The organism is Hamadaea sp. NPDC051192 (genome assembly GCF_040682475.1).
Taxonomy (GTDB): Bacteria; Actinomycetota; Actinomycetes; order Mycobacteriales; family Micromonosporaceae; genus Hamadaea; species Hamadaea flava.
Window position 1 is genome coordinate 1 of the sequence record NZ_JBFBAZ010000019.1, and the last position, 57,281, is coordinate 57,281.

The window sequence follows — 57,281 nt, forward strand, 5'->3', positions numbered from 1 at the left end:
GCGCTGGATCAGGGTTCTAGGTCGAATCTTGGCCCAAGATTCGACACGGAACCCTGATCCAGCGCGGAAAGCGGCGGCGAACGAGTGGAGCGAGCGAAGGCGCGGTGAGCCAGGACGGGGGGAGGGGCGCTGGGTCTGGCGCCAGAGGAGGTAGCCGGCGGCGATGCAGACCGGCAGGTACGGCCCGGCCCACGCGACGGCCCAGACGGCCACCGGCGCGCCGGCGAGGAAGACCAGGCCCAGCAGGACCAGTTGCGACGCCGGCCGGGTGATCTTCTCCAGCAGCACGGTCGGGCGCATCTGCCGGTAGCCGCGGGTCGCGGCCAGCAACGCGTCGGCGAGCGCGGCGAGCGGCAGGAAGAACGCGAGCGCCCGCAGCGGTCCGGCGTACTCGGGGGTCAGCACGGGAGCCAGCCAGAAGGTGGCCCCCGTGAGCACCAGTCCCGCGAAGAACACCGGTGGCAGGGCGACCCGCAGGCACGCCCCGATCAGCTCCGGTGTGGACAGTGCGCGCAGCCGGGCCGGCCAGTACACCAGCCCGGTCACGGTCCCCAGCCGGGCCACCCCGCCCACCAGCGTGAACGCGGCCGTGGCCGCGAAGAACGAACCCGCCTGCTCGGCCCCGAGTCCGCGCGCGACCAGCCAGGTCACGCCGAGGCCCGCGACCCCGGCCAGGCCCGCGCCCAGCAGGTTCGCGACGCCGCCGCGCGCGGTCGAGGTCAGCGCGTCCCGGTGCGAATCAGCTCCGCGTTGCGAGGGCGCCTGGGTGCGAGTCGGGTTCTCGGTGGTCATGCTCGCCAGGCAGGCGTACGCCCAAGCCAGGCGGTCAGGGCCGCATCGTGTGGTGCGAAGTGCGCGCGGAGCTCCGCGCGGATCTCGTCGGGCAGTTCGGTCTCCCGGGGCCGGGCGTTGTGCTGCTCGAACTCGGGGAAGCCGAGGTGCGGCAGGCCGAGGAAGTTCTGCACCCGTTCGTAGACCGTCTTCGGGTCGGTGAAGAACTCCTCGGCCTCCTGGACGAGGATGCTGTCCCGGCCGAGCTGATGTGCCAGCTGCTCCAGTGCGATGGCGTACTCGCCCCGGGCCCGGTACGCGTGGTGCTGATGGGCGAACGAGTACGCGAACGGGTCGGCGGTCAGCCGGGCATGTTGGCCCCGCAGCCGGCTCGTTTCGAGGGAGAGCGCGCGGGCGAAGTCGGCTTCCAGCTCGAAGCCCCGGGCCACCTCGTGCGCGTGCTGCGAGAACGCCCGCTCGACCGGGTCGCGGACGAGCACGATCACGCGTACGCCGGGCAGGTCGCGCGCGATCCGGGCGGCCGCGTGCGGGTGGTAGAGGTAGTACGGGCTCGACTCGAAGGTCTGCCCTGGATAGCCGTGTTCGTCGAGCAGCTTCTCGGCCGCCCGGCGCAGCGGGAAGTGGGCGCGGTACCAGTCCGGCCCGCGGTGGTAGTTCGTGTCGAAGTAGTGCACTCCCTTGTGCAGCACCGCCTTGAGGATCAGCGGATGCTGCGAGAGCGCACGGTAGAGCGACGTGGTTCCGCAGCGCTGCCCGCCGCAGATCAGGAAGGAGGGCAGCATGCGGGAGCCGGCGGTGAGCCGGCCGAACGAGCGGGATCCGGCATGGATGATGCGTTTGACGGGTTCGGGCACGGTGCTGGAGTTCACGTCAGCCTCCGGACGCGGTCGATGAGCACGGGGAGCAGCCAGGTTCCGAGGACGCCGAGGCGCGCACCCGCCTCGGCCTGGCGGTCGGCCAGATAACGGGCGGCGAGGTCCACGAGGTAGAGCAGCGCGGTGACCTCGCGCCCGTCGGGGATCACGTCGAATGGATCGAGCAGTGTGGACGCCTGGGCGACCACGTCGGCCACGCAGGCGCGCGCGTCGGCGTCCTGCTGGATGCGGCGTTGCAGCTCGTAGTGGAGGGCGTCGAAGCCCATCGGGACGCCCGGGGTGAACCGTTCCCAGTCCCACACCAGAACGTCGGACCCGCGGTCACCTTCGACGCAGGCCATGTTCCAGGGCGCCCAGTCACCGTGCCAGGCGCCGTAGGTCAGCGGCACGTCGCCGCTGCGGTCGATCAGGGTCCGTGCGGCGTCCAGCAGCGGTGCCCCGTCGGCGTGATCGGCCACCTGCACCAGGCGGTTGCGCAGGTCGGCCCAGTAAGGGCTGGTGGCCAGCCAGCCGCGGGTGGTCCCCACGGCACGGGCCACCTCCAGCATCGCGGTGGTCAGTCTCTCCGGCCCGAGTGGTACGCGATCCCGCCAGATCGGCAGCGCGGACTGCACCAGCACCTGGTGCCCGTGCCACTGCCCGGTGTGGAGGACCTGCGGGACGGAGACTTCCTTGAGGTCGATGTGGGACAACGCGGTCAGCGCCGCGGTCTCGGCCCGGACGAGCCGGCGGGTCAACGGGCCGGTCCCCAGCTTGGTGAAGCCGAAGGTACGCCCGGTCGGCGTGAGCAGTTGCAGGACCGGCTTCCGATTGGCCCGCGCCGGTCCGATGTGGATACTGATGCTGAGCGGCGTCTGCAGGTGCCGTTCCAGGTAGCTGTCGATGGAGTCGGCCCCGGGCGACGGTGCGTTGATGCGTACGCGGTCACGCAGGAGCGCCGGCCACGCCCCGGTGCGCAGCGCCGCCACGACGGCGTCCCGTTTGAACTTGGCGAGCCGGGTCTGCGGCTCGGCGAATCTGCGTACGGCGGCGGCGGCGACCCGCCGCGACCCCATCGGGATCAGGAGCTTCGGCCGCCGCGCGTGCGGCACGACGAGATACTCCGCGACCCGGTCCGGTCCTTCGCCGGTGAGCGAACAGGGCGCCGGATACAGCAGGTCGAGGACTTCGGCGAGGTACTGATGGCGTAGTTGGGCGTCGGCCGCGGTCAGCTGGGCCGGAGCGGTGGTCACCGGGCTCATGCGTCACCCCGATCAGAGTTCGTTTTCGGGAGGGTTGCGCGCCAGAGCAGCGCGTAGGCCAGGAAGGTGAAGGCCAGCGGGGTGACCAGCGAGTTGTACCAGAACATCGCGACGAAGGTCCCCACGATCGCGGCCTGGCCCGCGATCCCGATCGGCGTGCGGTCACGGCGGAACCGCCACAGCCCGTAGCCGAAGAAGCCCAGGTAGCCGACGGCGCCGACGGCGCCATGAGCGAACAGCAGCTGCCACAGCTGCCCGTTGCCGCCGACCGTGAAGTTGCCGCAGCGTTCACAGGCGGCGCTCTCGCCGACCGTGATCGACTGCCGGCCGCCGACCGTGTTGCGCGTCGACCCGAATCCGACGAGCGGGGACTGCCGGAACCCGTCCAGCGCCCGCTCGGTCAGATACATGCGTACGCCGTTGGACTTGCCGTTCTCCAGGCGCTTGGTGACGACGTCGCCCAGCGGCGTCACCGCCAGCACCCCGGCCAGCGCGGCGGCGGCGCCCGCCCCGGCCAGCAGCATGCCCAACCGGCCCGCCTGCGCCTGGCGTACCGCCACGTAGGCGAGAGTGACCCCGAGCCCGATCCACAGGCCCCGATTGAGCGAGTGGACGACCGGCACGGCGGCGACCACCAGCAGGGCGAGCGCCGCGGTCTTGACCCGCCGGGTGGCCGCCGCGCGGACCGCGACGGCGAACCAGACGACGAGCAGGCAGAAGTTGTTGCCCCAGGTGTTCGTGTAGCCCCACGGCGCGGCCGGGCGGGGCTGCGGGTCGCCGACGAGATCCATGATCTGCGCGGCGTAGGGGTGGACCAGCGACTTGATGAAGCCCTTGCCGCGCACGCCCGCGGGAAGCAGCAGCTCGACCGGCGAGGTGAAGCCGAAGTGCCCGGCGAAGGTGCCGAGCAGTCCACCCGCGACGGTGACGACGAACAGCCAGGCCAGCAGTTTGACCAGGCGCGTCTGGGAGAGCGCGCCGGTCGGCAGGTTGCCGGCGTAGATCAGCAGGACGGTGAGCGAGACGTACTCGACCAGACGGAAGGCGACGCCGCTGACCCGTTCGGCCGCGCCCGCCTGGACCACGCCGTCCGGGTCGGCGCCGAGCACGGCCACGCCGATGATCACCGCGCCCAGGAAGAGCAGCCAGAGCGGGAAGCCGGGCGGCAGCTTGACCGCCTCGCCGCGCCGGTGCTTCCGGACGAGCTGGACGGCCATCGGGACGGCGAGGATCGGAAAGATCAGGACGCCGAGCCCGAGCGCCCACCACAGCGGATACAGCGCCAGCAGCGCCACCAACGGCCACGCGGACATGCTGGGCGCCTCGCCGCCCCCGCGCGCTGGATCACGGATCTCGAGCGGATCTTGAGGCAAGATCCGGCCCGGATCCCTGATCCAGTGCCCACGATCCGGGGCGACGACAGTCACGCGGCGCCCTGCCCGGCGGCGGCGTCCAGCTCCGCCAGCTTCGTCTCGTCGATGCGCTCGAAGTGCTGGGTGTCCTCGACGAGGGCGGCGGACGGCGTCGGCCGCGGGGCCGGGGCGACCGCCGGCACCGAAGTCGGCACCCTGAGCCGAGGCACGACCACGGCTCCGAGCAGCACCGTGCCGACCCGGCGCAGCTGTTCGGCGGCGTCGAGGACCTGCGGGTAGCGCGTACGCCGGAGTTCGATCGCGACGATGGCCGCGTCGGCCACCCCGGCCAGGCTCTGCGCGTCCGCACTGGCCTCGGCCGACGGGGCCTCGATGATCAGGTAGTCGCACTGCGTACGCAGGTGGGCGACGATGTCCCGTAGCGCCTGCGACTGCAACAGCCCGGCCGCGCTGGCGGTCGCGCCGGTGGCGAGCACTCGCAGGTGAGGCGTACGCGGAGCGCGCTGCAACGCGGTGGACAGTGCGACCCGGCCGCAGATGACGTCGGACAACCCCGGGGTCGGCTGCACCCCGACCAGGCCGGCCAGCGGCGCGACGCCGACGAGCAGGTCCGGCAGATGCGCGCCGACGAGCACGACTTCGCTGCCCGTACGCGCGAGCGCGGTCGCGAGGTTGGCCGCGACGAGGGTGGCCGACGGTCCGCGGCTGGCTCCGGTCACCACGACCGCCCGGCCGAGCGCGGTATCGGCGGTCGGCTGCGCTCCGGCCGGCTCACGCAGACGGTCCCCGGCGGGGACGACGGCCGAGATCGCCGCGACGACCTCGTTCCGCAGCCGGTTGAAGATCCGGCCGCCGCTGCCGTACGGGGGGAAGACGTCGTCCAGCCGGGGCTTGGCGCGCCCGGTCACCTCGGCGAGCACCGGCACGTCGGCACGACGCCAGACGTCACCCGCCCGGCGTACGCGCCGGTCGAGGCGATGCCGCAGGGCTGCGGCCAGCAACCCGAGCAACGCGCCGAGCACGGCGCCACCGGCCAGGTTGATCTTCAGATCCGGCTTGCGCGGCCGGTTGGGCAGCCCGGCGTCGCTGATGATCCGGCCCGCGCTCACCGCCGTCGTCGACAGCCCGTTGAGCTTGCCGTTCAGCTGGTTGATCTGGGCCTGGAGGGTGGCTCGCTGACTGTCCAGGGTGGGCCGGTTCGGGGCGTCGCCGGACTGCTTGCCCAGCTTGGCGATCACCTGGCCGAGCTGGGTGGACAGCTGCTTGAGCTTGGCGTTGAGCGCCTTGATCTGGCTGTCCAGGTCGTAGTGCGCGTTCGCGTCCCGGCTGCGCAGGTACGCCTCCGCGAACGCGTGCGAACCGGCCTGGGCCAGCTCCGGCGTACGCGCGGCGTACTTGATCTGCAGGACGGTGGTGTTCGGCGGAACCTCCACCGACACGCTGCGGGAGAGGTCCCGCGGCTCGACATGCGTACGCAGCAACTCGGCGGCGGTGGTGGCGACCTGGGTCGAGCGCACCAACTGCGCCTCCGTGTCGAGGTTGATCTCGCCCTTGGTCCGGCCACCGGCCGCGTTCGCGTCCCCGCCCGACGGCTGGACCAGCACCGACGTGCTCGACACGTACTCGCGCGGCAGCGTACGGGTGACGGCGGCGGCGCCCGCCACCCCGACGGCGGTCAGGAGCAGGACGACCCACCAGTGCCGACGGACCAGCCCGAGGTAGTCGGAGAGGTCCATCGACCCGGGATGAGCGGCGTCCATGGGCGGCCTTTCGCGTACGGGGTCGACGGGGTCGGGGAGAAGGAGGAGAGGCCCCTGAGAGGTAAACGGCACGGGCGGGCTGACGTAACTCCGGAAAACAGGCTGTATGTCCGGATTTGCTGGGCGTGTCGCTGCACGATTTCCGCGATGGGTCCACTTTTCTGGACGTTTACCCCTTTAAGCCACCACAGGTCACCAATAGGATCGACAGCAGCAATCAGTGCGTTTCTCTCGACTGGCGGAGGGGAGGCACCGCGATGGGCAGATCCAGCCATGGCAGGCGATCCGCGCGGGTGGCGCTGCTCGCCGCCGCCGCGGTGACAGCGGCGACGGCGATCGGGCTGGTCGGCGGCCGAGTGTCGGACCGCCCCCGGATCGTGCCGGTCGCGGAGGACGTCGCGGTCCGGGACTTCGCGCCCGCCTCGCTCGACACCCCCGAATCGCCCTCACCGGCCGTTGCGCGTACCGAGAGCGTGGACCTCCTGGCGGCCGGCGGCTGGGCCGGCGGCGCGGCGGTCAGCTACCTCAAGTTCCGCGTCGACCTGCCGGCCGGGGCCCCACCCGTGCACGCCGAACTCTGGCTCGCCCGGCACAGCGGCCGCCTGCCCGGCATCGTCGAACTCAGCGTCGTCCCGTGGGCGGACTGGCAGGCCGGCCAGGTCACCGCAGGGTCCGCGCCCCGGCTCGGCCAGGTGGTCGGCTCCGTGTTCCCCACGGGATTCGAGACCGCGGTCCACTTCGACGTCACGCGCGTCCTCCGCGACTCCGGCGAGTACGCGTTCGCGGTGACCGCGCCGACGAGCGACGCGATCGGCCTGTTCGACGCCCAGGAGAGCCGGGCGAAGCGGCCGCCGACGCTGACCCTGCAATGGAATACGGGACCCCGTCCGTCGGCGAGCCCGCTCAACCGGCTGCCCGGCTCGATGATCGTCGCGCCGCCGAGCACCGCCCTGCGCTACCTGCAGCTCCCCGGTTGGCTGCCGGAGGAGGCCGCGCCCTACTGGGCTCGGTCCACCGACGACGGCGCGTACGCCACCGCGAGCGCGACCGAAGAGCCGTCGCCGCCTCCGCCGCCCTCGCCGACCCCGGGCGACCCGGTGGCTACTCCAGCGCCGTCTCCCTCGGATTCGGCCGTGCCTTCGTCGGAACCGTCGTCTTCGTCGGAGCCGTCGCCGACCGACTCGCCCTCGCCGTCGCTCTCTCCACCAGCGTCGCCGTCGGATCGGCCCAGCCCGTCGGGCTCGCCGAGCGCGTCCGCGTCGCCGAGCGCTTCGGTCTCACCAAGTGCTTCGGGCTCACCGAGTGCTTCGGGCTCACCGAGTGCTTCGGGCATGCCGAGCGCGTCCGCGTCGCCGAGTGCGTCCGCGTCGCCGAGTGCGTCCGCGTCGCAGGGGCCGTCGCCGAGCCCGAGCAGCAGCGGACCGTCCGAACCCGACTGCCGTCTCGGCGACCGGGGCGTACCCGAGTGCGGGGTGCTCTGGGGCGTCGCTCCGGGGGCGCACACCTCGGTCAACCGGGCCAGCGCGTTGCGTACCTTCGAGAATCTGACCCAACGGCCGCAGGCGGTCTATCACGCGTACCACCGTGGAGACCAGATGTTCCCCACCGCCGAGGAGATCGGCGTGGCCCGGGATCCGCGCAGCCCGCGGATGCTCATGCTGAACTGGAAGCCGCTGAAGGCCACCTGGCGGGAGATCGCGAACGGCGACCCCTGGGCCGACGACTATCTGGACCGGCTCGCCGCGCACATCAAGGCGACCTATCCCGAGCAGTTCTTCTTCACGATGCACCACGAACCCGAGGACGACGTACGCACGAATCCGCTGCTCGGAATGACCGCGCGGGACTACGCCGCCGCCTTCCGGTACGTGGTGCAGCGGCTGCGGGCCGACGGCGTCACGAACCTGATCTCGGTGGTCTGCTTCATGGCGTACATCCCCTGGAACACCAAGTCGTGGTTCCCCGATCTCTACCCGGGTGACGACGTCGTCGACTGGGTCGCCTGGGACGCGTACGCCTACAGCGATCCCGGCTACGGCTACGGCGACTTCGCCGAGATGATGAACCGGCGCTCGAGCGGCCATCCGGACTGGCCCGGCTTCTACACCTGGGCCGCCAAGCGATTCCCGAAGAAGCCGCTGATGGTCGCCGAATGGGGGCTCTGGTACTCCGCGTTCAACCGTGGTCACCAGGCCGACTTCTTCCGCAGCGTCGGGCGGCAGATCGACCTGTTCCCCCGGGTCAAGGCGCTGATCTACTTCGAGACGCCGAGCAACCAGGCCGGCCGGGACTCCCGGGTGCACGCCACCGCCGACGGGCTGGCGGCCTATCGGGACTTGGGGAAGCTGCCGGTGTTCCGCGTCGAGCCGCCGCCAGAAGTGCGGTCAGCGGACCAGCGGCCCAAGGCGCTGAGCCCGCCGAGCCCGCCGAGCCCGACCGCCGTCAGGACTCCGGGAGGCTGATCCAGCCGCCGTTGACGAGGTAGTCGAGGACCTCGTCGACGACGTCCTCGACCGAACCCTGGCTCGTGTCGATGGTCAGCTCGGCGTCGGTCGGTGCCTCGTACGGATCGTCGATGCCGGTCATCCCGCGGATCAAGCCCGCCCGGGCCTTGGCGTACAGGCCTTTGCGGTCGCGCTTCTCGCAGACCTCCAGCGGCGTCGCGACGTGGACGAGGATGAAGTCCGCCCCGGCGGTGCGGGCCATCGCACGGGCTACCGCGCGGGCGGCCGCGTACGGCGCGATCGGGCAGGCGATGGCCACCCCGCCGTGCCGGGCCACCTCGGCGGCGACGAACCCGATCCGCCGGATGTTCAGGTCCCGGTCCTCTTTGCCGAAGCCCAGGCCCTTGCTCAGCTCCCGGCGGACGACGTCGCCGTCGAGCATCGTGATGCTGCGCTCGCCCTCCTCTCGCAGCACTTCGGCCACCCCGTGGGCCACGGTGGACTTGCCGGAGCCGGACAGGCCGGTGAAGAACAGGACGAGACCGCGTTGGCGGCGCGGCGGCCGGGCCTTGGCCAGCTCGCGGGCGACGCCCGGCGGCGTGTGCCACTCCGGCAGCGTCTCGCCGTCGTCGAGCAGTTGCGCGATCTCGTCGGGAGTCAGCGGCAGCCGGGCGAACCGCGGGTTCACGTCGTTGGCGTCGCGCCACTGACCGTCCCGCGTGTCGTACGCGAGCGCGCGGGGGACCAGGACCCGCGGACCCCGGCCGGCGATGGTCTCGGCAGTGGACAGCAGATGCGTCACCCCGTACGCCTCGGCGACCCGGGCCCGCAGCGCGCCGTCGGCGAACTGGTCCTCCCGCCGATGCAGCGGGATCGCGACCACCAACGGGTCCGGCAGGCGGTCGGCCGCAGCGAGGACGCACCGCAGCAGGGCGTGCTGCTCCAACCCGTCCGGCCCCGGCTCGGCCACCGGCACCAGCAGCACGATCTGCGCGCTGAGCTGTCGTGCGGTGTGCAGCAGCTGGGCCAGTTGGGGCCGGTGCAACGGGCGGTCGGCGTAGAAGCCGAGGACGCGGCTGGCTCCCGCTCGATCCGGTGCCTCGGTCTGGCCGGTGTGGAGATGGTGGCGAGCCTCGGCGGCGGACAGCCGATAGCGGTGGAAGGGCAACCCGCCGTCGCCGTACGCGCGGACCGCCCCGGAGAGGTAGCTGTGCCCCGGCTTCCGGGCGGGCCAGCGCTCGGCGATGTGCAACGCGCCGACCGGTGCGCCCTCGGGGTCGGTCAGCACGACCGCCTTCGCCTCAGGGCGTACCGCCACGTCCGGGATGAGCAGCGTGATCAGCGGCCACACCCCGTCGTTGGGCAGCCGCCCGTGCTGCTCCACCGCGGCGCAGTCGGCCCGGCTCATGAACCCGTCCAGCGGTGCGTACGACCCGGCGAGCAGCATCTGGAGGTCGGCCAGCTCGACCGGTTCGGGCGTGTGGGCGGGCGCACTGGCCAGATCCTCGTCGGTGAGGGCCCACTCGAACCGGTCCACGTCGCCTCCTGTTCGTGCTGACTGCACTTTGGCGTCTCGGGCGAGGCATCCCCTGGCTCGCGTCGAGATGACTAGTGTGCCAGCTCGACCGTGGCACTGCGATCGGGCTAGCCGGTGTTGCGAAGACCGGCGGCGATGCCGTTGACCGTGGTGAGCAGTGCCCGCTCCAGCGTCGGATCGGTGCTCGGCGCTCGGCCACCGCCGGGCGTGGCGGCCGACCTGGTCCCGGTGTCTCGATACTGCCGCAACAACGCAACCTGGAGGTGGTGTAACGGCTCCAGATAGGTGTCCCGCACCGCCAGCGTCCGCGCCAGCACCGGCTGCGCCTCCAGCACGTGCGCCTCGCCGGTGATCGCCAGGACCTCCTCGACGGTACGCGCGTACTCCGCCTCGATCTTGCCGAAGATCGGCTGGAGCCGCTCCGGAACGAGTGCGGCGACGTAGTTCCGCGCGATCGTCAGGTCGGTCTTGGTCAGCATCATCTCCACATTGGAGAGGAAGGTCCGGAAGAAGTGCCAGCGGGAGTGCGCGTCGGTCAGGGTGTCGAACAGTCCCGCCTCGCGTGCGGCGCGCAGGCCGGTGCCGACGCCGTACCAGCCGGGGACGATCTGGCGTGACTGCGTCCAGCCGAACACCCACGGGATGGCCCGCAGGCCGCCGAGCCCGGCGCCCGAGTCCGGCCGCTTCGCCGGGCGGGAGCCGATGTTCAGCGCGCCGAGCAGCTCGGTCGGCGTGGCCGCCCAGAAATACTCCGGGAGCAGCGGGTCCTCGACGAGATCCCGGTACGCCCCGAAGGCCGCGTCGGACACGGCATCCATCGCCGCGTCCCAGCGGGCGAGGTCTTCCTGCGGCTGCCGGGGCGCGGTGTGCAGCAGCGTCGCCTGCAGCACGGCGGCCACGGTCAGCTCCAGGTTCTCCCGGGCCAGCGCGGGCAGCGTGTACTTGTCCGAGATGACCTCGCCCTGCTCGGTCACCTTGATCGCGCCGTCGAGCGTGCCGTAGGGCTGGGCCAGGATCGCCTCGTGGGTCGGGCCGCCGCCGCGGCCGACGGTGCCACCGCGGCCGTGGAACAGCCGCAGGCGTACGCCGTGCCGGGCGGCGACGTCCCGCAGGTCGCGCTGCGCCCGGTGGATGCCCCACTGGCTGGTGGTGATCCCGGCCTCCTTGTTGGAGTCCGAGTAACCGAGCATCACTTCCTGCACGTCGCCGCGAGCGCGCACGACCGCCCGGTACGCCGGCAGCCGCAGCAGCTCGTCGAGGAGCTGCCCGCCGGCGGACAGCTCGGCCGGAGTTTCCAGCAGCGGCACGAGCCCGATCCGGGCCTTGGCGTTGTGCGGGTCGATCAGGCCGGCCTCGCGGGCCAGGACGGCGGCGGCGAGCACGTCGTCGACGCCTTGCGTCATCGAGATGATGTACGACTCGATGACCTCCGGCCCGAACCGTTCCTGCGCGTCCCGGATGGTGCTGAAGACGTCGAACGTCTTGCGGGACCGGTCGCTCAGCGGGGTGTCGGCGTGCGACAGCGGGCGGCGGCTGTCCAGCTCCCGGGCCAGCAGCTCGGTCCGCTCCGCGCGGGACAGCGCGGCGTAGTCGGTGACCTCCCCGACGCTGGCGTAGAGCTGGGCGAGCACGGCGTGATGGGCCTCGGCGTGCTCGCGTACGTCCATCGTGGCCAGCCGCAGCCCGAACGCGCTCACCCGGCGGATGATGCTGGCCAGGGTGCCCGTCGCGGTCAGCTGCCCGGCGTTGCGCGCCAGCGAGGCCCGCAGCAGTTCCAGGTCGGCGATCAGCCCGGACGAGCCGAGGTAGTCGCGCCCGTGCACGTGCGGCGTGCCCTTCGCCAGGCGCTGCCGGGTGTTGGCGAGCTTGGCCTTGATCGCGCGCGCCTTCAGGCGGTACGGCTCCTCGGCGTTGACCCGGCGGAACCGGGCGTCCACCTCCGGCAGCGCGTCCAGGTCCTGGGCGAGGCTGGCCGACAGGTCCAGCGACACCGTACGCAGCCGCCGGGACACGCTGATCTCGTTGATCAGCTCGTCCATCGCCTCCTCGGTGGCCTGGATGCCGTGCTCATGCTGGATGATCAGCACGTCGCGGGTGACCGCCGGGGTCACGAACGGGTTGCCGTCGCGGTCGCCGCCGATCCAGGTCCCGAAGGTGAGCGGCTGCCCGTTCGGCGCGCTCTCCACCCCCAGCGACCGGAGCGTCTCGGCGAGGTCGTCGAGCACCTGCGGGGCGGCGTCGGCGTACAGGTCGCGCAGGTAGTAGACGGCGTTGCGCGCCTCGTCGGTCGGGTCGGGCCGGTCGAGCCGCAGCTCGTCGGTCTGCCACAGCAGATCCAGCAGCTCGGCCAGCCGGCGGTCGGTCTTGGCGGTGACGTCGCCGCCGTAGAGCATCGCCTCGGCCGCCTCGTTGTCGAGCTGGTCGGCGATGCTGCGCAGCTTGGTCAGGATCGACCGCCGGGCCGCCTCGGTCGGGTGCGCGGTGAAGACCGGGCGTACCGCCAGGCGACGGGCGGCCGCGGCGATCTCGGCGGTCGGCACCTTCCGCTCGGCGATCATGGCGCCGGCCCGGTCGAGCCACCCGCCGTGCTTGGCTCGCTCGCGGCGCAGCTCCCGAGCCCGGTGCACCTGCTCGGTGACGTTGGCGAGGTGGAAGTAGGTGGAGAAGGCGCGGGCCAGCTTCGTCCCGGTCGAGACGTCGAGCGCGCCCAGCTTGGCGGCGGCCGCCTCGGGATCGGTGCGGACCAGGGCGCGGACCTCTTCTACGAGGTCGAGCAGCGCCTGGCCCTCCTGGCGGGTCAGAGTCTGGCCCAGCAGGGTGCCGAGCCGTCGGATGTCAGCGCGTAGCGCTGCGTCGTCCTCATCGATCGCATCGATCGGGTGTCGAGCTTCGCTCACCGCGGTTCCTTCCAGGGTGCTGCCGCGCTGGCGCGAGGAGATCGCTTGCCGTCCTCGCAGCGCGCGCCTGAGAAACGGACGCCGCTGTCCTGGCCCGCATGTTACCTGCCCGAGATGTGTCCGGGCGCTGTGACGCCGCTCTCGGGCCCGCCTGTCGGCCGGTGAATGTAGGCTGGTGACCGAGCGTCCACCCCCCACCCGATTCGGGCGGGGGGCTAGTCGGCGTGGCCGAAATCTGGTGGCCGAAATCTAGGGGGAGATGTCGTGAGGCTGGTCGGTCTGTTGGAGGCGGCCCTCGCCGACCCCGCTCTCGCTCGCGCCGGTGAGCTGGCCCGGGGCGCCGAGGACGTCGACGTCACCGCGCCGGCGGCGCTGCGGCCCTTTTTGGCGGCCACCGCCGCCCGGAACAAATCGGTCCTCGCCGTCACGGCGACCAGCCGCGAGGCCGACGATCTGGCCGAGGCGCTGTCCTCGTTCCTGTCGCCGGACCAGGTCGCGGCCTACCCGAGCTGGGAGACGCTCCCGCACGAACGGCTGTCGCCCCGGTCCGACACCGTCGGCCGCCGGCTCGCGGTGCTGCGCCGGCTGGCTCACCCGGAGCTGGAAGGCCCGCTCCGCGTCGTCGTGGCACCGGTACGCAGCCTGCTCCAGCCGCAGCTGAAAGGCCTCGGCGACCTCATGCCGGTGGAGTTGTCCCCGGGCACGAGCGCCGATCTGGAGGAGGTCGCGCACCGGCTCAGCGATCTGGCGTACGCCCGGGTCGACCTGGTGACCAAGCGGGGCGAGTTCGCCGTCCGCGGCGGCCTGCTCGACGTCTTCCCGCCGACCGAGGAGCACCCGCTTCGGGTGGAGTTCTGGGGCGACGACGTGGAGGAGATCCGCTCCTTCGCCGTGGCCGACCAGCGCACCATCGAACCGGTGGACCGGCTGGTCGCGGTGCCGTGCCGGGAGCTGCTGCTGACGCCGGAGGTGCGGGGCCGGGCCGAGGAGTTGCTGGCGGAGCATCCCGAGTTGGCCGAGATCCTGGAGAAGCTGGCCGAGGGCATCCCGGTCGAGGGGATGGAGTCGCTCGCCCCGGCGCTGGCCGGCGACCACAGCATGGAGCTGCTCGCCGACTGCCTGCCCAGCGAGACGGTCGTCCTGCTCTGCGATCCCGAACGCATCCGCACCCGCGCGCACGACCTTGTGCGTACAAGTGAAGAGTTCTTGCAGGCCGGCTGGGCCGCGGCCGCGAGCGGCGGGCGAGCGCCGATCGACGTGGGCGCCGCCGCCTTCAAGACGCTGGCCGAGGTACGCGGAGCCGCACTCTCCCGCGGTCAGTCGTGGTGGTCGATCGCGCCGTTCGGGCTGGACTCGGGCGAGCCGGCGGCCGTGGACCAGACGCCGTGGCTCGACGTGCCCGAGACGGTGTCGGTCAGCGACGACACGACGACGTTGCTCACCCTGGGTGGGCAGGCCGCGCCGCTGTATCACGGCGACACCGCGCGGCTGCTGGACGACCTGACCGGCTGGCTGCGGGACGGCTGGAAGGTGGCGCTGGTCTTCGAGGGCCACGGACCGGCTCAGCGGGCCGCCGAGGTGCTGCGTGACGCGGGCGTCGGCGCGCACGTGTCGGACGCGGCCGGCCTCGCCGCGGGCGAACTGCTCATCACCACGGGCCCGCTGACGAGCGGCCTGGTCGACGAGACCGCCCAGGTGGCGATCGTGACCGGGACCGACATCTCGGGCGGCCGGGGAGCGTCCACGAAGGACATGCGTAAGATGCCGTCCCGGCGGCGCAACACGATCGACCCACTGGAGCTGCGCGCCGGCGACTTCGTGGTGCACGAGCAGCACGGCATCGGCCGCTACGTCGAGCTGGTGCAGCGGCAGGTCAACGGGGCCGAGCGGGAATACCTGGTCATCGAGTACGCCCCGGCCAAGCGCGGCCAGCCGGGCGACCGGCTGTTCGTCCCCACCGACGCCCTCGACCAGCTGTCCCGGTATGTCGGCGGCGAGCAGCCGACCCTGCACAAGATGGGCGGCTCGGAGTGGCAGAAGGCCAAGGCCCGCGCGCGTAAGGCGGTGCGGGAGATCGCGGCCCAGCTCATTCAGCTGTACGCGGCGCGGCAGAGCGCCCGGGGACACGCGTTCGGCCTGGACACCCCGTGGCAGCGGGAGCTGGAGGACGCGTTCCCCTACACCGAGACGCCGGACCAGCTCGCCGCGATCGAAGAGGTCAAGGGCGACATGGAGAAGGCGGTGCCGATGGACCGCCTGATCTGCGGCGACGTCGGCTACGGCAAGACCGAGATCGCCGTACGCGCGGCGTTCAAGGCGGTGCAGGACGGCAAGCAGGTCGCCATCCTCGTCCCCACGACGCTGCTCGCCCAACAGCACTTCAACACCTTCTCCGAGCGGATGGCCCAGTTCCCGATCCAGATCCGGCAGCTGTCGCGGTTCCAGACCCCGTCGGAGTCCACGCGCACCATCGAGATGGCGTCCGAGGGCAGCGCCGACATCGTCATCGGCACCCATCGGCTGCTTCAGCAGGCCACCCGGTTCAAGCAGCTCGGCCTGGTCGTGGTGGACGAGGAGCAGCGGTTCGGGGTGGAGCACAAGGAACACCTCAAGTCGCTGCGGACCAATGTGGACGTTCTGACCATGTCGGCCACCCCGATTCCGCGTACGCTCGAAATGGCGATCACCGGCATCCGGGAGATGTCCACCATCGCCACCCCGCCGGAGGAGCGGCATCCCGTCCTGACCTACGTCGGGGCGTACGACGACAAGCAGGTCGCCGCCGCCATCCACCGGGAGCTGCTCCGCGACGGCCAGGTGTTCTACCTGCACAACCGGGTCGAGTCGATCGACAAGGCGGCCCGGCGACTCCGGGAACTCGTCCCCGAGGCCCGCGTCGTCACCGCGCACGGCCAGATGGGCGAGGAAGCCCTCGAGAAGGTGATGATCGGCTTCTGGGAGAAGGAGTACGACGTCCTCGTCGCCACCACGATCATCGAGTCCGGCATCGACATCCCCAACGCCAACACCCTGATCCTCGAACGTGCCGACCTGCTCGGGCTGGCCCAGTTGCACCAGATCCGGGGTCGCGTCGGCCGGGGCCGCGAGCGGGCGTACGCGTACTTCCTGTATCCGCCGGAGAAGCCGCTGACCGAACACGCCCACGAGCGCCTGGCGACCATCGCGCAGCACACCGAACTCGGCGCGGGCATGTACGTCGCGATGAAGGACCTGGAGATCCGCGGCGCGGGCAACCTCCTCGGCGGCGAGCAGTCCGGCCACATCGAAGGCGTCGGCTTCGACCTCTACGTCCGGATGGTCGGCGACGCCGTCAAGGCGTTCAAGGGCGACGTCGGCGGCGAGGAGGACGAGGAGGCGACCGAGGTCAAGGTCGACCTGCCGGTCGACGCCCACCTGCCGGTCGACTACATCGAGGTCGAGCGGCTGCGCCTGGAGATGTACCGGAAGATCGCCAACGCCCGGTCCGGCGAGGAACTCGACGCGGTCGTCGACGAACTCACCGACCGCTACGGGGAGCCGCCGGCGCCGGTCGTCAACCTCATCGCGGTCGCCCGCTTCCGGTCGCTGGCCCGGGCGTACGGGCTCAGCGAGGTGTCGGTCCAAGGCAAGCACCTCCGGTTCTCGCCGCTGGAGCTGCCGGACAGCAAACAGCTCCGGCTCAAGCGGTACCACCCGGACGCCGTCTACAAGGCCGCCACGTCCCAGGTGTCCGTGCCGCGCCCGACCACTCGGCGGATCGGCGGAGAACCCCTGCGCGACCAGGCCTTGCTGGAGTGGTGCGCGCAGGCGCTGTCCGACGTTCTGGGGCCGCCGCCTGCCTGATCCGGGCGGGGCACGTCATGATCAGCGGAACTTTCGTGGGGTTATAGCGCCGCGAGACTTCCGCTGATCATGAGAGGCGCCGGAGTGCCTCGCGAAGCGCGTCGACCGCGTCCTCGTCCCGCGACGACTGGGCCAGCGTCGCGAGCGCGCTCGCCAGCGACGTCGTCGCCCGGGGCGGATGCGCGGCTCGTTCGGCCGCCTTGACGGCGTTCCAGTTGGCGACGATCTCCTCGAGGTCGTCGGTCTCGCGGCCGGGTTCGAAGACGTGCGGGTTCCGGCGGATCATCTTCTCGACGAACTCGCCGGCCACGTCGTCGATGGTCCAGCGCTCGTCGTCGGGGAGCTCCTCGGCCATCCGGGCGTGTAGCAGGACCTGCAGCAGGACGTCGCCGATCTCCCCGCGCAGCGCGTCGAGGTCGTCGGCCCGGATCGCGTCGTACGCCTCGTACGCCTCCTCCAGCAGGTAGCGGGCGAGGGTCTGATGGGTCTGCGAGCGCTTCCACGCGTCGTCGGCGTGCAGACGGTCCATGACGGCGACCGCGTCGAGGAGCCGGGCACCGGGCGGATCCCAGGAGCCGTAGAGCAGCTCCATCTCGGCGAGTTCCGGATTGCTCGCCAGCTTGAGGCCGAGCTCCCGGGCCAGTCGCTGGTCGCCTTCGGGCCCGGCCAGCCACACAACCGTGCCGCCAGTCACGGAGCCGGACGCCGTGCCGCCGTCAGACGCCGTGCCGCCGTCAGACGCGGTGACGCCGGCGGCGGCGAGGAGTGCGGCGGCAGTCGGCGACGGCAGGATCGTGACGTCGGCCCCGTTCGCGCGCAGCGCGGTGGTCTGCGCGTTCTCGGCTCCGGCCAGCACCGGGTACGCGCGTGCCAGGTCCCACGCCTGTGCGGTGAGCAGTCCGGCCGGCAGCCGAGGGGAGGTGACGAGCAGGACGATTCGCGCCGTCATCAGCTCTGGACGGCGCCGGTTCCGCCGGCGGCGGTCTCGGACGGGGCCGGCGTGGGCGCGTCGACGACGCTGTCGTTGGCGGAGTCGCCGAGCTGCAGGACGACCGGCACGTTGCCGGGCGCCCCGACCGAGATGCTCAGCGCCCGGTAGCGCGGGCTGACGGAGATGTCCTGCTTGGCGGTGGCGTCGGCCCACATCCGGCGCAGCGCCAGCGTCTGCACGACCTCCTGGCTTCCACTGAGCTCCGGCTTGACCTGCTCGAAGGTCACGTTCGGCTGGATCGCGCCGTACTTGATCGCGTCGTCGTAGAACCAGCGGAGGTCCTCGTCGGTCACCTTGACCCCGGCGTCGGGCGCGCCGTAGATGCAGCTGTGCATCTCCAGCCGCAGCCGGCCGATCTCGGTGGACTGGTCGAGCCCTTCGGTCGACAGCGCCTGAGCGCCCTGCTGCGTGTTCGGCGAGAAGCCCGCGTCGGCCGCGAACTGCTTGCAGGCGTTGGCGAGCACGAAGCTCAGCACGACGCCTTCCCGCGAGATCCGGCCCCCGGTGCTGTCGACCATGTCGGTCACCTGAGCCTCGGTGAGCCGGCTGTCGCCGACGTACGCCGCGGCGCTCGGCGCCGATCGGCAGCCGGCCAGGGCGAGCGCGGCCAGGGCGCCGGCCACGGCGGCAGTGGTCAGTCGGCGGTGTGTACGCACAGCGGCCTCCAGAAATCGACAGTCCGGCAGGCAGCTTACTCATGGTCGGGATCTCAGGGAGAGTTCGGGGACGCGGTGGATACCCAAGCGGCGTGTCGCACGGCAGAATTCCCTGAGCGTTCGTGCCCCTTCTATCGAGACGAGTTGACCCAGTGACGATCTTGACGTTGCCGCCCACGGACTGGGCTCGCATCGCCATCTCCGGGCCGACCGAGGAGCAGCGCCCCGCCACGGTGCTGCTGGTCTACCGGTTGTGGCTGGTGGCGTTCATCCTCAAGATGCTGGGCTCCACCTGGGACATGTCGTGGCACTTCAAGTGGCTGCGCGACGACCTGGCCCCACCGCATCTGCTCAACACCGTCGGCACGGTCCTCGCCGTCGCGCTCGTCATCTTCCAGGTGCGTACGGGAGTCGGGGTGGACAAGCGGGCGCGCAACCTGATCGTCCTGGGCACCGGCCTGTTCCTCATCGCCATCCCGATCGACATCGTCAACCACCGGGTCAACGGGCTCGACATCACCGCCTGGTCGCCGAGCCACGCGCTGCTCTACATCGGCACCGCCTTCATGATCCTCGGCGTGGCGCACGGCTTCGGGATCAGCACCGCGGCGGGCCGCGTACGCACGATCGGGCTGGGCCTGGCCTGGTTCTTCTTCCTGGAGAACGTGCTCTTCCCGAGCCAGCACCAGGAGTACGGCGTGCTGTCGCTGAAGGCGTACCTGGCCGGCAAGCCCTATGCGGAGCCGATCCTGCTGCAGTTCGCCGCCGACCAGATCAGCCGTCCGGTCGACACGATCGCGATCACGAACTTCTCCCTTCCGGTCGGCTCGTGGGTCTACCCAGTCTGGCTCGTCGGGGCCGCGATGCTGGCTCTGGTCGCGGCGCGGATCTTCGTCGGCGCCCGCTGGACGGCGACCGTTCTCGCGGCGGCGTACGTCGCGTACCGGTGTGTCGTCTGGGGCATCCTCTACGGCACCGGCTTCCCGCCCTCGGCCGTCCCGTTCGCGCTGCTCGCCGGGGCGATCGTGGTCGACCTCGCGTTCCTGCTCGGCACCGTGAGCGGCGCTGAGCGTACGCTCCCCGGCCGGGTCGGCGTGGCCTTCCTCGGCGCGACGCTGACCGCGGCGGCGCTCGGCGCGGCTCTGTACCTCCAGGCTGAGCTGGTCGCCCCGCCCGTCCGGTACGCGGTCCTGCCGCTCGCCGCGCTCGCGCTCGCGGCCGGGTGGACGGCGTTGACCGTACGCCGTGCCCCCGCCGGAGACGGCCCGCAGAGTTAGCCACCAGATCACGGTTACGCATGCCAAACCCGCCCAGCGAGGCATGCGTAACCGTGATCTGCATTCAGGGGTGGGCGGCCGGTAGGGTCGAGGGATGGAGTTCGCGCCGCTCGCCGAGAAGATCGTCGACGCCGTCCTGGAATCGGACCCCGTCGCCGCGACCTACGCGGGCGACCACCGGTTCGACCATCGTCTGCCCGACCTGAGCACCGAGGGCGTCGCCGCCGACGTGGCCATGCTGCGCGAGGCCGCGCACGCGTTGTCCCAGGTGGACGTGGACGAGCTGGATCCGGCCGAGCAGGTCGACCACGAGATCCTGTCGAGCATCGTCGACCGGCAGGTCTTCGAGCGGTCCGATGTGCGCGAACACGAGTGGAACCCGCTCGTGCACAATCCGGGCGAGTTGCTGCACGCGTTGATGTCGCGCCCGTTCGCCCCGGTCGAGGAACGGCTGGAGGCGCTGGCCCTGCGGCTCGCCTTCGTCCCGGACGCGTTGGCCACCGCGCGTACCCTGCTCGACGGGTGCCCGCAGGTCCACTTGGAGACCGCGGTCGGCCAGTTCCAGGGCTCCGCCGAACTCATCCGCGACTCGTTGCCGCCGATGGTCGCGCAGGTCCCGGGCCTGGAGTCGGTGGTCGGCCCGGTCGCCGACCAGGCGGTCCGCGCGCTGGAGGAGTTCTCCGGCTGGCTCGGCCGCCAACGTCCGGCGCGCGATCCGCGCCTGGGCCGCAAACTCTTCGAGGCCCGCCTGTGGCACACCCTCGACACCCAGCTGTCCGCGGCCGAGGTCCTGGACCGCGCGGAGGCCAACCTCGAGCGGGTCACGGAGGAGATCCGCGAGGCGGCGTCCGGCATCGCGGGGGGTCCCGCCTCCGATCAAGGGGTACGCGCAGCGTTGCGGTCGTTGTCCGAGCAGCGGCCGACCAATGACACGATCGTGGAGCTCGCCCGGGTGACGATGGACGAGACGACCGAGTTCGTCCGGGCGAACGAACTCGTCTCGCTGCTCGACGACCCGTGCGTCATCGAGGAGATGCCCGAGTTCGCCCGCGGGGTGGCCGTGGCGTACTGCGACGCGCCGGGGCCGCTGGAGACGGCGGACGTGCCGACGTTCTACTGCATCGCGCCGACGCCCCGGGACTGGTCGCCGGAGCTGGTCGAGTCGTTCTACCGCGAGTACAACGACCACATGGTCCGGAACCTCACCGTGCACGAGGCGATGCCGGGGCACTATCTGCAACTCGCGCACGCCCGGCGCTACCGGGGTTCGACCCGCGTACGCGCGCTGGGCTCCTCCGGCCCGTTCGTCGAGGGCTGGGCGGTCTACGCCGAGGAGATCATGGCCGATCACGGCTTCGGCGGCCTGCCCGTACGCCTTCAGCAGCTCAAGATGCAGTTGCGGATGACGATCAACGCGATCCTGGACCAGCTCGTGCACTGTGAGGGGCTGGCCGAGGTGGACGCGATGGCGTTGATGACCGAGCGCGGGTTCCAGGAGGAGGGCGAGGCGGCCGGGAAGTGGCGGCGGGCGCTGTTGACCTCGACGCAGCTGTCGACCTACTTCGTGGGCTGGTCGGAGGTGTCGGCGATCGGCCGCGCCCGCCCGGCCGGCACGCCTGCCCGGCAGTGGCACGACGCCATGCTCGCCCACGGCTCGCCGTCGCCGCGCCACCTGCGTACGCTGCTCGGGCTGTGAGCCCGGCGGACGGGGTGGCGGGAATCAGAGGGCGGAGATCGACGGCTGGGGTTCGGTCGTGGCGAACGAGTCCTCCGCCGCGCTCGCGCTGTACTGCGTCATCGCGAACTCGATCGGCGTTCCGTCGACCGTGCCGATGAAGCTGCCGAGCACGTTGTCGGTGGTCACGCAGACCTCGAAGTCGTAGTTCTTGCCGTTCTTCTCGCCGCTCACCTCGACGCAGCTGGCCGGGCGGCCGGCGATGGTGGTGTCGCGCTGCTGGATGTCGCTTCGCAGGTCGAGGGCGGCCGCCGTGAGCAGCGCGCTGACCTTCTGCGCCGACAACAGGCCGTGTTTGAGCAGCTCAGTGGCATCGGCCTGCGGGGTGGCCGAAGCGGGAGCGGCAGTCATCGTGCAGACGGCCGGAGCGCCGGAACACTTCGTGGTGGCCTGCGGGGTCAAGATCATCGATCCCCCCGTCCACCGGTACGCCGTTCGCCGGGGCTCCTTGGACTGCGTCACCGTCGCCATCGCCCCGCCGGCGAGCTGGTAACGGGCGGTGTAATCGGCGGCGGGCGGCTGATTGAGCCGGGCCGCGAGATCGTTGACCAGATCGGTGCGGTCGATCGGCGGTGTACCGCCTCCGCAGCCGGTCATGGCCAGCAGGCCGGCCACGATCGGGCCGGCCAGGATGAGCAGAGTGCTGTGCCGCCGTAACCGGCGCTCCCCGGGTCGCACGCTACTCACCCTTGCTCATGAGATCGATTCGCCGCAACGTGGATGTCCGATTCCCGAAACAATGCGGAGAATCTCCGTTCAGCCGGCGTACTCCTGGCCGAACGGCGTCCGGTCGGCGGGGCCGCGATAGGCTGCGGGTGATTTGCACCGCAGAGTCGCGGCGCCCAGAGCGGACATCACGAGGAGCAACACTGTGGCCACCATCGAGGGATTCGTCGCACGGGAGATTCTCGACTCGCGGGGCAACCCCACCGTCGAGGTGGAGATCGGCCTCGACGACGGCACCATCGAGCGCGCCGCCGTCCCGTCCGGCGCGTCTACCGGCGCCTTCGAGGCGCTGGAGCTGCGGGACGGTGACAAGGGCCGGTACAGCGGCAAGGGCGTGCAGAAGGCCGTCGCCAACATCACCGACAAGATCGTCGACGAGCTGATCGGCTACGAGGCGAGCGAGCAGCGCCTGATCGACGCCAAGATGCTGGAGCTGGACGGCACGCCGGACAAGTCCAACCTCGGCGCGAACGCGATGCTGGGCGTCTCGCTGGCGGTCGCCAAGGCCGCCGCCAAGAGCGCCGAGCTGTCGCTGTTCCGCTACCTCGGCGGTCCGAACGCGCACCTGCTGCCGGTGCCGATGATGAACATCCTCAACGGCGGGGCGCACGCGGACTCCAACGTGGACGTCCAGGAGTTCATGGTCGCCCCGATCGGCGCGCCGACCTTCGCCGAGGCGCTGCGCTCGGGCGCGGAGGTCTACCACGCGCTCAAGGCGGTCCTGAAGAAGAAGGGCCTGTCCACCGGCCTGGGTGACGAGGGCGGCTTCGCCCCCGACCTGCCCTCCAACGCCGCCGCCCTGGACCTGATCGCGGAGGCCGTCGCCGCCGCCGGGTACGCCCTGGGCAAGGACATCGTGCTGGCGATGGACGTCGCCGCGACCGAGTTCTACGAAGCTGCCGGAACCGCCTCCGGCGGTAGCGACGGGCGATACATCTTTGAGGGCGCGCCGAAGTCGACCGACGAGATGATCGCCTACTACGCGAAGCTGGCCGAGTCCTACCCGATCGTGTCGATCGAGGACCCGCTGGCCGAGGACGACTGGGCGGGCTGGTCGTCGATCACCGCGCAGCTCGGCTCGAAGCTGCAGATCGTCGGTGACGACCTGTTCGTCACCAACCCGCAGCGCATCGCCCGGGGCATCGCCGAGGGCGCGGCCAACGCCGTCCTGGTGAAGGTCAACCAGATCGGCACGCTGACCGAGACGCTCGACGCGGTCGAGCTGGCCCACCGCAACGGTTACCGCTGCATGATGAGCCACCGGTCCGGCGAGACCGAGGACACCACGATCGCCGACCTCGCCGTCGCGACCGGGTGCGGCCAGATCAAGACCGGCGCTCCGGCCCGGTCCGACCGGGTCGCCAAGTACAACCAGCTCCTGCGCATCGAGGAGGAGTTGGACGACGCCGCGCGCTACGCGGGCGCGGCCGCCTTCCCTCGGTACAAGGGCTGACTCGCTGACGCTCCCGGGAGCGCAGGAGACCGCCGGAGAAGAGATCGATCCGGCTAAGGTGAACGCATGACGCAGCGCCGGACGCCGAGTGGGCAAGGACCCGCACGGCGCTCCGGCGCGCGGATCACCCGAAGCGGCCGATCGGCGGCCCGGCCGGCCACCGCGCGCCGGACGGTCTCGGCCGGAGCGGCCGCGCGGACGACCGCCAAGGGCCAGCGCCGGTTGACCGGGCGCGCCGTGATCCTGCTCGTCGTGCTGGTCGCGCTCGCTCTGGCGTACGTGTATCCGTTGCGCGTGTATTTCGGCCAACAGGACGAGATCTCGGCGCTCCAGGCGGATCAGGCGCGGCAGCGGGCGCACATCGCCGAGCTGGAGCAGACCCGGCAGAAGTGGGACGACCCGGAATACGTCCGGATCCAGGCACGGCGGCGGCTGTTCTACGTCCGCCCCGGTGAGGTGCCGCTGGTCCCGATCTGGGCGCCGGAGTGGGCCGCCCGCGAGGCCGGGGTGCAGCCCGAGCCCGCTGAGAACTCGGACCGGCCTTGGTACGAGACTCTGTGGGGGAGTGTCGGCGCCGCCGGCTCGAACACCCAATAGCGTCGAGGACCGAGCGGTGCCGTTTGTCGCAGTGCCGCCGGCTCGGAACAGAAATAGCACAGCAGCAACTTGATGGGGGTCTAGATGGACCGGGACCTCGTCCCGCTGCCGGTACGCACGCCGGCCACCGCTGAGGATCTCGACGTCGTCGGCCGTCAGCTCGGCCGCCCGCCCCGGGGGACGCGCGCCGTCGCGCATCGCTGCCCGTGCGGCAATCCCGATGTCGTGGAGACCACCCCGCGGTTGGACGACGGGACGCCGTTCCCCACGCTGTACTACCTGACCTGTCCCCGGGCGGTCGCGGCGTGCAGCCGGCTGGAGTCCGAGGGCCTGATGAAGGATCAGCAGGCGCGGCTGGCCATCGATCCGGAGCTGGCGTCGGCGTACCTGCGGGCACACGAGGACTATCTCGCCAAGCGTGAGGCGATCATGCACGTCGACGAGATCGCGGGGGTCTCCGCGGGCGGCATGCCCAGCCGTGTGAAGTGCCTGCACGTGCAGCTCGGGCACGCGCTGGCCGCCGGGCCCGGGGTGAACCCCATGGGCGACGAGGTGATCGAGACGATCGAACCGTGGTGGAGCGGCGGCCCCTGTGTCTGAGGCGATCGTCCGGCGGGCCCGGACCGGTGACGTGCGCGGCATCCGCCGCCTCGTCGACGTCTACTCCCCGCAGCGGCGGCTGCTCAGCAAGGCGACGGTGACGCTCTACGAGGACGTCCAGGAGTTCTGGGTCGCCGAGCTGGACGGCGAGGTCGTCGGGTGCGGGGCGATCCACGTGATGTGGGAGGACCTCGCCGAGGTACGCACCGTCGCGGTCGATCCGGCCGCGCGCGGGCGCAAGATCGGCCACGCCATCGTCAGCGCCCTCCTGGATCAGGCCCGGGAGTTGGGCGTACGCCGGCTGTTCGCGCTGACCTTCGAGACGGACTTCTTCCGCTCGTTCGGCTTCGTCGAGATCGACGGCGCACCCGTTCCACCGGCCGTCTACGAGCAGCTGCTCCGGTCGTACGACGAAGGTGTGGCCGAGTTCCTCGCACTGGAACGGGTCAAGCCCAACACCCTCGGCAACACCCGCATGCTGTTGCACCTGGAGCCCCGATGACGAGGGTCGCCGCCATCGACTGCGGCACGAACTCGATCCGGCTGCTCATCGCCGACTTCGACGGTGACCGGTCGACCGACGTCAGCCGCCGGATGGAGATCGTCCGGCTCGGCCAAGGCGTGGACGCCACCGGACGGCTCGCTCCCGAGGCGATCGAACGGACCCGGGCTGCGCTCTCGGCGTACAAGTCGGAAATCGACGAGGCCGGTGTCACCGCGGTCCGCATGGTCGCGACCAGCGCGACCCGGGATGCGGCGAACGCCGCCGATTTTCACGACATGGTGCTGGCGACGCTGGGCAGCGAGCCGGAAGTGGTCAGCGGCGAGGAGGAGGCGCGGCTGTCCTTCGCGGGCGCCGTGCGGGGCCTGGACGCCGAGCCGCCGTTCCTGGTGGTGGACATCGGCGGGGGCTCGACCGAGTTCGTGCTGGGCGACGACGCCGGAGTGAACAGCGCGATCAGCGTCGACATCGGCTGTGTCCGGATGACCGAGCGGCACCTGCAAAGCGACCCACCGGAGCTGGACGAGCTGGCAGCGGCGACCGCCGACATCGGCAAGGCCGTCGACCACGCCTTGACCGTCGTCCCCGGTACGCGGGCCCGCACGCTGGTCGGCCTGGCCGGATCGGTGACCACGGTGACCGCGATCGCGCTGGGGCTGACCAGCTACCAGTCGGAGCGGATCCACCGGGCGCGGGTGAGCAAGGAGGAGGTCGCCCTGGTCACCGCCGGGCTGGCCGAGATGACGCACGACCAGCGGGCGGGCATCGGCGTGATGCATCCGGGCCGGGTCGACGTCATCGTCGCGGGGGCGTTGATCCTCCGGACGATCATGGAGAAGACCGGTTCGTCCGCTGTGCTCGCCTCTGAGCACGACATCCTCGACGGGATCGCGTTGTCGCTCCTCCGGTAGCCGGTAGGGTGAGCGATCATGAGCGCGCTCACCCCGCTGCGCCACGCCCCCTTCCGGTACCTGTTGCTCGGCCGCACTAGCAGCATGCTCGGCAACTCGGTCGCCCCGATGGCGTTGGCCTTCGCCGTCCTCGACCTCACCGGGTCGGTCCGCGACCTCGGTTTCGTGGTCGCAGCCCGATCCCTGACGAACGTCGTCTTCATCCTGTTCGGCGGCGTCCTCGCCGACCGCCTGCCCCGGCGGCTGGTCATGATCGGGTCGAACACGCTGGCCGCGCTGACCCAGGGCGTGGTCGCGATCCTGTTGTTCACCCATACGGCGACGTTCGGGCTGCTGATGGCCCTCGCCGCGCTGAACGGACTGGTCGCGGCCTTCTCCTTCCCGGCGATGTCGGCGATCGCCGGTCAGGTCGTCCCGGACGAGATCCGCCAGCAGTCCAACGCCCTCATCCGGCTGTCGGTCAACGTCGTCGGCATCGGCGGCGCGGCCGTCGGCGGTCTGCTCGTCGCGGCGTTCGGCTCCGGCTGGAGCATCGCCATCGACGCGGCGTCCTTCGCTCTGGCCGGGGTGTTCTTCGCCTTCATCCGGGTGCCGTCGGTCCGGGCCGCCTCGACCGGAGAACGGGCCTCCACACTGCACGAGTTGCGGGTCGGCTGGCGTGAGTTCGTCGCCCGGCCCTGGCTGTGGGCGGTGGTGGCCGGATTCTGCGTCCTCAACATGATGCTGTCCGCCGGGCTGTCGGTGCTCGGCCCGTCCGTCGCCGACGAGCACTTCGGGCGTACGGCGTGGGGGCTGGTCGTCGCGGCCGAACTCGCCGGGCTCGCCCTCGGTGGGCTGATCGCCCTGCGCCTCAAGGTACGCCGCTTCCTGCTGGTCGGCGTGATCGCGATGGCTCCGGTCGCCCCGGTGCTGCTGGGCCTCGGCCTCACCCCGTACGCCCCGCTGCTGATCGGGCTGAACCTGCTGGCCGGGATCGGCATCGAGATCTTCGGGGTCTCCTGGGAGACGAGCATGCAACGGCACGTCCCAGCCGACCTGCTGGCCCGCGTCTACTCATGGGACATGCTCGGCTCGATCGTGGCCGTGCCGATCGGGCAGGCCGTGGCGGGACCGGTCGCCGCTGCCATCGGCACCCCGGCCGCGTTGGTCGGCGCGGGAGTGCTGAGCCTGGTCGCCGTGCTCGGGATGGCGCTCGTTCCCGCCGTGCGCAACCTCGACAACACGCCCGCGCCGGCGGCGGAACCGTTGGTGGAAGCAGCCTCAGTGTGACGCCGTCTACGCTCACAGCGAGTCGCCGCACGTGACACGCCGTCAGCGCCGTCGAGCCGCGGAATTCGGCACGTGAGGACCGTGACTTTTACATCTGACGCCTTCCCCTGGGTGGGTAGGGCGTGGTTGGCTACGCCCAACACGTCCTGACCCTGGGCGAACAGCCAACGACGTCTGACCGACAGGAGGACCCATCCGTGGGCGAAAAGGTGAGCTTCGGTTCGGGCAGCGAGGGCTACCTCGCGCTGCCGGACGCCGGTGACGGTCCGGCGGTTCTGGTCATCCAGGAGTGGTGGGGACTGGTCTCGCACATCACCGGGTTGGCCGATCGGTTCGCCGAGGCCGGTTTCGTCGCGCTCGCCCCGGACTTCTACCACGGTGAGAACACGACCGAGCCGGATGAGGCTCGCCGGCTCCTGATGCAGTTGGCGTTGCCACAGGCGGCGGCCGACATCGCCGGGGCGGCGGCGTACCTGCGGGAGCTGCCGCAGGTCACGGGCGGGGTCGGCGTGGTGGGCTTCTGCGCCGGGGGCAGCCTGGCGCTGTGGTCGGCGACGGTCGCCCCGGAGCAGATCGCCGCGGTGACGGCGTTCTACCCGGGTGGTTACACGGAGAAGCTCGCCCCCCAATGGTCGGCGTACGCCGGTAAGCCGGTGCTGATCCATTGCGCGGCGGAGGACGGCACGTCGACCGCGCCGCACATTCAGGCCGCGGTCAAGGGCATCGAGGAGGCGGGCGGCACCGCGACGGTGTACGACTACCCCGGCACCGACCACGCCTTCTTCAACGACGACCGGCCTGAGCACTACCATCGGGAGGCCGCGACCCTGTCGTGGGCGCGAACGCTGGACTTCTTCCGCAGCACCCTGTAGGACTCCAGCAAAGGACTTGCGGCCCCCGATTCTCCTTCCCCGGGGGCCGCTTTACGTACCTGGAACCCGGGCGTTCCAGGTACGCCCGGCTTTACGTGCGGGGCGGGGGCCGCTTTACGTGCGTTGGGGGCACGACCCCAGCGCCCTGACGGCTAGGCTGTGCCGGTGACCGTCGCCGACTTAGCCGTATTGGACGAGCAGGTCACCCACTGCCGAGCCTGTCCCCGGCTGGTCGAGTGGCGCGAGAAGGTCGCGCGGGAGAAACGCGCGGCGTTCCGGGACCAGACCTATTGGGGTCGTCCCGTGCCCGGCTTCGGCCCGAGCGACGCCCGCATCCTGATCTTGGGGCTCGCGCCGGCCGCACACGGGGCGAACCGTACGGGCCGCATGTTCACCGGCGACCGGAGCGGTGAGGTCCTCTACGCGGCGCTCTACCGCGCCGGGCTGGCGACCAAGCCGGTCAGCCTGAGCGCCGACGACGATCTGCGGCTCGTCAAGACTCGGATCACCGCGCCGGTGAAGTGCGCCCCGCCCGCGAACAAGCCGGAGACCTCCGAACGCGACAACTGCGCGCACTGGCTCCACCGCGAGATTCGCGATCTGCCCGATCTCCGGGTCGTGGTCACGCTCGGCGCGTTCGGCTGGGCGGCGTGGTGGCAGGCGCAGGAACCGGTCTATGGCGTACGGCCGCCATCGCCTCGCCCACGGTTCGGCCATGGCGCGGTCCATCGCACGCCCGGACAACCGGTCGTCCTCGGTTGCTACCACGTGTCGCAACAGAACACCTTTACCGGACGTCTCACACCCGCCATGCTGGACGACGTGTTCCGGCAGGCTCGGTCGCTCGCCGGAGAGGAGTCGCGGGGGTGAAGGTGCTGCGCCGCTTCTGGCCGCTGACGGCGGCGGTGGCCCTGCTGGTGATCGCGGGGTTCGCCGCGGCCACCGGCTCCCTGCCGTTGCGCCCGGCGCCGTTGCAGGGCGACTCCGTCAACGAGCCGCCGCCGACCTGGGACCCGCATCTCGCCTCCCAACAACCGCCGCGGACTCCGGGCGCCGCCGCACAGCGGATCGAGGTCTCCCCGGCGTTGATCCTCGCGGTCCAGGCCATCTGCCTGCTCCTGGTGGTCGCGATAGTCGTCCTGCTCGTGGTGCTCATGATCCGCGGGGTGGCTCAGCGCCGCGTTCGCTTCGACGCCCCAGGGGTACGCCCGACGCGGCGACAGACGACCGAGGAGTTGCTGGCCGCAGTCGACCAGGGACTCGTCGAGCTGGACGACGACGGGGATCCCCGGCGGGCGGTCATCGCCTGTTGGGTCCGCCTGGAACGGGCGGCCGAGGCGGCGGGCGTACCGCGCAAGCCGGGCGACACCTCGACGGACCTCGTGGTGCGGTTGCTCGACTCCCGGGCGATCAACCCGACGGTGCTCAACGATTTCGCCGCCGTCTACCGCGAGGCGCGCTACTCGCCGCACCCGGTCACGACGGCCACCCGTGACGACGCGCGGGCCGCGTTGCGGCTGCTGCGGGACGAGCTGGGAGCGGAGCGACCGGCATGAACGACCAGAGGTCGAGCATCATCAAGCGCAGCCTCGCTCATGCGGTCGCCGGCCGCAGGACGGTGATCGCATGAGCCAGTCCAGTATCGACGAACTTCTCGGCGGGGCGTACGAGGACGAGGAGCGCCCACAGCGATCCGGCCGGCCCGTGGCCGCGTACGCGAAGGCCTTCGGAGCCGCGCTCGCGTTGACGTTTGTCGGCGTGGCCGCCCTGCGTACGGCCAAGCTCGACGCGCCGGCGTGGTTCATCTTCCTCGTGAGCTGTGCTCTCGTTCTCGTCTACATCGCCGTCCGCCAGGTACGCCCGCCGTTGCCGTCCCGCGCCGCCGGCCGCCGCCACCTGCCGGACAGCACCCCCGACGGGCTGCGCCACGCCGTGAAGCGGTGGGAGGCACGGCTGGACTGGTGTCACGCCGACGCGAGTGCGTTCAACCGTAAGGTGATCCCGGCGCTCGGCGAGATCGTCGACGAACGACTGCGCCAGCGGCACGGCATCACGCGCGAGTCCGACCCGGCTCGCGCCCGGAACATCGTCGGCGAGCCACTGTGGACATTCCTGTCCGCCCCGGTACGCCGTCCGCCGGCCCCTCGGGAGCTGGCCAATCTGATCGCCTGGATGGAGCGGATATGACGAAGAACCTCACCCCGGTCGAGGTCGGCCGGGTCGCGGCGCAGGTGCTCGACCAGGTCGGCACCGTCGTGGTCGGCAAGCGCGCCGCCCTGGAGCTGGTCTTCGCGGGCATCCTCGCCGGTGGTCACGTGCTGCTGGAGGACCTGCCCGGACTGGGTAAGACGCTGACCGCGCGGATGTTCGCGCAGGCGCTAGGGCTCGACTTCCGGCGGCTGCAGTTCACTCCGGACCTGCTGCCCGCCGACGTGACCGGGTCGTTCCTCTACGACCAGCGCAGTCACGACTTCACCTTCCGGGCCGGACCGATCTTCACGAATCTGCTGCTCGCCGACGAGATCAACCGGACGCCGCCGAAGACGCAGGCGGCGCTCCTCGAGGCGATGCAGGAGAAGCAGGTCTCGGTCGAGGGCGTGACCTATCGGCTGGAGGCGCCGTTCCACGTGCTCGCCACGGCCAACCCGATCGAGTACGAGGGTACCTACCCGCTGCCCGAGGCCCAGCTCGACCGGTTCCTGCTGCGGGTCAGCTTCGGCTACCCGGACGCCGCCGAGGAGTGGAGCGTGCTGCGCCGCCGGATGGCGCGCCAGCGTGAGGAGGCCGTCGTCGAGCCGGTGGTCGACGCGGCGACCCTGTTGCAGATGCAGGCCGCGTTGGAGACCGTCGAGGTCGAGGACTCCATCGGGCAATACATCGTCGCGCTGACCGCGGCGACCCGCTCGCACCCGTCGGTGTTGGTCGGCGCATCGCCCCGAGGCTCGCTCGCGTTGATGCTGCTGGCGCGGGCGCGGGCGGCGATGGCCGGCCGCGACTACGTCATCCCGGAGGACGTCAAGGAGGTCGCCGTCCCGGCGCTGGCTCACCGGATCACGCTGCGGCCGGAGATGTGGCTGAAGCGGGTCGACCCCGGTTCGGTGGTCACCGACGTGCTCGCGTCGACGCCGGCCCCGGCGAGCGGAGCGCTGCCCGCGTACGGGCAGGCCGGTGCGCCCGGCCCCCGGCCGAGCCCCGCCCGGCCGCAGGGCGAGGAGTGGGAGTACGCCGAGTCCGACGAGCCGGCCGACCCCTACCGTTACCCGGCGCGAGGCTGACCTTGGCGCTACGACCGGCCGTTCCGCGTACGCCCCCGCCGGCGGCTCCCCCGGAGGAAGTGGCCCAGGACTGGCACCCGACCCGGGCGCTGGGCCGTGCCCTGCTGCTCATCGGGTTGCTGCTGGTCGCGGCCGCCCTGTTCGGCCGGGTCGACCTGGTCGTCCTGGCGGTCCCGTTCGCCCTGAGCGTCGCCTGGGGGCTGTCCCGGCGGCCGACCTCCGTGCCCGGTCTGCGCCTGGCGACCAGCGAGGAGTACGCGACCGAGGGCAGCTCGCTGACGACCACCCTCACGATGGCGAACCGCGACGTGGTGGCGTACGACATCGCGATCGCCCGGACCCAGCACTCGGCGTGGCTGGAGCTGACCGCGGAAGGTTCGGGCGCCAAGCCGGACCGGCCCGTGGTGGCGGCGCTGAACAGCAACGAGGCGGCGGCGGTGGTGCTGGCCGGGCCGGCGAGACGCTGGGGGCGGCACAGCATCGGCCCGGCGGCGGCGGTCGCGGTGGCCTGCGGAGGTCTGCTCGCCTGCCGCGCGGTCGTGACGGGTTCGCTCGGCTTCAAGGTGTTCCCGGTGACCGAGGCGTTCGCCGCCGACGACGCGATGCCACGGGCCGCGGGCCTGGTCGGGCAGCATCGGTCGCGACGGCCGGGTGAGGGCGGCGAACTGGCCGGCGTACGCGTCTTCGGGCCGGGCGACCGGCTGCGGCGCATCGACTGGCGGACCACGCTGCGGACGAGGCAGTTGCACGTCGCGCGCACGTTGTCCGACCGCGACGCCGAGGTCGTCCTCGTGCTCGATCTGCTCGCCGAGGCCGGCGTCTCCGGTGGAGCCGGCGCCGGGGAGCCTCTTGGGCGAGCCGCCGGTAGTGCAGTCAGAAAATCTAGCGTGATGGATATCACCGTCCGCGCGAGCGCCGCGATCGCCGAGCACTACCTGACGTTGGGCGACCGCGTCTCGATGATCGAGTACGGCGCCGGCGCGCGCCGGTTGCGTCCGGCGTCCGGTCGTCGGCAGTACATGATGGTGCTGGAGTGGCTCCTCGACGTCTCACCCCGCCAGGTCGTACGCGTGCCGGGGGAGAGCCGGATGTCGACGGCGATCTCGCCGAACGCCCTGGTCGTGGTGATGACGCCGCTGCTCGACGCCCGGTCGGCCGACATGGTCGCCGGGTTGGCCCGGGCCGGCCGCTCGGTCGTCACGGTCGACACGCTGCCCCCCGGCCTGCATCCGGCGACGACCGGACCATGGACCCAGTCGGCGTACGGCATCTGGCAGCTCGAACGGGCCAACACGATCGGCCAGCTGCGGGAGCACGGCGTACCGGTGGTGGCGTGGGCCGGCACGGGCAGCCTCGACCTCGTGCTCCGGGACGTGGCCCGGATGGCCGGCCGAGCTCAGGGAGCGCGCCGATGAACGGGTACTTCGAGCGCGTCCTGACCGCGGTGTCCCGAATCACCCCGGCCACGCTCCTGGTCCGGGGCGCGGTCTTCGTCCTCACCACGGCGTGCCTGGTCATGGCCATCCCGTCGTTCCTGTTCGGGCCGCGGCCGATCTTGGCCGCCGCCGTCTTGGCCCTGGTGGTCGCGCTGGCACCGGGCAGCCGGATCGTCACGGTGGTGCTGCTCCTGGCCGCGGTCGGCTGGGGCGCGGCCTGGCTCGGGCGGCTGGACCAGATCTCGCCGCTCGAACTGGTCGCCTTCGGCAGCCTGCTCTACCTGGCGCACTCGTCGGCCACGCTCGCCGCGCTCATCCCGTACGACGCGGTGGTCACGCCCGAGGTCCTCGTCCGGTGGTTCGTCCGGGCGCTCGCGGTCGTCGCGGCATCGGCTGTGATCTCTCTCGCTCTGCTCGTCGGCATCTCGGCGCTCGCCGGGTTCAACGGGGCGGCGATCGCCTCGCTGCTCGGCCTCGCAGCCGCGGTCGCCCTGGTCACGGTGGGGGTCAGACTGGTACGCGCACGCGGCTGACCTGCGTGTGCGTGGTCACAAGTTGCCTTGCTGAATCGGCACTGACACAAAGACGCGGGAAAATAGTTCTCGTGAAGCCTCAGCGCATCCTTGTGGTCGGTGCCGGACATGTCGGGCTCTACGCGGCCCTCCGCCTGTCTCGCAAGCTCAGTTCCCGCGAGGCTGAGGTGATCATCGTCGATCCCCAGCCACACATGACCTACCAGCCGTTCCTCCCCGAGGCGGCGGCCGGCAACATCTCCCCCCGGCACTCCGTCGTGCCCATCCGGCGGGAGCTGAAGAAGTGCAAGATCGTTGCCGGTGAGGTCACCAAGATCTCGCACGGCGCCAAGACGGCGACCGTGCAGCCCTACGTCGGCCCGGCGCTGGAGCTGGAGTACGACCACGTCATCGTGGCCCCCGGCAGCGTCTCGCGTACCTTGCCGATCCCCGGCCTGCGCGAGACCGGCGTCGGCTTCAAGACCATCGGCGAGGCCATCTGGCTGCGCAACCACGTGCTCGACCGGCTCGACGTCGGCGCCAGCACGACCGACCCCGCCGTCCGCAGCCGGGCGCTGACCTTCGTCTTCGTCGGCGGCGGCTTCGCCGGCATCGAGGCGCTGGCCGAGATGGAGGACATGGTTCGCGACGCCATCAACCGGTACTACCCCGAGTTGTCCCCGGACGACGCCCGGTGGGTGCTGGTCGAGGCGGCCCGGCGCATCCTGCCCGAGGTCGGCCCGGAGATGGGCGCGTACACGGCGGAGCAGTTGACCAAGCGTGGCATCGACGTCCGCCTGGACACCCGCCTGGAGTCGTGCGTCGACGGCCTCGTGAAGCTGTCCGACGGCGACGAGTTCGTCACCGACACCCTGGTCTGGACGGCCGGCGTCAAGCCCAGCCCGATGCTGGAGGCGACCGACCTGCCCCGCAACCAGCGCGGCGCGGTCACCTGCCTGCCGACCCTCCAGGTCGTCGACGGCGACCGGATCATCGACGGCGCGTGGAGCGCGGGCGACTGCGCGGCGGTCCCCGACATCACCGGTACGCCGGACCAGAACGGGCAGCTTCCGTTCTGCTCCCCGAGCGCCCAGCACGCGGTACGCCAGGCCAAGCGCATGGCGGACAACATCCGGGCGTCGGTCCGGGGCAGCGGCCTCAAGCCGTACCGGCACAAGCACGTCGGCAGCGTGGCCAGCCTCGGCCTGCACAAGGGCGTGGCGCACGTCTACGGCGTGAAGCTCAAGGGCTGGCCGGCCTGGATGATGCACCGGACCTACCACATGAGCCGGATCCCCTCGGTCAACCGGAAGGTCCGCGTGATCGCCGACTGGACCCTGGCGCTCTTCCTCCGCCGGGAGGTCGTGCCGCTGGGCAGCCTGCACACGCCGCACCAGCCGTTCGACGAGGCCGCCGCGACGACCCCGCCGCGAGTCGCGACCGTGCCGGTTCCTCCCGTACGCGAAAAGGTCGGCGTCTAACCTCGCCTGCCGTTGAAGGCGCTGGATCAGGAATCCCTGATCCAGCGCCTTCGTGTTGGAGGTCGCGGTCAGCGCTTGATGCGCCAGACGGTGGCGTCGGCGATCTGCTCACCCGGGCCGAGCAGCCGGTTCATCGTCATCAGCAGGGCTTCTTCGTGCGGGGTGGCGGTCAGCACGACGCAGTCGGCCTTCCAGTACGCCAGGTCGCGGCGAGCCAGCGCCCGATCGGTGTCGTTGACGTCGCGCGCCCGCCCGGTCTTGGCGACGTCCGCGATGAGCAGCGACGTCGGCCGCTTGAAGGTGCCGATCGAAGCCCGGCGGGACCGCCCGTACGGCCCGATGAAGAAGCCCTCGGGCATCCCGAAGGCCACGTTGGTGGCTACGGCGTACCGCATGGGCTCCGGCGCCGGTGGGGTGGCGATCGGCACCGGCACGATCACCCCGCCTTCCGGCGCGCACTCCCGCCAGTGGCCTTCGCTGTAGAAACGGGGAACGGCAGGGCGCTCCGTCGTCGGCAGCGTCATGGGCAGCAACGGCGCCAGCGAAGCCAGGACCAGCGCCGGTACGCCGTACCGCAGCATCGGGGTGGGCCGGGTGCGTACCTCCTCGATGAGGAGGACCAGCAGGATCGCGATGAGCGGGACGGCCGCGAGCGCGAACCGCATCGGCAGCGCGCCGTCCACGATCGGCAGACCGTGGATGATCCGGTAGAGCCCGGGGATGCCGGTCTTCTCGCGGTCGATCACGATCTGCGGGCCGAGCGACAGCGCGCACATGATCAGCGTCGCGACCGCGCAGGCGACCGCGATGGCCTGACGGCGCAGCCAGATGATCGCCACGACGGTCACGATCAGCAGCGGCCAGCCGAGGAACGTGTTCAGCTCGGTATAGCCCGTGGACAACCGCAGGCTGTCCGGCGAGCCCGCGATCGACAGCGGCGAGAAGGCCCCGAAGCTGGCCAGGTCGGCGTAGAAGTAGTCGGGGCTGAACGGGCCGTCCGGCACGCTCTGCCGCCCGGCGAACTGGGTCAGCAGCGGGCCGGCCAGCAACGCCGCGGCGACGCCGGTCGCGACGCCCAAGCCGGCCAGGAACCGTCCGATGTCGGCGCGAGCCGGTCGCTGCATCACCGCGTACACGATGGTGATGACCAGAAGCGTGAGCGCCGTGAGGAAGAGCGTCTCCTCGCCGATGAGGACCTGGAGGGTGACCAGGACCGCGAGGACGAGGCCGCTGACGACGGCGCGGTTGCGCTCGCCCGCCTGCGCCGCGCGCCACATCCGCACGACCGCCCAGACCATGGCCGGGACCAGCCACTGGGCCGTGATGTGGAGATGGGCGTTGGACTGCGAGATCATGCCCGGCGCGAACCCGCAGAGCGCCGCGCCGACCGCCGAGGCGAACCGACCGGCCCGCAACGTACGCGAGAAGAGCAGGTACCAGGCGATCGCCGTGCCGGCCAGGTTGATCGGGACGAGGAGGGCGAACGTGACGGGCGCGCCGAACAGCAGCGTGATCGGGGCTAGCACCGTCCCGAGCGCGATCACCGTCGTGTTGGCGAGCAGGTTCACGCCGTCCGGCGAGTTGAGCCGGTCGGTGACGAGACTGAAGTCGCCGGTCCAGATGTGTGTGTCGTACGCCAGGAACCACTCGTAGAGCGCCTGATCGGTCGGGTTCTGCCCGAGCGCGCGGCCGTGGGGGTCGGCGAGCAGATCGTGGACCAGCCAGAGGGCGAACCCGGCGAACACCGCCATCACCACGACGTCGCGCAGCCACGACCGGCGGACCACCTTGATCAGGCGGTCGCGCAATCCCTCGGTGATGTCAGGAGCCGGAGCCTCCACCGAATCCCGGAGTGGCGTGCGGAGCGGAGCGGTGCGCGTCACGGTGCGACCCTACCGTGACTACGGGGATCCGGTAGTTCTGCGTTACGGTGATTGCGCTGCGCCCAGGTGGTGGAACGGCAGACACGGCTGGCTTAAACCCGGCTGCCGCAAGGCGTGCGGGTTCGAATCCCGCCCTGGGCACATGGAGACGGAAACTTTGGCCGGCCAGGCCGACCTGCTCGTCCGGCAGGTGACGCATTGGACCCCGGCCCGCTGGTCCGGCCGCGGCGACGCCGTGTACGCCTTGGTGCAGCGACTGGCGGACGCGGCAGCCGCCGCCGAGGGTCAGCCGCGCCGACCCGTGCCCCGGCTCGCCGACACCGTCCTCGCCGACCAGGTCCGCGTCATCGTCGCCGACCTGCTCGCCATCGCTCCCACCGGTGCTGTCGCCGACGCGCTCGCCGCGGACATCCGCTCCACGCGCCTCGCCCTGTGACGGCCTTCCCGGCGGCCTTGGGCGGTTTTTTGGGCGGCGGATCAGGGATATGCCTGGAATCTTGGGCCAAGATCGCAGGCACATCCCTGATCTGCCGGTGACGCCGTGCCCGGCGACGCCGTGCCCGGTGACGCGGACCGGTCAGCTGAGGCGTTCGAGGATCATGGCCATGCCCTGACCGCCGCCGACGCACATCGTCTCCAGGCCGAACTGCTTGTCGTGCCACTGAAGCGAGTTGATCAGCGTGTTGGTGATGCGGGCGCCGGTCATGCCGAACGGGTGGCCGACCGCGATCGCACCGCCGTTGACGTTGACCTTGTCGAGGGGCAGCCCGAGTTCCCGATAGGACGGGATGACCTGAGCCGCGAAGGCTTCGTTGATCTCGGCCAGGTCGATGTCGTCGATGGTCATCCCGGCCCGGGCGAGCGCCTGCCGGGTCGCGCCGACCGGCCCGATGCCCATGATCTCGGGGCTCATCGCCGTCACGCCGGTGCTGACGATCCGGGCCAGCGGCGTGATGCCCAGTTCGCGAGCCTTGGCGTCGGACATGATCACGACAGCGGCCGCGCCGTCGTTCAGCGGGCAGCAGTTGCCGGCCGTGACCCGGCCGTCGGGCCGGAAGACCGGCTTGAGTCCGCTGACCGCCTCCAGCGTCACGCCCGGCCGGGGGCCGTCGTCGCCGCTCACGACGGTGCCGTCCGGCGTCGTCACCGGCGTGATCTCGCGCGCCCAGAAGCCGTCCGCGATCGCCTTCTCGGCCAGGTTCTGGCTGCGTACGCCGAATTCGTCCATGTCGGCGCGGGTGATGCCGTGCAGGTCGGCGAGGTTCTCCGCGGTCTGCCCCATGGCCATGTAGATGTCGGGCAGTTCGCCGTCCTCGCGCGGGTCGTGCCACGGCTCGGTGCCGCCCTGCGCCCGTTGGGCGGTGCGCTGCACGGCCGCGTCGAACTTCGGATTGCGCCACGAGCCGCCGACGAGCGCCTGTGCCTCGGGCGGCAGGCCGTCGGAGCTGCCCCGGGCGAAGCGGGAGACCATCTCCACGCCGGCGGAGACGAAGATGTCACCCTCGCCGGCCTTGATGGCGTGGAAGGCCATCCGGGTGGTCTGGAGCGACGAGGCGCAGTAGCGCGTGACCGTCGCACCGGGCAGGAAGTCCATGCCGAGCAGGGTGGAGACCACCTTCGCCATCTGGTGGCCCTGCTCGCCGCCGGGCATGCCACAGCCGAGGTAGAGGTCGTCGATGGAACGTGGGTCCAGTTGGGGCACCTTGGCCAGCGCCGCCTGGATGATGGTCGTGGTGAGGTCGTCCGCACGCAGGTCGCGCAGCGAGCCCTTGACGGCCCGGCCGATGGGGGAGCGGGCGGTGGCGACGATGACGGCTTCAGTCATGGTTCCAACCCTACTGGCGAGTAACTAACCTGCCAAGGTCAGGGGAGTGTCGGGCTGACCCCGGCCGCGTGCGCGACCGCCGGGAGCAGGGCGTACGCCCAGACCCGGTAGCCGTCGGCGGACGGGTGGTAGCGGTCTTCACAGAGCGTGGCCGGATCGGCTCGGAAGACGGGGCCGGTCTCGGCTCCGAGGTCGACGACCGCACCGCCGGCGGCGTGCACCGCGCGTACCTGGGCGCGGGCGACCCGGCGACCCAGCCAGCCGACCACCTGCCGCAGCGGCGGGGCGATCGCGCGAGCGGCTCCCATGTCGGGGCACGTCCCGACGACCACTTCGACGCCCGCCTCGCGAAGCCGGCGTACGGCCGCGCCGAGGTGCGTCGCCGCCTCGCCCGGCGAGCGCAGTCCGATGACGTCGTTCGCGCCGACGAGGATGACCGCCACGTCCGGGCGCAGGCCCAGCAACGCCCGCGCGACCTGGGTGGCGAGATCCGACGAACGGGATCCCGAGACCCCGACGCTGGACAGGTCGACCCGGCGGCCCGGTTCGCCGCCGACCGGATTGGACAGCAGATCGGCGAGCTGACCGCCGACGGTGTCGGCGACCCGGTCGACGCCCACGCCGAGGGCGGCCGAGTCGCCCAGCATCACCAGGCGCAGGGGCGGGGCGGCGTCGGCCCCGATGCTGGCCCGGACGTTGAGCCCCAGCGCGGGCTGGGCGTACGAGCGCCGGCGCGCCACGATCGCCTCGGCGGTCAGCAGCGCGGCGCCGCCGACGGTGCCGGCGACCAGGGCCACCACCGTCGCCTTCCCGACCCGCTTGAGCAGGCTCATGTCGGCTGTCCCTCCACTCCGTCGCCGCCGACCACCGCTGGATCCGGCGTCAGCCGGGAGGGCGGTGGGTCGGCCCTATCAGTCCGGCCGGCCGCCAGATGCTCGGCGGAGGTGCCGCGATGGCCGTCGGCGCGGGCCGCCGCGTCCTCGCCGGGCAGCCGCAGCACCTCCCAGACTCGGTGGCGAAGCTGTGCCCATCGACCGGCTGGGCCGCGGTCCCGCCCGCCGACGGAGACCCCGCTGACCTCCGTACCGGGCAGGCGCACCGCCTCGGCAGCCGCCTCCGGCAGCGACCGTACCCCCTTACCGGCGGTCTGTGCAGTCGGGCGGGCGTCCCCGCGATGCATGGCGGCGATGGCGGTGGGCAGCAGAGCGGCGCTCGCGATGGCGTACCCCTCGGCCGACGGGTGGAAGCGGTCGCTGCCGAACATGCGCTGCGGCTCGCGGGCGAACCGCGGTCCGAGCAGGTCGCCCAGCGACACCGTCCAGCCGCCCGCCTCGACGACCGCGACCGTCTGCGCCATCGCCATCTGGCGGCTCCAATGCCGGGCCAGCCAGCGCAGCGGCGGCCGGATCGGCTGAACCGCGCCGAGATCGGGGCACGTCCCGACGACGACCTGGCAGCCCGCCGCCCGAAGTTCGCGTACGGCGTTGGCCAGGTAGCGAACGGCGGTGGCCCGGCTGCCCGCGTGCGTCACGTCGTTGGCGCCGATGAGGATGACCGCCAAGTCGGCCCGCACTTCGAGGGCCGCCTCCACCTGCGGTCGCAACTGAGCCGACGTCGCCCCCACGACGGCGAAGGTATGCGCGACGACCGGCCGGCTCAGCCGACGGGCCAGCCCGGTCGCGATCAGGGCAGTCGGGGTCTCTCGGGGACGGAATACGCCAAACCCGGCAGCCGAGGAGTCGCCGAGCACGACCATGGTCAATTCGGGCCCGTCGTGGCGCTGACCGTAGCGGCCGTCCGGCCGGGGCGGGGGCGCCTCCGCCAAGGGGATGATCCGCTTGGCTTGTTCCGCCTGCGCGTACATGACACCCGCCGCCACCAGACCCGCTGTGACGGCGAAACCGCCGCTGTACGCGACGGCCCGTCCGATGGTCTTGACGGCCTTCTTTCCTGCGGTGCTCATGGCGGACTCCGAGTAACGTGAGGCTCGTACCCTTCGGCTTGTGACTCAAGGTTAGCGAGATCAAATGGGACGGACCATCAGGCGTACCGCAGCCTTCACAGCCTTGTGGAAAGCGGTGACCGCGTCGCATCGCGGTGGACCTGGACTGGTCGACCGGGTGTTCAGCGTGCCCCGGCTGGCCTGGGCCTCGTTGCGCGGTCAGTATGACGGCTCCGGCCGGTTCCTGTTGATGGCATTGGCGACCTTGTACGTGGTCTCTCCCATCGATCTCGTGCCCGAGATCATCATGGGCCCGCTGGGACTGATCGACGACGGCATCGTCATCGCCTGGATCGCCGGAGCGTTCCTCTCGGAGACCGACCGGTTCCTGCAATGGGAGCGGCTGTTCCCGAAGGGCCGCCGGCGAGAGCGTCCGACGAGCGCCCGGCCCGGCGACTTCATCGACGGCCAGGTCGTCGACTGATCATCGCGAAATAAGATCATCACCGCGTAATAGGCTCTGGCCATGCGATATGTCGACAACGTTGTTGACCTGATCGGCGACACCCCGCTGGTCCGGCTGCACAGCGTGACCGAGGGTATTCCAGACGGCGGCCCACTCGTGCTCGCGAAGGTTGAGTACCTCAACCCCGGCGGCTCGGTGAAGGACCGCATCGCCACCCGGATGATCGATGCGGCCGAGCAGGAGGGCCTGCTCAAGCCGGGCGGCACCATCGTCGAGCCGACCAGTGGCAACACCGGTGTCGGGCTGGCCCTCGTGGCGCAGCGCCGCGGCTACCGCTGCGTGTTCGTCTGCCCCGACAAGGTCAGCGAGGACAAGCAGAACGTGCTCCGGGCGTACGGGGCCGAGGTCGTGGTCTGCCCGACCGCGGTCGCCCCGGAGGACCCGCGCTCCTACTACTCGGTCTCCGACCGGCTCGTCCGCGAGATCCCCGGCGCCTGGAAACCCGACCAGTACTCCAACCCCAACAATCCGCTGTCGCACTACGAGACGACCGGACCGGAGATCTGGGCCCAGACCGAGGGCCGCATCACGCACTTCGTGGCGGGCGTCGGCACCGGCGGCACCATCTCCGGGGTGGGCCGCTACCTCAAGGAGGCCTCCGGCGGTCAGGTGAAGATCATCGGAGCCGACCCCGAGGGTTCGGTCTACTCCGGCGGCACCGGCCGTCCTTACCTCGTCGAGGGCGTCGGCGAAGACTTCTGGCCGACCACCTACGACAAGGGCATCTGCGACGAGATCATCGAGGTCACCGACCGCGAGTCGTTCGAGATGACCCGGCGGCTCGCCCGCGAGGAGGGCCTGCTCGTCGGCGGTTCGTGCGGCATGGCGGCGGTCGCGGCGATCAAGGTGGCGCGCTCGGCGCCAGCTGACGCGGTGATCGTGGTCCTGCTCCCGGACGGTGGCCGCGGCTACCTCTCCAAGCTCTTCAACGACGACTGGATGGCCCGCTACGGCTTCCTCGCGGCGGAGGGCCCGACCGTCGCCGACGTGCTCGCGGCCAAGGCCGGCGCGATCCCGTCGCTGGTCCACGTCCACCCGACCGAGACGGTACGCGACGCGATCGACATCATGCGCGAGTACGGGGTGTCGCAGTTGCCGGTGCTCAAGGCGGAGCCGCCGGTGGTGACCGGTGAGGTCGCGGGCTCGATCGCGGAACGCGACCTGCTGGACGCGTTGTTCGCCGGGCAGGCGCACCTGCACGACATGCTCGACAAGCACATGGCTCCGCCGCTGCCCATGGTCGGCGGTGGCCAGCAGGTCTCCGAGGCGGTCGCGCTGCTGGCCAAGGCGGACGCGGCGATGGTCCTCGTCGACGGCAAGCCGGCCGGCGTACTGACCCGGCAGGACCTGCTCAACCACCTCGCCTGAGCAAAACCACTGCTGGCGGCTCGCCCGAGCGGCTCCCCCGGCGCGTCACCGTTTGGAGCGACCCGCGTGCGTCCTGCGCGCGGGTCGCACAGTTTGTCCGAGTGTGACGCTTGACCGAGGCGTTGACTTCCATGTCAGGAGCACACCGCTCCTCCTTGGGGGGGAAGTCGTGATCAGCGTCGCCGAACCTTCAAACCGGGCCACCACCGGTGGGTCCGAGATCCTCGATCCGCTGCTCTGGCAGGACGCGCAGGTCATGCTCGCCCGCCACGCGCCGCGGGACGGGATCGGCACGGACGACGACACCTGTGCCTGGTGCGGCCTCCAGTGGCCGTGCCCGCCGAGGCGCCTCGCCGAGCGCGCCGCGGCCGCGTCGACGCGGACCTGGCAACACGCCTGGACCGCTCGGCACGACCTCAACAGCCTCCGCGCGCTGCCGAGCGTGCGGGCGCAGTCGGGCGGCCGGAACTCCGGCAGCCTGCTCGGACTCGACGCCCCGCGCGTCGACGAGGTCGGGCGGGCCGGGGTCAACCGGGCCCTCTTCGACTAGCCGAACAACGGACGTCCATTCCCGCCGGACCCGTCCCCCGGCTATGGCGGGGTGACACGTCCGGTATAGCGGCGACGCGCCGTGCCCGCCAGCGCGCGCGTCCCGCGAACACCCGCCCGTCGCGGTAATCGGCTGCCTCCGCCGATGCGGCGCCTCCGGCCAGGCGTCGCGGACCGCGGGACGGCGGGAAAGTTGGGCGGGAGTACGCGATCAACCGGTTCCCCCGCAGTCCGGTCGCGATACTCCCGCCCAACGCATGTCAACGCATGTCAAGGCATGTCAAGGCATGTCAGCGCTTTTTGGCGGGCGTCATCGCCCGGAGCCGGTCGATCTGCCGCTCCTGGATGCCGATGGCCCGTTCGAAGAAGTCCAGCAACAGCTTGAGGTCGTCCTCGGAGTAGCCGGCGATGCTGCGGGTCGAGTCCTCGATCAGCGGCAGCATAGCCTGCCAGGCCTGGTCGGCGATCTCCGGCCGGGCCTGGACGACCACCTTCCGCCGGTCGCCCGGGTCGGGCGTACGCGAGATGTAGCCGCTCTTCTCCATCCGGTCGAGCATCGCCGTGACGCTGCCGGTGGTGAGCCCGAGTTCGGTGGCCAGCCGCCCCGGCGCGGTCGGACCTGTCTGCAGCAGCAGGTCCAGGCAGCGCAGGTCGGTCCGGTTCAGCCCGAGGAGCCGGGCGATCTCGTCGTCGCCTTGGTCGACCGCCCGCTGGAAGGCTCTGACCTGCTCGCCCAGGCGCTGCTCAAGATTCTCCCGAGAATCACTTGACATTCGAGTATCTTGTCCTTCAAGCTATAGGTGTCTTGATAGTCAAGATACCAGAGTGTCAAGGGAGTTGGCCATGAACACGACCGTCACCACCGAGCCCGTCCGCGTCGAGGCGTACGCCGACACCGTGAAGAAGCTGGGCGACTGGACCGACGCGAACCGCTTCGAGGTACGCGGCCGCAGCGGCTACGCGCTGCTGGACCTGCGGTCGCCGCGGATCACCGGCGATGTGGAGGTCCGGGTGCACGCCTCGCGCTCCACGATCAAGCTGCTGGTCCCCGAGGACGCCGTGATCGACCAGTGGGATCTGACGTTCCGTGGCCGGGGCACGGTGAAGGACTGGGAGCGCACCAAGGGCACCGGCGGCCGCCGCGTCCGGATCGTCGGCGAGATCGAGAACGGCGAGGTACGCATCGCCCGGGGCGGCGTCGCGATCCTGACCGCGATGTTCTCCCGCGAATTCGTCGACGACTGCGTCCGTGCCCACCGCGACGGCGGCCGGCCGACCGTGCACGACCCGGCCGACACGCACGCCTGATCGTCCGAGACGTCAGCGGCCCTGCTTCGGCGGGGCCGCTGCTGGTTGCAGATCACTGACGCGCAGCCTTCCGGCCGCCGAGATCGCCTGCGTAACCGTGATCCGCTGGGAACGCGCAGCAGGCGAGCGAAGCGGCTAGCGCGGGAGCCGGCCGGAGGCGCGGATCAGGTCGCGCCACGCGTCGGGATCATCGGTCGGTGAGGACCATCCCGGGCTCGCCCACATCGGCCAGGCCAGGGTGTGCGCCCGCAGCCGTTGGCACAGTTCGTCCGGCGGCTCGAAGGGCACGCCCAGCCCTAGGCACACATCGTACGCGTGCAGGACGAGTTCGAGTCCGGCCCGGGGCGGGAAGTCCGCCGGACCGCGTGTCTCGACTTCCGGACGTCGCCAGATCACCGCTCGCGCCTCGGGTTCCGCCGTGCGTACCACGCCTGCGAGAAGGCGAGTCGAAGTCGCCAACGCTTCGATGAGGATGGCCGGGGACGCGTCCGCCCCGGGGGTGCCGACGCCGTATGCCGGATAGCCGTCCAGTTTCCGGGAGGCGAGGAACATCGCCGGAGCCAGGACGGTGTCCACGGTGTGGTCGGCCGTCCGGAGGCAACTCCAGGTGAGGCAGCCGGCCGGAGCCGACCAGTCCCGGTCGAGCCCGGTACGCCAGGCCGCGACCACGAGACCGGTCAGCTCTTCGACATCATCAATCGTGAATGTCACTCGACCAGTGTCGCCGGGTCAGCCGAGGGTCGCGACCCCCGTCTGGCAGGTCAGCCCGTTCGGGCCGATGCCGCAGTAGCCGTCCGGGTTCTTGGCCAGGTACTGCTGGTGATAGTCCTCGGCGAAGTAGTACCGGCCGAGCGGGGCGATCTCGGTCGTGATGTCGTCGAGGCCGGCCGCCTTGACCACGGGCGCGAACGCGTCACGCGAGGCCAGTGCCTCGTCGAGCTGCGCTGGAGTGGTGGCGTAGATCGCCGAGCGGTACTGCGTGCCGACGTCGTTGCCCTGGCGCATGCCCTGGGTCGGGTCGTGGTTCTCCCAGAAGACCTTGAGCAGCTGGGCATAGCTGATCTTGGCCGGGTCGAACACCACCTCGAGAACCTCGGTGTGCCCGGTGAACCCGGAACAGACCTCGTCATAGCTGGGGTTCGTGGTCAGCCCGCCGGCGTACCCCACGGACGTGGTGTAGACCCCGTCGAGCTTCCAGAACAGCCGCTCGGCGCCCCAGAAGCAGCCCATTCCGAAGACCGCCGTCTCCAGGCCGGCCGGGAAGGGGCCGGTCAACGGCGTACCAAGGACGAAATGGGACGAAGGCACCCGCATCGCTTCGGCGCGACCGGGCAGGGCCTGCTCGGGCGTGGGAAGGTCGAGCATCTTGCGGCGTAGGAACATGAAACACACCTCCGGACCGGTAAGCGTCCGCCCGGCTGCCGAAATTCCCCCGCGGCGCTCCAGCCGTTACCCTGGCGACCTGGATTCAGGCTCGGAATATCGGGAATGCGGGGAGCGATGTCAGCAGCAGGTTGGCGGATCGGTGGCGTGCGTACGCTGGCCGATCGGTTCTCCTCCCGGGCCAATTCCATCGGTTTCCTTCGTCACCTGCTCGCCTTCGACGTTCTGGTCGCGCACACCTGGCCGCTGGCGTTCGGCGCGCCAAGCCTGGGTACGACGCTCACCCACAAGCAGACCGATCTGGGCACCCTGTCCGTCTACGGGTTCTTCATCCTGTCCGGCTTCCTGATCACCGCCAGCGGCCGGAAGTTCGGCATCGGGCGCTTCAGCTGGCACCGCTTCCTGCGCATCTTTCCGGGGTTGTGGGTCTGCCTCCTGGTGACGGCGTTCGCCATCGCACCCGTCGCCGCGTTGATCGAAGGCCGGTCGCTGGGCTCCTATCTGCACCATTCGCGCGGCCCATGGGAGTACGTCACCGCCAACTGGTTCGCGAGCATGTCGCAGTATCCGATTTCGGGTCTGCTCAGCGGCACGCCTTACGGGCACGGCAAGCCCAGCGCGTTCGACGGTTCGCTCTGGAGCCTCAAGTACGAGCTGCTCTGCTACGTCCTCGTCGGCATCCTGGCCGTCACCGCCGTCCTCCGCCGGGCCCGCCCACTCGTGTCACTGCTCGCCGTGGCGGGCTTCGTGGTCATCGTCTTCGAGACGGTCAGCCCGGACGTCCTCGACCTCGGCACGCTCGGCCCGTTGCCGCTGCTCGGCTCGTTCAGCGTCGGCCAGCTCGTCACCCTCGGGACGCTCTTCCTCTTCGGCGCGGTGGCCCAGTTGTTCCCGAACCGCGTACCGCTGCATCCGGCGCTCGCCGTCGTCGCGGGCGTGCTGCTGGCGATCGGGCTCTTCGTGGACGGCTTCCCGGTCATCGGCTTGCCCGCGTACGCGTACCTGCTGCTCTACGCGGTTGTGGCACTACCCGCCAAGCTCCACGCCGTCGGCCGCAAACGCGACTACTCGTACGGCGTCTACATCTACGCCTTCCCCGTCCAGCAGATGCTGGCCCTGGTGGGCGGCGCGGCCCTCGGCGCGGCCGGGTTCATCGTGGTCTCCTCGGCCGGATCCTTCGCCCTCGCCGCCCTCTCGTGGCACCTGGTCGAACGGCCGGCCATGGCGCTGAAGGATCTGCGTATCGGTCGCCGCCGGACGCCGGAAGCCCCGCCGCAAGCCGAACCGGGAACCCCGCCGGCCGCCGACGCGGAATCGGTCCTGCCGAGCCAACGGGCCTCCTCGGAATCGCAGCGGTGGTCGGAGGTCCCGACGCTGCCTCTGACAGCGGTGCCGGAGCGGGTCGTGGCCGGTCCGGGCGTACCGGGTGGAGATGCGCACGACCCCAGGACCCCGCCACTAGGCTGAGGGGATGTCTTACGGATTCGAGACGCTCGCCATCCACGCCGGTCAAGAGCCGGACGAGCGGACCGGTGCGGTGATCCCGCCGATCTTCCAGACCTCCACGTACGCGCAGGACGCGGTCGGTGCGCCGCGCTTGGGGTACGAGTACTCCCGCAGCGGCAACCCGACCCGGGACGCCCTGCAGGAGTGCCTGGCGGCGCTGGAGGGCGGGCGCTACGGGTTGACCTTCGCCAGCGGCCTCGCCGCGGAGGACACCCTGCTCCGGTCGGCGCTGCGGCCGGGTGATCACGTCGTGATCCCCGACGACGCGTACGGCGGCACCTATCGCTTGTTCGCCCGGGTCGCGCAGCCTTGGGGCGTACAGTTCACGCCCGCGCGGCTGACCGACGCGGACGCCGTGCGGGCGGCGGTGACCGCCCAGACGAAGATGATCTGGGTCGAGACCCCGACGAACCCGCTGCTGGGCGTCGCGGACATCGCGGCGATCGCGGAGATCGCCCGCGAGGTCGGGGCGATCCTGGTGGTGGACAACACCTTCGCCAGCCCGTATCTGCAGCAGCCGCTGGCGCTCGGCGCGGACGTCGTCGTCCACTCGACGACCAAGTACGTCGGCGGACACTCCGATGTGGTCGGTGGTGCCCTGGTCGTCAACGACGCCGAGCTGCACGAGAAGGCGAAGTTCCACCAGAACGCGATGGGCGCGGTGAACGGCCCGTTCGACGCCTGGCTGACCCTGCGCGGCGTGAAAACCCTAGCCGTACGCATGGAGCGCCACTGCGACAACGCGGAGCGCGTGGTCGAGTTCCTCAGTGGACACCCGGCGGTGACCCAGGTGCTCTACCCGGGGCTGCCCGAGCACGCGAACCACGACGTCGCGGCGAAGCAGATGCGCCGCTTCGGCGGCATGGTCAGCTTCCGCGTCGGCGATCTGGCGAAGGCCGAGCGGATCTGCAACAGCACCAAGGTCTTCACGCTCGCGGAGTCGCTCGGCGGCATCGAGTCGCTGATCGAGCACCCGGGCCGCATGACCCACGCCAGCGTCGCCGGGTCGGCTTTGGAGGTTCCGGCCGACCTCGTACGCCTTTCGGTCGGCATCGAGACCCTCGACGACCTGCTGGCCGATCTGGACGATGCGCTGAGTGCCTAGCGAGTCACTCCTCCCCGGTAGAGTGTGCGCCACGCACTGCTGGGGAGGAGTGGGTAGATGCCCGAGACGTGGGTCGGCGCGACCGCGAAACAGATCGCGCGCGCGGTGCGTCGCGGTGACGCCTCGGCGACGCAGGTCGTCGCCGATCACCTCGACTACATCCGGGCGAACGACGACCAGGTCCACGCCTTCCGTGCGCTGCGCGACTCGGAGGCCGCGTTCGAGGCGGCCGAGGTCGACGACCAGCCTGACCTGGGTCATCTGCCGCTCGCGGGCGTCCCGGTCGCGCTGAAGGAGAACACGCCCATCGCGGGCCTGCCGACCTGGCGTGGTTCGGCCGCGGCGCGGTCCGAGGTGGCCGACGCCGACCACGAGGTGGTCCGCCGTCTGCGCGGCGCCGGCGCCGTGATCGTCGGCGTGACCCGCATGCCGGAGCTCGGACTCTGGGCGACCACCGACGACGACTCCGCGGTGACCCGGAACCCCTGGAACTTCGAGCGGACGCCGGGCGGCTCGTCCGGCGGTTCCGCGGCGGCGGTCGCGTCCGGGCTGGTCCCGATCGCGCACGGCAACGACGGGCTCGGCTCCATCCGGATTCCGGCGGCCTGCTGCGGACTCGTCGGGCTGAAGCCGGGCCGGGGCGTGGTGCCGGCGCAGCTGGGCCGGGAGGACTGGTTCGGCCTGGTCGAGCACGGCATCCTCGCCACCACGGTGGCGGACGCGGCGGTCGGTTTCTCCGTCCTGGCCGGGCGTACGCCGGGCAAGCTGGAGCATCCGCCGCGGCTGCGGGTCGCCGTCTCGCTGCGCTCGCCGGTCGCGGGCACGGCCGCCGACGCGGCCAACCGCGAAGCCGTCGCCACCGCCGCGAACCTGCTCGTCGAGGCGGGCCACGACACCGTCTCGGCCGATCCGGCGTACCCGGTGGGGTTGGGCCTGCGCGGCCTGGCGACCTGGTTCGCCGCGGCCTATCGGGACGCCGAGGACGCCGGGCTGCTGGACGCCAAGCTCCAGCCACGGTCGCGACGTCATCTGCGGATGGGCCGCTGGGCCTGGAACCGGGGGATGATCCGCGAAGCGGACCGCGAAGGATTCCGGGAGAAGTCGATCGCCTTCTTCGGCGACGGGAACTACGACGTCCTGCTGACCCCGGCGTTGGCGCGTACGCCGTTGCCGGCCCGGTCCTGGTCGTCCCGGGGTTGGCTGTCCAATGTCACGGCCTGCCTCCGCTTCGCCCCGTACGCCGCACCCTGGAACATCTCCGGGCTGCCCGCGTTGACCGTGCCGGTCGGCGTACGCCCCGACGGCCTGCCCGCCGCGGTCCAGCTCGTCGGCCCGCCCGGCAGTGAGCTGACCTTGCTGGCCATCGCCGGCCAGTTCGAACTGCTGCACGCGTGGCGTAGGCACGCCCCGGGGTTCCCGGTCGCGGCCACCCCCGCCCGGGCGCGGTAGCCGGTCAGAACGGCCGGATCACCATCAGCAGGGTGATCACGGCGAAGACCAGCAGCACCAGGAAACCGGCTCCGGCGACACGTCCGGTGATGGCGTCGAGGCGCTCCTTGAGGCGCAGGTCGTCGGTGGTCGCGGTCAGCGCCGAGGCTTCCGGCTGGGTGTCGATGACGCCTTCCTCGACCATGCGGGCCGCCTTGTGCAGCGCGGGGACGGCGTAGAAGAACACGAGTCCGAGCGCCACCACGTACAGCGTCATGGAGATGATCACCCAAGGCGTGCTGAACTCGTACTTGCCGTCGCTGCCGAGGACCGTGAGTACGCCGAGCACCGCGGTGAGTACCGTGCCCGCGCCGAAGGCCCGGGTCTGGGTGGCCGCCATGCGTACGCCGTCGGCGCTGCGCCGCTGGATCGCCCGGCGACCGATGAAGGGGGCGGACATGAGCGGGCCGACCAGCATGACCGCACTGAGCACGTGCAACGCCTTCAGGAACGTCATCACAATCGCGATCATAGGCGTACAAAACGCCTGATCAGGGCAAATCACCCTGCGGGCCGGGTGAGCCGGTTGAGCCGGTGGAGTACGCCACCGAGCGCGGTGCGACGATCAGGGCGTGACACCTCACCTCGTCAGCGTCGACGACATCCGGGCCGCTCAGGAGTTGCTGCGGGACATCGCCCGGGTCACCCCGATCGAGCCCTGCCGGCCGCTGTCGGCCAAGATCGGCGGCCAGGTCTGGCTCAAGTGCGAGAACCTCCAGCGGGCGGGCGCGTACAAGGTGCGGGGCGCGTACACCCGGATCGCGCGGCTGAGCGCCGAGGAGCGGGCCGGGGGCGTCGTCGCCGCCAGCGCGGGAAATCACGCCCAAGGGGTCGCGGTCGCCGCGACCGCGCTAGGCGTCCCCGCCACCGTCTTCATGCCCGTCGGCGCGCCACTGCCCAAGGTCGCCGCGACGAAGGGTTACGGCGCGTCCGTCCAGCTCGTCGGGGCGAATGTGGACGAGGCGCTGGTCGCGGCCCGGGAGTTCGCGGAGGCCACCGGCGCGATCTTCATCCACCCGTTCGACCATCCCGACGTCATCGCCGGGCAGGGCACGGTCGGGCTGGAGATCTTGGCGCAGGTCCCCGACGTCAAGACGATCATCATGGGCATCGGCGGCGGCGGCCTGATCTCCGGCGTCGCGGTCGCGGTGAAGGCGTCGCGACCCGACGTGCAGATCATCGGCGTCCAGGCGGCCGGGGCCGCGGCGTTCCCGCCCTCGTTGCGCGCCGGGCACCCCGTCAAGCTCGATCAGCTCAACACGATCGCCGACGGCATCGCCGTCCTCCGCCCCGGCGATCTGACCTACCTGCACGTCAGCAAGCTCGTCGACGAGGTCGTGACGGTCACCGACGAGGAGATCTCGAGAGCGCTGCTCATGCTCCTCGAACGCGGCAAGCTCGTGGTCGAGCCGGCCGGGGGAGTCGGGGTCGCCGCGCTGCTCAGCGGAGTCGTCGAGGTCGAGACGCCGGCGGTCGCGGTCCTCTCCGGCGGCAACATCGACCCGCTGCTCATGCTCCGCGTCATCGAGCACGGCCTGTCGCTCGCGGGCCGGTTCCTGCGCTTCACCGTCCGTTGTGTCGACCGGCCGGGCCAGCTCGCGGAACTGCTCTCGCTCATCGCCCAGCACCGGGCCAACATCGTCGACGTGGCGCATCAGCGCCACGATCCGCAGCTCCGGCTCGGCGAGGTCGCCGTCGCGCTCTCGGTGGAGACGCGCGGGTCCGAACACTCGGACCGCCTGCTGTCCGCGCTCAGATCCAACGGGTACGCCGTATCGGCGTGACCTGAGCCCGGACAGGGCGAAGGCCGCCCCGGCGTACCGGAGCGGCCTTCGTGGCGCTTCTGTGGCGCGGGATCAGCGACGCGGCAGCTTGGCCGAGTTGCGGATGCCGGCCAGCGTCTTCGTCACCTTCTGCGCGGCGGCGGGGGCCTTCGCGGCGGCATCGCCGGTCGTGAAGTTGCCCGGCCACGCGACGAAACCGAGGATGTCGATGATCAGCGCGGTCGGCCGGTTCATCTTGAACCGGATCTTGCCATCCGAACCAACGGCGACCTGGCAGAAGTTCGCGATCGCGGTGTTGTTGCCCGGGGTGTTGATGTTGCTGTTCGACGGCCAGGGACCCTCGTCCCACGCGGCGACCCAGCCGGCGGCGGCGCTGAATGCGGTGAGGTTGAACTGCACCGCGGTTCCGCTCAGGTCGGTCGCCGGGTCGAGCGCCCAGCTGAGGTCGACGAGCATGTCCGGGACAGTGGCGCTGTTCTTCGGGTTGATCTTGCCGCCGGACATCGAGTAACCGGAAGCGAGACCCATCTGGGCCGGGCTGGTGAAGGTGACCAGCACCCGCAGCGGCGGGGTCGGCACGACGATCGGGACCCAGCTGGAGTCGTAGACGGCAGCCTGGCTGCCGTTGCCACCCCAGGCGTAGTTCAGGCCCTGGCCGCTGTCGAACACGATCGAGCCGTCGGCGAGACCGCTGGGCCACGCCTTCGCGGGCAGGGTCAGCGGCGCGCCGGAGCCGGAGTTCGACAGGGTCAGCGTCGACGACGCCGTGCTGTTGATGCTGTTCGCCACGCCGGCGGTCTCGTTGGAGCCCTGGACGAGGGCCTCGCCCGCAGCGGCGGACGCCGGGCTGGCGGCGATCGCGGACGCGACACCGGCCGCGCCTACGCCGGCCGCGACGGTTCCGGCACGCCGGAGCAGCTTGCGCCGGTCGACGGCGTTCTCTTCAGACATAAAGGGGGGATCCTCCCGTGGAAGGCTCGCTTCGTACGCGAGCGGCAAGCCAGCCTGCCAGGAAGATCCCCTGAGCTTCAATGGGCCGAAGGGATGACACGGATCAGCCCTTGCCGACGCTCAGCCTGCGAAGGGTTCGAATTTTACGATGCTCACGGTGATCGTCGCGCCGCTGGGCGCGGTGTAGCTCACCGACTGACCGGTCTTGGCGCCCATGATCGCCGCACCGAGGGCCGACTCGGGGCTGTAGACGGTCAGGTCGGTGGTGGCGGCGATCTCCCGCGAGCCGAGCAGGAAGGTCTCGGTGTCGTCGGCGTCGTCGTCGAACTGGATCGTCACGACCATGCCGGGGGAGACCGCGTCCGCCGTCGGCGCGTCGCCGACCCGCGCCGTCCGCAGCAGTTCCTGCAACTGCCGGATACGAGCCTCCTGCTTGCCCTGCTCCTCGCGGGCGGCGTGGTATCCGCCGTTCTCCCGGAGATCGCCCTCCTCGCGCCGAGCGTTGATCTCCGCCGCGACCGCGGGCCGGGCCGCGATCAGCTCGTCGAGCTCACCCTGCAGCCGGTCGAACGCTTCCTGGGACAACCAGGTGTTGGTCTCGGTCGATGGCACGGCGGACTCCTTGATTAGATCGGACAGAAGTTCAAACTTAACAGCGTACGCCCACTGCGGGTCAGCTGCTGGTTTCCGCGTCGTGGGGGTAGCAGCGCTCGACTTCGCCCGTCACCGGCCGCCCGTTCGTCGTCAGGTGGTACTCGACGACGGTCTGGCTCGGCTCGGCGCCGGCGGTCACGGCGACCGTCGCCCGGCCTACTTCGGCCCCGTCCTCGCCCCGGGCGCGCACGATGCACTCGGCCTGGCCGCCGTCGGGCAGCCGCACGACGAACTGCACGTCGACCGCGTTCTCGCCGGTGGTGAACCGGGTCACGTCGGCGCTGTAGTCCTGCTCGCCGTAGGCCCGGTACAGCCGGAACCCGACAAAGGTCATGATCACCAGCAGCACGGCGACGGCGGCCGCCAGCACCGGCCGGGGTACGCGCCGCGGCGTCCGCTGCCGCCCGTAGCGGCCGGGCGGGAATACCGGGTGGGTTGTCTGAGCTGTCACAGTGCGGGTCCTCATGGCGCCAGGTCACCCGCGCCGAGGCCGGTGACCGCGTTGTCGGTGGTCGGAGTCAGAATGGCTGGGAACCATCATCGCACTGGACCGAGTGCTGAAACCGCAGAGGGAGATCTGGTGAGTGAGCAGCTTCGCCTGATGGCCGTGCACGCCCATCCCGATGACGAGTCGAGCAAGGGCGCCGCCACCATGGCCCGTTACGTCCGCGAGGGCGTCGACGTGCTGGTGGTCACGTGCACCGGCGGCGAGCGCGGCGACATTCTCAACCCGAAGCTGGCCGGAGACGCGGAGATCCAGGCCAACATGGCCGAGATCCGGCGGGCCGAGATGGCGCGGGCCCGCGAGATCCTGGGCGTACGCCAGGAGTGGCTGGGCTTCGTCGACTCGGGCTGGCTGGAGGACTACCGGCCGGAGAACGCCGACAAGCTGCCCGACGGCAGCTTCGGCCGCGAGGACGTGGCGACCGCTGCGCAGCCGCTGATCAAGCTGATGCGCGAGTTCCGCCCGCACGTCGTGATCACCTACGACGAGGAGGGCGGCTACCCGCACCCCGACCACATCCAGTGCCACCGGGTCAGCGTCGCCGCCTTCGACGTGGCCGGCGACGCGGACGTGCACCCCGAGCTGGGCGCGCCCTGGCAGCCGCAGAAGCTCTACTACCACGTCAGCTTCACCCGATCGCAGTTCACCGCGCTGCACGAGGCCTGCCTGGCGGCCGGCATCGAGAGCCCGTACGCCGAGATGCTGGCCGACTGGCCGGCCGCCCGCGACAAGGGCGACCGGGTCACGACGCGGGTGGAATGCGGCGATTACTTCCCGATCCGGGACGACGCGCTGCGGGCGCACGCCACCCAGATCGATCCCGACGGCGGCTGGTTCCGGACGCCGCTGGCAATCCGTCAGCAGGGCTGGCCGACCGAGGACTACCAGCTCGCGAAGTCGCTGGTGGACAGTCCGACGCCGGAGACCGACCTGTTCGCGGGCGTCCGTAAGGAGGGGCTGGTCTGATGCTGGCCGAGTTCTTGTCCGACAACAATTTCGGGGACACCCGATCGGGCGGTCTGGCCGGGCCGATGGGCCTGCTTCTGATCGTCGTGCTCGGCATCGCGATCGTGCTGCTCATCCGCAATATGAGCAAGCGCATCAAGCGGCTCCCGGCCTCGTTCGACGGCGAGCCCGCCGAAGGATCTCCCGTTCGGGAGCTCCGGTACGAGAAGTCCTCCAGCTCTGCTGACCTGGTTGAGGAGGTCGAGCCGGGCCGGGACAATTCTCGATGATCCATGCGGTTTTTCAGCCACTGACACTGTCGCCCGCCGAGATAACGCCGTAGCCTTCCCAGCGGGATTCGCGTCAGCGTGCCAATCAGCCGGAACCCACGAAGAGGGGGTGCGGTGTGCTGATGAACAGCGTGGTTCACCGCATTTCTGAGGGCTTTCGGTCCGCTATGGACTATTTGCGGGCCGCACTGCGGCGGGCGTACTTGGCCAGCGGCGCACCCGAACTGCCCCGGCGCGCCCGGACCCTCGTCGCCTTCGCGGTCGGTGTCGCGCTGGTCGTCTCGATCGGCGGAGTGGTCTTCTCCCCAGTGGACGACTGGGTGCGGTTCGCGATCGTGGTCGGCATGGTCGTGGTCAGCCACCTCGGCCGGCTGCGCGTCCGGATCTCCGGCTCCAACTTCGCCACCGCCTGGGGCGACGCCGCCTTCATCGTCGCGGTCTGGGTCGGGCCCGACGGCTGGCTGCCCGCCGCCATGGGCCTCGGCGTCCTGCTCGCCAACGTGTTGTTGCAGGCGTTCGCCGACGAGTGGAAACCGTTCGTCGAGATCATCCGGCGCTCGGCCAGCCTGGCGATCGCGGCCGGTCCAGCGGCGCTCGTCGCGCATCTGCTGGTCCAGGGCCATTACAAGGAGATGGTCACCCCGGACGACGGCTTCGCCCTCGCCGCGACCGCGCTCGGCTATTCGCTGCTGACCGTCGTCATCACCTGCGTCTACACCTCGCTGCGCGACGGGCACAAGTTCGGCACGCTGATGCGGCGGGCGCTGAGCAGCATCTGGATGATGACCCTCGGCAACCTCGCGGTGGGCCTGGGGATCGTCGGTCTGCTCGGCGTGGACCTGCGCTGGCTCATCGCCCTCCCGCCGGTGCTGTGGCTGTTCCAGCAGGCGTACACGCATCGGCTGCTCGACTCGCAGGAGCGGCAGGGCTGGAACCGCTACGCCGACGCGATCCGGGCGCTGCGCCGCCACGGCGACATCGCGGGCATCGCCAACGCCGGAGCCCGCAGCGCGCTGAGTCTGTTCCGCGCCAACGAAGTCGTCGTCGAGCTGCTGAACGCGGACGGCCCCACCATGCGCTACACCGCCGGCGGCGGTCCGTTGCGCCGCAACGCGGGCGTCATCGCGTCGGTGACTCGGCCGTTGGAGGTCGCGGGCGAACCGGTCGGCACGCTGACCCTGCACTTCGCCGGGACGGTCGGACTTCGCAGCCGGGATCGGGCCGCGCTCGCGGCGTACGCGGACGCGCTCGGCGTCGCCTTGCACGACTCGGCGACGCACGCCGCGCTCCGGCACGCCACCGAACGCGCGGTCGACGAGGCCGTCCGTGACCCGCTGACCAAGCTCTTCAACCGGGAAGCGCTGCTGCGCCGCGGCGACGAGACACTTCGCGGTCTCGACCGGTCGGCCGCGGTCGCCCTGCTGATGCTGGACGTCGACAACTTCAAGGAAGTCAACAACACCCTCGGCCACGTCGCCGGTGACCAGCTGCTGCAGATCGCGGCCGGTCGGCTCAGCGATCTCGTCTCCGATGTGGAGCTGTTGGCCCGGCTCGGCGGCGACGAGTTCGGCCTGCTGCTGTTCGACCTTCCCGAAGACGGCACAGAACAGGCCATGCGGCAGGCCGAGCGGCAGGCGCTGCGCCGGGCCCGTCGGCTGGCCGCCGCGCTCGCCGAGCCGACCGAGATCGCCGGGGTCACCGTCTCGGCGGAGACCTCGGTCGGCGTCGTCGTGGCGGCCGCGGGCCGGGTCGACATGCCGGAACTGCTGCGTCGCGCGGATGTCGCGCTCTACCAGGCCAAGGACGGGCAGTCCTCGGTCGTCGCGTACGACCCGTCGCACGACGGCGCGAGCACGGATCGGCTGGCCCTGGTCGCCGAGATGCGTACCGCGCTCAGCCTCGACGACCAGCTGCTGGTCGCGCTGCAACCCGCGATCGACCTGTCGACCGGGGCGCCCACCGGTGTCGAGGCGCTCGCCCGCTGGGAGCATCCCCGCCGCGGCCGACTGCACCCCAAGGACTTCGTCCGCGCGGTCGAGGCGAGCGAGCTGCTCGCGCCGTTCACCCGGTACATCGTGGACAAGGCGTTGACGGCGGCCGCGTTGTGGCAGGCCGAGGGCATCGACGTGCCGGTGTCGGTCAACCTCTCGGCCCGCAACCTGCTCGACGCCGAGCTGCCCGCCGACATCGGGAGGCTGCTGCACAAGCACCGCA

At 71.0% G+C, this 57,281-nt stretch carries 50 protein-coding genes, 1 tRNA gene and 1 pseudogene (1 of these 52 running past the window's edge); 31 read left to right on the forward strand and 21 right to left on the reverse strand.

The window, feature by feature from the left end; translation table 11 throughout:
- The 5 genes and pseudogenes from AB0M47_RS10910 to AB0M47_RS10930 form a co-directional block, all read right to left on the reverse strand.
- A pseudogene (locus AB0M47_RS10910) lies at positions 1-792 on the reverse strand (hypothetical protein); the annotation flags it as partial.
- A complete protein-coding gene (locus AB0M47_RS10915; protein ID WP_363411645.1) occupies positions 789-1,661 on the reverse strand; it encodes a sulfotransferase domain-containing protein in 873 nt (290 codons plus the stop codon). The gene AB0M47_RS10915 and the pseudogene AB0M47_RS10910, both read right to left, overlap by 4 nt.
- Positions 1,658-2,908, reverse strand: a complete 1,251-nt coding sequence (locus tag AB0M47_RS10920; RefSeq protein ID WP_363411647.1) for a hypothetical protein — start codon at positions 2,906-2,908, stop codon at positions 1,658-1,660. The genes AB0M47_RS10915 and AB0M47_RS10920 overlap by 4 nt, the downstream gene beginning before the upstream one ends.
- Positions 2,905-4,221, reverse strand: coding sequence for a hypothetical protein (locus AB0M47_RS10925; RefSeq protein ID WP_363411649.1), 1,317 nt, complete (start codon positions 4,219-4,221; stop codon positions 2,905-2,907). Before AB0M47_RS10925 ends, AB0M47_RS10920 begins: the two co-directional genes overlap by 4 nt.
- A 110-nt stretch (positions 4,222-4,331) precedes the next feature.
- Positions 4,332-6,017, reverse strand: coding sequence for a Wzz/FepE/Etk N-terminal domain-containing protein (locus AB0M47_RS10930; RefSeq protein WP_363411651.1), 1,686 nt, complete (start codon positions 6,015-6,017; stop codon positions 4,332-4,334).
- Positions 6,018-6,298: 281 nt separating this feature from the next.
- Here AB0M47_RS10930 and AB0M47_RS10935 point away from each other — a divergent pair, with 281 nt between their 5' ends.
- Positions 6,299-8,503 carry a hypothetical protein gene (locus AB0M47_RS10935; RefSeq protein WP_363411653.1) on the forward strand — a complete coding sequence of 735 codons (2,205 nt, stop codon included), beginning with the start codon at positions 6,299-6,301 and terminating at the stop codon, positions 8,501-8,503.
- Here AB0M47_RS10935 and cysC read toward each other — a convergent pair.
- Together cysC and ppc are read right to left on the reverse strand one after the other, a co-directional pair.
- On the reverse strand, positions 8,484-10,022 hold the full coding sequence (gene cysC, locus AB0M47_RS10940) for an adenylyl-sulfate kinase (protein WP_363411655.1): 1,539 nt from the start codon (positions 10,020-10,022) through the stop codon (positions 8,484-8,486). The genes AB0M47_RS10935 and cysC overlap by 20 nt on opposite strands.
- Before the next feature lie 107 nt (positions 10,023-10,129).
- Entirely contained in the window at positions 10,130-12,898 is a 2,769-nt protein-coding gene (ppc, locus tag AB0M47_RS10945) for a phosphoenolpyruvate carboxylase (protein WP_363411774.1), read from the reverse strand.
- Positions 12,899-13,183: 285 nt separating this feature from the next.
- Between ppc and mfd the strand changes: the two genes are divergently transcribed.
- Positions 13,184-16,762, forward strand: coding sequence for a transcription-repair coupling factor (gene mfd, locus AB0M47_RS10950; protein ID WP_363411657.1), 3,579 nt, complete (start codon positions 13,184-13,186; stop codon positions 16,760-16,762).
- A gap of 67 nt (positions 16,763-16,829) precedes the next feature.
- Here the strand turns inward: mfd and AB0M47_RS10955 are convergent, their stop codons facing one another.
- Together AB0M47_RS10955 and AB0M47_RS10960 are read right to left on the reverse strand one after the other, a co-directional pair.
- Positions 16,830-17,711 carry a MazG nucleotide pyrophosphohydrolase domain-containing protein gene (locus AB0M47_RS10955; RefSeq protein WP_363411659.1) on the reverse strand — a complete coding sequence of 294 codons (882 nt, stop codon included), beginning with the start codon at positions 17,709-17,711 and terminating at the stop codon, positions 16,830-16,832.
- Positions 17,711-18,409: a hypothetical protein gene (locus AB0M47_RS10960; RefSeq protein ID WP_363411661.1), complete on the reverse strand. Its 699-nt coding sequence runs from the start codon at positions 18,407-18,409 to the stop codon at positions 17,711-17,713. Before AB0M47_RS10960 ends, AB0M47_RS10955 begins: the two co-directional genes overlap by 1 nt.
- A gap of 152 nt (positions 18,410-18,561) precedes the next feature.
- On the opposite strand from AB0M47_RS10960, the gene AB0M47_RS10965 reads away from it, so the two are divergent.
- Positions 18,562-19,686, forward strand: a complete 1,125-nt coding sequence (locus AB0M47_RS10965) for a hypothetical protein (RefSeq protein WP_363411663.1) — start codon at positions 18,562-18,564, stop codon at positions 19,684-19,686.
- A gap of 94 nt (positions 19,687-19,780) precedes the next feature.
- Positions 19,781-21,382, forward strand: coding sequence for a DUF885 domain-containing protein (locus tag AB0M47_RS10970; RefSeq protein WP_363411665.1), 1,602 nt, complete (start codon positions 19,781-19,783; stop codon positions 21,380-21,382).
- 24 nt (positions 21,383-21,406) lie between these two features.
- Here AB0M47_RS10970 and AB0M47_RS10975 read toward each other — a convergent pair whose 3' ends face one another.
- Positions 21,407-22,099, reverse strand: a complete 693-nt coding sequence (locus AB0M47_RS10975) for a hypothetical protein (RefSeq protein ID WP_363411667.1) — start codon at positions 22,097-22,099, stop codon at positions 21,407-21,409.
- Between the two features lie 193 nt (positions 22,100-22,292).
- Between AB0M47_RS10975 and eno the strand changes: the two genes are divergently transcribed.
- From eno to AB0M47_RS11045, 14 genes are all read left to right on the forward strand, one after another.
- Positions 22,293-23,600, forward strand: a complete 1,308-nt coding sequence (eno, locus tag AB0M47_RS10980; protein ID WP_363411669.1) for a phosphopyruvate hydratase — start codon at positions 22,293-22,295, stop codon at positions 23,598-23,600.
- 66 nt (positions 23,601-23,666) lie between these two features.
- Positions 23,667-24,197, forward strand: a complete 531-nt coding sequence (locus AB0M47_RS10985; protein ID WP_363411671.1) for a septum formation initiator family protein — start codon at positions 23,667-23,669, stop codon at positions 24,195-24,197.
- Positions 24,198-24,281: 84 nt separating this feature from the next.
- Positions 24,282-24,797 carry a DUF501 domain-containing protein gene (locus AB0M47_RS10990; RefSeq protein WP_253760098.1) on the forward strand — a complete coding sequence of 172 codons (516 nt, stop codon included), beginning with the start codon at positions 24,282-24,284 and terminating at the stop codon, positions 24,795-24,797.
- Positions 24,790-25,299 carry an amino-acid N-acetyltransferase gene (locus tag AB0M47_RS10995; RefSeq protein ID WP_363411673.1) on the forward strand — a complete coding sequence of 170 codons (510 nt, stop codon included), beginning with the start codon at positions 24,790-24,792 and terminating at the stop codon, positions 25,297-25,299. Before AB0M47_RS10990 ends, AB0M47_RS10995 begins: the two co-directional genes overlap by 8 nt.
- Entirely contained in the window at positions 25,296-26,210 is a 915-nt protein-coding gene (locus tag AB0M47_RS11000; protein ID WP_363411675.1) for a Ppx/GppA phosphatase family protein, read from the forward strand. Before AB0M47_RS10995 ends, AB0M47_RS11000 begins: the two co-directional genes overlap by 4 nt.
- Before the next feature lie 18 nt (positions 26,211-26,228).
- Positions 26,229-27,479 (forward strand): MFS transporter, encoded by a 1,251-nt coding sequence (locus tag AB0M47_RS11005; protein WP_363411677.1) that lies wholly within the window; start codon positions 26,229-26,231, stop codon positions 27,477-27,479.
- A 197-nt stretch (positions 27,480-27,676) separates the two neighbouring features.
- Positions 27,677-28,351, forward strand: a complete 675-nt coding sequence (locus tag AB0M47_RS11010) for a dienelactone hydrolase family protein (protein WP_363411679.1) — start codon at positions 27,677-27,679, stop codon at positions 28,349-28,351.
- 165 nt (positions 28,352-28,516) lie between these two features.
- Entirely contained in the window at positions 28,517-29,221 is a 705-nt protein-coding gene (locus AB0M47_RS11015) for a uracil-DNA glycosylase (protein WP_363411681.1), read from the forward strand.
- Positions 29,218-29,907 carry a DUF4129 domain-containing protein gene (locus AB0M47_RS11020; RefSeq protein ID WP_363411683.1) on the forward strand — a complete coding sequence of 230 codons (690 nt, stop codon included), beginning with the start codon at positions 29,218-29,220 and terminating at the stop codon, positions 29,905-29,907. Before AB0M47_RS11015 ends, AB0M47_RS11020 begins: the two co-directional genes overlap by 4 nt.
- A gap of 70 nt (positions 29,908-29,977) precedes the next feature.
- Positions 29,978-30,538 (forward strand): hypothetical protein, encoded by a 561-nt coding sequence (locus AB0M47_RS11025; RefSeq protein WP_363411685.1) that lies wholly within the window; start codon positions 29,978-29,980, stop codon positions 30,536-30,538.
- Complete coding sequence (locus AB0M47_RS11030; RefSeq protein WP_363411687.1) at positions 30,535-31,626, forward strand: MoxR family ATPase; 1,092 nt, start codon at positions 30,535-30,537, stop codon at positions 31,624-31,626. The genes AB0M47_RS11025 and AB0M47_RS11030 overlap by 4 nt, the downstream gene beginning before the upstream one ends.
- Positions 31,627-31,685: 59 nt before the next feature.
- Positions 31,686-33,041: a DUF58 domain-containing protein gene (locus AB0M47_RS11035; RefSeq protein WP_363411776.1), complete on the forward strand. Its 1,356-nt coding sequence runs from the start codon at positions 31,686-31,688 to the stop codon at positions 33,039-33,041.
- The gene (locus tag AB0M47_RS11040; RefSeq protein ID WP_363411689.1) at positions 33,038-33,595 is read left to right on the forward strand and encodes a hypothetical protein; all 558 of its coding nucleotides are present in this window, start codon (positions 33,038-33,040) and stop codon (positions 33,593-33,595) included. Before AB0M47_RS11035 ends, AB0M47_RS11040 begins: the two co-directional genes overlap by 4 nt.
- Positions 33,596-33,666: 71 nt before the next feature.
- Entirely contained in the window at positions 33,667-35,055 is a 1,389-nt protein-coding gene (locus AB0M47_RS11045) for an NAD(P)/FAD-dependent oxidoreductase (protein ID WP_363411691.1), read from the forward strand.
- 68 nt (positions 35,056-35,123) lie between these two features.
- Here AB0M47_RS11045 and AB0M47_RS11050 read toward each other — a convergent pair whose 3' ends face one another.
- Entirely contained in the window at positions 35,124-36,938 is a 1,815-nt protein-coding gene (locus AB0M47_RS11050; protein WP_363411692.1) for a hypothetical protein, read from the reverse strand.
- A gap of 60 nt (positions 36,939-36,998) precedes the next feature.
- Between AB0M47_RS11050 and AB0M47_RS11055 the strand changes: the two genes are divergently transcribed.
- Both AB0M47_RS11055 and AB0M47_RS11060 read left to right on the forward strand, forming a co-directional pair.
- Positions 36,999-37,079, forward strand: a tRNA-Leu gene (locus tag AB0M47_RS11055).
- A gap of 1 nt (position 37,080) precedes the next feature.
- Entirely contained in the window at positions 37,081-37,374 is a 294-nt protein-coding gene (locus tag AB0M47_RS11060) for a hypothetical protein (RefSeq protein WP_363411694.1), read from the forward strand.
- A gap of 141 nt (positions 37,375-37,515) precedes the next feature.
- Here the strand turns inward: AB0M47_RS11060 and AB0M47_RS11065 are convergent, their stop codons facing one another.
- Genes AB0M47_RS11065 through AB0M47_RS11075 form a run of 3 tightly spaced genes read right to left on the reverse strand, consistent with a single transcriptional unit; the run spans position 37,516 to position 40,726 of the window.
- Positions 37,516-38,763: an acetyl-CoA C-acetyltransferase gene (locus AB0M47_RS11065; RefSeq protein ID WP_363411696.1), complete on the reverse strand. Its 1,248-nt coding sequence runs from the start codon at positions 38,761-38,763 to the stop codon at positions 37,516-37,518.
- 38 nt (positions 38,764-38,801) lie between these two features.
- On the reverse strand, positions 38,802-39,596 hold the full coding sequence (locus tag AB0M47_RS11070; RefSeq protein WP_363411698.1) for an SGNH/GDSL hydrolase family protein: 795 nt from the start codon (positions 39,594-39,596) through the stop codon (positions 38,802-38,804).
- The gene (locus AB0M47_RS11075; protein ID WP_363411700.1) at positions 39,593-40,726 is read right to left on the reverse strand and encodes an SGNH/GDSL hydrolase family protein; all 1,134 of its coding nucleotides are present in this window, start codon (positions 40,724-40,726) and stop codon (positions 39,593-39,595) included. Before AB0M47_RS11075 ends, AB0M47_RS11070 begins: the two co-directional genes overlap by 4 nt.
- A gap of 64 nt (positions 40,727-40,790) precedes the next feature.
- Between AB0M47_RS11075 and AB0M47_RS11080 the strand changes: the two genes are divergently transcribed.
- From AB0M47_RS11080 to AB0M47_RS11090, 3 genes are all read left to right on the forward strand, one after another.
- On the forward strand, positions 40,791-41,189 hold the full coding sequence (locus AB0M47_RS11080) for a YkvA family protein (RefSeq protein ID WP_253760115.1): 399 nt from the start codon (positions 40,791-40,793) through the stop codon (positions 41,187-41,189).
- A 42-nt stretch (positions 41,190-41,231) separates the two neighbouring features.
- Positions 41,232-42,599: a cystathionine beta-synthase gene (locus AB0M47_RS11085; RefSeq protein WP_363411702.1), complete on the forward strand. Its 1,368-nt coding sequence runs from the start codon at positions 41,232-41,234 to the stop codon at positions 42,597-42,599.
- 169 nt (positions 42,600-42,768) lie between these two features.
- Positions 42,769-43,149 carry a hypothetical protein gene (locus AB0M47_RS11090; RefSeq protein ID WP_363411704.1) on the forward strand — a complete coding sequence of 127 codons (381 nt, stop codon included), beginning with the start codon at positions 42,769-42,771 and terminating at the stop codon, positions 43,147-43,149.
- A gap of 289 nt (positions 43,150-43,438) precedes the next feature.
- On the opposite strand, the gene AB0M47_RS11095 is transcribed toward AB0M47_RS11090, so the two are convergent.
- On the reverse strand, positions 43,439-43,921 hold the full coding sequence (locus AB0M47_RS11095) for a MarR family transcriptional regulator (RefSeq protein WP_363411706.1): 483 nt from the start codon (positions 43,919-43,921) through the stop codon (positions 43,439-43,441).
- Between the two features lie 70 nt (positions 43,922-43,991).
- On the opposite strand from AB0M47_RS11095, the gene AB0M47_RS11100 reads away from it, so the two are divergent.
- Entirely contained in the window at positions 43,992-44,456 is a 465-nt protein-coding gene (locus tag AB0M47_RS11100) for a hypothetical protein (protein ID WP_253760119.1), read from the forward strand.
- Between the two features lie 135 nt (positions 44,457-44,591).
- Here AB0M47_RS11100 and AB0M47_RS11105 read toward each other — a convergent pair whose 3' ends face one another.
- Positions 44,592-45,167 (reverse strand): hypothetical protein, encoded by a 576-nt coding sequence (locus AB0M47_RS11105; protein ID WP_363411708.1) that lies wholly within the window; start codon positions 45,165-45,167, stop codon positions 44,592-44,594.
- Positions 45,168-45,185: 18 nt separating this feature from the next.
- On the reverse strand, positions 45,186-45,839 hold the full coding sequence (gene msrA / locus AB0M47_RS11110) for a peptide-methionine (S)-S-oxide reductase MsrA (RefSeq protein ID WP_363411710.1): 654 nt from the start codon (positions 45,837-45,839) through the stop codon (positions 45,186-45,188).
- Between the two features lie 117 nt (positions 45,840-45,956).
- Here msrA and AB0M47_RS11115 point away from each other — a divergent pair, with 117 nt between their 5' ends.
- Genes AB0M47_RS11115 through AB0M47_RS11125 form a run of 3 tightly spaced genes read left to right on the forward strand, consistent with a single transcriptional unit; the run spans position 45,957 to position 49,899 of the window.
- Positions 45,957-47,306, forward strand: a complete 1,350-nt coding sequence (locus AB0M47_RS11115) for an acyltransferase (protein WP_363411712.1) — start codon at positions 45,957-45,959, stop codon at positions 47,304-47,306.
- A gap of 4 nt (positions 47,307-47,310) precedes the next feature.
- Positions 47,311-48,450 carry a cystathionine gamma-synthase gene (locus AB0M47_RS11120; RefSeq protein ID WP_363411714.1) on the forward strand — a complete coding sequence of 380 codons (1,140 nt, stop codon included), beginning with the start codon at positions 47,311-47,313 and terminating at the stop codon, positions 48,448-48,450.
- A gap of 57 nt (positions 48,451-48,507) precedes the next feature.
- A complete protein-coding gene (locus AB0M47_RS11125; RefSeq protein ID WP_363411716.1) occupies positions 48,508-49,899 on the forward strand; it encodes an amidase family protein in 1,392 nt (463 codons plus the stop codon).
- Between the two features lie 4 nt (positions 49,900-49,903).
- Here AB0M47_RS11125 and AB0M47_RS11130 read toward each other — a convergent pair whose 3' ends face one another.
- Complete coding sequence (locus AB0M47_RS11130) at positions 49,904-50,395, reverse strand: DUF2269 family protein (RefSeq protein WP_363411778.1); 492 nt, start codon at positions 50,393-50,395, stop codon at positions 49,904-49,906.
- Between the two features lie 115 nt (positions 50,396-50,510).
- Between AB0M47_RS11130 and ilvA the strand changes: the two genes are divergently transcribed.
- Positions 50,511-51,722 (forward strand): threonine ammonia-lyase, encoded by a 1,212-nt coding sequence (gene ilvA, locus AB0M47_RS11135; RefSeq protein WP_363411718.1) that lies wholly within the window; start codon positions 50,511-50,513, stop codon positions 51,720-51,722.
- A 72-nt stretch (positions 51,723-51,794) separates the two neighbouring features.
- Here ilvA and AB0M47_RS11140 read toward each other — a convergent pair whose 3' ends face one another.
- From AB0M47_RS11140 to AB0M47_RS11150, 3 genes are all read right to left on the reverse strand, one after another.
- Positions 51,795-52,673 (reverse strand): hypothetical protein, encoded by an 879-nt coding sequence (locus AB0M47_RS11140; protein ID WP_363411720.1) that lies wholly within the window; start codon positions 52,671-52,673, stop codon positions 51,795-51,797.
- 120 nt (positions 52,674-52,793) lie between these two features.
- Complete coding sequence (gene greA, locus AB0M47_RS11145) at positions 52,794-53,285, reverse strand: transcription elongation factor GreA (RefSeq protein WP_253760127.1); 492 nt, start codon at positions 53,283-53,285, stop codon at positions 52,794-52,796.
- 61 nt (positions 53,286-53,346) lie between these two features.
- Positions 53,347-53,778: a DUF4307 domain-containing protein gene (locus tag AB0M47_RS11150; protein WP_363411722.1), complete on the reverse strand. Its 432-nt coding sequence runs from the start codon at positions 53,776-53,778 to the stop codon at positions 53,347-53,349.
- Positions 53,779-53,928: 150 nt separating this feature from the next.
- On the opposite strand from AB0M47_RS11150, the gene mca reads away from it, so the two are divergent.
- From mca to AB0M47_RS11165, 3 genes are all read left to right on the forward strand, one after another.
- On the forward strand, positions 53,929-54,798 hold the full coding sequence (mca, locus tag AB0M47_RS11155) for a mycothiol conjugate amidase Mca (RefSeq protein WP_363411780.1): 870 nt from the start codon (positions 53,929-53,931) through the stop codon (positions 54,796-54,798).
- Positions 54,798-55,067 (forward strand): hypothetical protein, encoded by a 270-nt coding sequence (locus tag AB0M47_RS11160; RefSeq protein WP_363411724.1) that lies wholly within the window; start codon positions 54,798-54,800, stop codon positions 55,065-55,067. Before mca ends, AB0M47_RS11160 begins: the two co-directional genes overlap by 1 nt.
- 167 nt (positions 55,068-55,234) lie before the next feature.
- On the forward strand, positions 55,235-57,281 hold the 5' portion of the coding sequence (locus tag AB0M47_RS11165) for a bifunctional diguanylate cyclase/phosphodiesterase (protein WP_363411726.1). It continues 446 nt past the right edge of the window; only the first 2,047 of its 2,493 coding nucleotides appear in the window; its start codon is at positions 55,235-55,237; its stop codon lies beyond the right edge, outside the window.

Excerpts from the sequence above, each read along its gene's own strand:
- AB0M47_RS11115 (WP_363411712.1), top strand. The coding sequence starts at position 45,957 with ATGTCAGCAGCAGGTTGGCGGATCGGTGGCGTGCGTACGCTGGCCGAT.
- AB0M47_RS10955 (WP_363411659.1), bottom strand. The coding sequence starts at position 17,711 with ATGACGGCGCGAATCGTCCTGCTCGTCACCTCCCCTCGGCTGCCGGCC.
- AB0M47_RS11130 (WP_363411778.1), bottom strand. The coding sequence starts at position 50,395 with ATGACGTTCCTGAAGGCGTTGCACGTGCTCAGTGCGGTCATGCTGGTC.
- AB0M47_RS11100 (WP_253760119.1), top strand. The coding sequence starts at position 43,992 with ATGAACACGACCGTCACCACCGAGCCCGTCCGCGTCGAGGCGTACGCC.
- AB0M47_RS11005 (WP_363411677.1), top strand. The coding sequence starts at position 26,229 with ATGAGCGCGCTCACCCCGCTGCGCCACGCCCCCTTCCGGTACCTGTTG.
- AB0M47_RS10985 (WP_363411671.1), top strand. The coding sequence starts at position 23,667 with ATGACGCAGCGCCGGACGCCGAGTGGGCAAGGACCCGCACGGCGCTCC.
- AB0M47_RS10925 (WP_363411649.1), bottom strand. The coding sequence starts at position 4,221 with ATGTCCGCGTGGCCGTTGGTGGCGCTGCTGGCGCTGTATCCGCTGTGG.
- AB0M47_RS11095 (WP_363411706.1), bottom strand. The coding sequence starts at position 43,921 with ATGTCAAGTGATTCTCGGGAGAATCTTGAGCAGCGCCTGGGCGAGCAG.
- AB0M47_RS11140 (WP_363411720.1), bottom strand. The coding sequence starts at position 52,673 with ATGTCTGAAGAGAACGCCGTCGACCGGCGCAAGCTGCTCCGGCGTGCC.
- AB0M47_RS11060 (WP_363411694.1), top strand. The coding sequence starts at position 37,081 with ATGGAGACGGAAACTTTGGCCGGCCAGGCCGACCTGCTCGTCCGGCAG.
- AB0M47_RS11030 (WP_363411687.1), top strand. The coding sequence starts at position 30,535 with ATGACGAAGAACCTCACCCCGGTCGAGGTCGGCCGGGTCGCGGCGCAG.
- AB0M47_RS11075 (WP_363411700.1), bottom strand. The coding sequence starts at position 40,726 with ATGAGCACCGCAGGAAAGAAGGCCGTCAAGACCATCGGACGGGCCGTC.
- AB0M47_RS11125 (WP_363411716.1), top strand. The coding sequence starts at position 48,508 with ATGCCCGAGACGTGGGTCGGCGCGACCGCGAAACAGATCGCGCGCGCG.
- AB0M47_RS10920 (WP_363411647.1), bottom strand. The coding sequence starts at position 2,908 with ATGAGCCCGGTGACCACCGCTCCGGCCCAGCTGACCGCGGCCGACGCC.
- AB0M47_RS11065 (WP_363411696.1), bottom strand. The coding sequence starts at position 38,763 with ATGACTGAAGCCGTCATCGTCGCCACCGCCCGCTCCCCCATCGGCCGG.
- AB0M47_RS10930 (WP_363411651.1), bottom strand. The coding sequence starts at position 6,017 with ATGGACCTCTCCGACTACCTCGGGCTGGTCCGTCGGCACTGGTGGGTC.
- mca (WP_363411780.1), top strand. The coding sequence starts at position 53,929 with ATGGCCGTGCACGCCCATCCCGATGACGAGTCGAGCAAGGGCGCCGCC.
- AB0M47_RS10935 (WP_363411653.1), top strand. The coding sequence starts at position 6,299 with ATGGGCAGATCCAGCCATGGCAGGCGATCCGCGCGGGTGGCGCTGCTC.
- AB0M47_RS11025 (WP_363411685.1), top strand. The coding sequence starts at position 29,978 with ATGAGCCAGTCCAGTATCGACGAACTTCTCGGCGGGGCGTACGAGGAC.
- AB0M47_RS11160 (WP_363411724.1), top strand. The coding sequence starts at position 54,798 with ATGCTGGCCGAGTTCTTGTCCGACAACAATTTCGGGGACACCCGATCG.
- AB0M47_RS11000 (WP_363411675.1), top strand. The coding sequence starts at position 25,296 with ATGACGAGGGTCGCCGCCATCGACTGCGGCACGAACTCGATCCGGCTG.
- AB0M47_RS11120 (WP_363411714.1), top strand. The coding sequence starts at position 47,311 with ATGTCTTACGGATTCGAGACGCTCGCCATCCACGCCGGTCAAGAGCCG.
- AB0M47_RS11040 (WP_363411689.1), top strand. The coding sequence starts at position 33,038 with ATGAACGGGTACTTCGAGCGCGTCCTGACCGCGGTGTCCCGAATCACC.
- AB0M47_RS11085 (WP_363411702.1), top strand. The coding sequence starts at position 41,232 with ATGCGATATGTCGACAACGTTGTTGACCTGATCGGCGACACCCCGCTG.
- AB0M47_RS10990 (WP_253760098.1), top strand. The coding sequence starts at position 24,282 with ATGGACCGGGACCTCGTCCCGCTGCCGGTACGCACGCCGGCCACCGCT.
- AB0M47_RS11080 (WP_253760115.1), top strand. The coding sequence starts at position 40,791 with ATGGGACGGACCATCAGGCGTACCGCAGCCTTCACAGCCTTGTGGAAA.
- msrA (WP_363411710.1), bottom strand. The coding sequence starts at position 45,839 with ATGTTCCTACGCCGCAAGATGCTCGACCTTCCCACGCCCGAGCAGGCC.
- AB0M47_RS11070 (WP_363411698.1), bottom strand. The coding sequence starts at position 39,596 with ATGAGCCTGCTCAAGCGGGTCGGGAAGGCGACGGTGGTGGCCCTGGTC.
- AB0M47_RS10970 (WP_363411665.1), top strand. The coding sequence starts at position 19,781 with ATGGAGTTCGCGCCGCTCGCCGAGAAGATCGTCGACGCCGTCCTGGAA.